Origin of the sequence: Sphingomonas sp., assembly GCF_036402235.1 — a bacterium.
In the GTDB taxonomy this organism is placed as follows: Bacteria; Pseudomonadota; Alphaproteobacteria; order Sphingomonadales; family Sphingomonadaceae; genus Sphingomonas.
Genome location: NZ_DASWTG010000044.1, coordinates 55856 through 113526, shown reverse-complemented (window position 1 = coordinate 113526; position 57671 = coordinate 55856). Strand labels below are relative to the sequence as shown.

The window sequence follows — 57671 nt, the reverse complement described above, 5'->3', positions numbered from 1 at the left end:
CCCTCCAGGTAGACCTGGAAGTTGCGGTTGATGTTGTACGAGATCTTGGCGTCGATGAAGGTCGTGCCGTCGAGATAGCGCGGCACGCCGGGGCTGTAGGGCAGCCGGATGCTGGTCCACTGCTCGCCTGGATAGTTGTTGCTGTTGGATCCGTTGCCGTTGGCGCTGCACGGCGAGATGCAGGTGAACCGCTCGCTGCGCTTCTGATAGGCGACACGGATGTTGAGCTTGCCGTCGTCATACCAGAGCGACGCGTTCCAATAATCCCTGGATTCGCCCGCGGGCGGCATGATGTCGCCGGTCAGCGGATCCTGCTGACCCGTGGTCGCCGCGGAGGCGAGCCGCGAATAGTTCACGTCCGCGCCCGTATAGCGGAGCAGCCAGGGCAGGAAGGTGAAGGCGGACTTGGCCTGGAATTCCCAGATGCTGCGCTGATAGCCCGGGCCGTTCTCCCAGGTCGGAACGTTGAAGGTGAGATCGCTCAGCGGCTGGCCGGTCACCGGATCGACCACATCGCTGCCCTCGAACGGCCGGTACTGCTTGGTCACCGCGATCGGGTTGCCGATCTGCACGTCGAGCTTGCCGTAGGTGACGGAAAGCAGCGTATCCTTGTTCGGATACCATTCGAGGCTGGCATTGTAGTTCCATGCCGTGAACGGCTTGAGGCCCGGATAGCCGACGCGGCCGGTGCAGCCGAAGATATCCTCGCCGTCCCCGTCAAGGATGATGCGTTCGTCGATATTGCACTCGCCCGCGGGCATCAGGCGGCCGATATTGGGCCGGGCGACGGTCTTGCCGCCATAGAGGCGCAGCACGACCGACTCGTTGAACCCCCAGAGGTTGAGGTTCACCGTGGGCAGCCAGTCCGTCGTCGATGCGTTCAGCGTGACGTTCTGGCGGAAGGTCTGCGTGTTCACCACGGCCGGGTTGCTCGGATCGGGAACGGTGATCGAACGGAGAACCTGGACGCCCTGACCCTTGATGTTGGTGAACACACCGCGGATGCCGACATTGCCGTTGAACAGCAGGCCGAAAGGCAGCCGCTGCTCGAACTCCGCCATGGCGTAGATCGCCTTCACCGTCTCTTCGGTGTGCGTCTTCGGCTGATCGTACATCTTGCCGTCGCTGCCCATGCAGGTCTTGAGGCAGTCGAAATTCATGAACTGCGACGCGCCGAGCTGGGCGAACAGCTCATCGGTGCGGATGCCGCTCCACGCCGGGGGCAGGCTGCCGCGATTGGGCAGATCCCCGAAATATGCCGAGGTCGGCGCCTCGAACGTGCCGGCGAAGAGCGCGCGCAGCTGCTCGGCGGTCAGCGTGTCGACGCCGGAGCGGATGTTGCTGAGATTGGTGCTCGGTACGAAGCCGTAGTTGCACGACACGGTCGAGGTCGCGGTCGGCTGGCAGGCGCGCAGCGTGCCGCGCACGTTGGCGGTCGGCACGACGATCGGCGGCTGATAGTCGGGGTTGAGAGCACCATTCGGGAGCAAATAGTTGCCGATCGCGTCCTTGACCGTGTAGCCGCCGCCGCGCCACGCATCGATCACGTTCTTGCGATACTGGCCGCCGGCCTTGACCCGGGTGATGAACGGGATCAGCCCTTCGGTCTTGTAGGTGACGTCGAGCTTGGCGAGGCGTTCGGACGTCTCGGCGAGCGAAGGCGAATAGGAGACGCTGAAACCCGGGGTGACGAGCGGGAGCTGGTTGGACGTATAGTCCGGGCTCGCCGGGTTGTTGACGGTGGCGGTGACGGCCCGCTGCGCGATACAGGTCGCCGGGTTGGTGCCGGAGATGCACGGCACCGGGTTGAGCTGGACGAAGCTGTTCGGATCGGTGTCGCTGTAATTGGACGGTAGCTGGATGTCCCACAGGCCGTTGTCCTGCAGGACGAGCGTCGCGTCGCCATAAAAGGAATTTCGCGCGGTGCGCATGTCGCCGCGGCTCGATTCGGCTTCGGTCATGCCGACGAACCCCTCGATGTCGAGGCGGTCGCCATTGTAGTCGAAGCCGGCCTGCGCGAACTTGGTGCGCGACCGGATCCGGTTCTCGATCTGGTCGATGCCGACCGAGTTGTTGGTCAGCGTCATTTCCGTGACGTTGTGATTGTCGTCGACCACGACGCTGCTCGGATCGACGTTCAGCGTCGCGCCGTTCGTCAGGAAATCCGAATTCCCGATGCGGACCAGGCTGGCCTGATCATAGAGGTAGTAGCCCGCCGGTGAGGTAGGAGAAAGCGAACGCGTACGCGGATAGCCGGTGGTCGTATCCTGATAGGTGCCGGCGACGTTCGCGGCGAGCAGCGAGACCGGCGTGCGGCTGCGGTTCTGGTCGTGCATGTTGCGGCCGCTGTACGTGCCCTTCACGAACACGGTGAAGTTGTCGGCCACCTCGAAATCGAGCCGCGCGTCGAATGCGTAGCGCTCGTCGGTCTGCTCGTTCATGAAGTGACGGATCAGCGAGGGCGTATAGTCGTTCCACTGATTGAGGCAGGACTGCAGCTCGTTGAGCTTCTGCAGCTTGGCGGCGTTGCTGCCCGCCTGGCCGGGCTGCGGGAAGGCAGCGTAACAATCCGCCTTGGTCTTTGCCGCGATCGACTTGGTGAGCACGCTGCGCGGGGTCTCGGTGCTGTTCGCGAACACGATGTCGGCCATATCGGTGCCGAGCGTGTTGATATTATATTCGAACGTCTTCTCCGGCGAGTTATCGAAGTCGAACCGGCGGTCGTAGTTCAGGCTGTTGCTGGTCGTCTGCTCGTAGCTGTGACCGTTGTTCTGGAGCTTGGTGTAGCTGCCGCTGACGATCGCACCGAGCCGGCCGCCGAAGAATTTGCGCGAGGCGACGCCGTTGAAGTCCGGCATCCAGTCCTTGCCGAGCGAATTCTGGTTGGCGCCGGCGCGCAGTGTGAAATAGGGCTTGGCGAAATCGAGGCCAGTGCGGGTCTTGATCTGGACCGTGCCGCCCAGCGAGCCTTCGGTCATGTCGGCGGTCGAGCCCTTGACCACGTCGATGCTCTTGACCAGATCGGCTGGCAGCTCGCGCAGATCGGCGCTCCGGGCGCTGTCGTTGCCATTGGGAAGCGCAAGGCCGGTGGTGCTCGTCATGCCGACGCCGTCGAGCTCCACGCGGGTGAGATCGGGGCCATTGCCGCGGATCGCGACGTCCGCGCCCTCGCCGAACTCGTTGCGGCCGAGCGCTACGCCCGGAATGCGCGAGATCGCTTCGGCGACGTTGCGGTCGGGGAAGGAGCCGATATCGTCGGCGACGATCGAGTCGGTCGCGGTCTTCGCGCCCTTCTTGCGCGCATTCGCCGACTGCTGGCTGGCGCGCGAGCCGACGACGAGCACGTCCTGCACGCCGGCCGGGTCCTCCACCGCATCGCCGCTTTGCCCCGGCTCGGCGCTCGTCTGCGCCAGCGCCTGTGTTCCGCACACAAGCAGCAGCCCGAGAACCGACCATGACGTTGTTGCGCCCATGCGACGACGCAGATTCACCCCTTCACGCATCCTCACCCCCTTTTTCCTCAGCATATGCAGTTCCGGACCATATTATATTTTTACTGGCCGGCCCGGGTGCCCTCGAATCGCGAAGACTCCCATAAAGTGAGACTGATTTCCGCAATATAGGGTTTTAGGTCAAGGCTGTTGTTAAAATTAATCCTACTAATCCCCGCAAGGGCATGAAAGATCGCGGGTTTTGCCTAGCCCTCTGGCGGCGGATCGCGCTCGATGACGGCATTTTCCGCGAGGATCTCGGGCCGGGCATCGGGCTTGTCCGTTTTGTGGCTGACCTGGTGAAGCCGAACGCCGGTGGTGCAGCGCACCCATAAGCCCCATGCCGGCGTGATGCCGAACATGCTCGGTTCCGGATATGCGTCCGCCAGCATCGGCGGACGGCGGGCGGCGTCGGCCAATGTCCCCCCACCATGATAGCCGAGCTGGACGTCGCGCAGCGTCACGTCCTCGATCGGCGCGCGGGGGAGGCCGGCGATGGTCGCCGCGAAGCGATGGTCGATCCCCTTGGCATCGACGCCTTCGATCACGATGCCGCGGATCGCGCCGATCCCGGTTCCGGCCGGTCCGCGCCGGCGATCGCCGAGGCGGAGGAACAATGGGGCGGTGGTCACTTCGCGCATGACGAGGCCGGAGACCCTGACATTCTCGATCACCCCGCCATCGACGGTCTCGATCGCCAGGCCGCGCGACCGCTCGAACCGGCAATCGCGGATCACGATGTTGCGGAAGCCGCCATTGGATTCGGTGCCGAGCTTGATCCGCCCGGTCACCCGGTCACGGTCCGGGGCGAGCTGTTGGGTGCGGCCGCGGGTGCCGTCGAGCAGCGTGCCGAGGTCGTAGCCGGAGACGGTGCAATCCTCGATCGTCACATCCTCGCACGCCACCGCCTTCCCCAGCGCATGGCTGCTCTTGAGCACGATCGCGTCGTCATTGGGAGTGTTGACCCTGCAATCGCGCACGCGGGCGCGGCGCACGCAATCCAGGTCGATGCCGTCGCGATCGGTGTCGATCGTCAGCCCGTCGATCAGCAGATCCTCGACCCCGGTGGCGAGCACCGCGAAATGGCCACCCTTGGCCACGGTGAAGCCGCTTAACGCGACGCGGCTGCATTGCTTGAGCGCGATCGCCTTGTTGCCGAGTCCGTTCATCGCCGCGGCATCGGGCTCGAGCGCGCGGATCTCCGCCTCGCTCATCCCGGCCATCGACAGCGGCCGCTCGCCCGTGTCGCGCCGCCAGCGCGCGCCGGGGCCGTCGCGGGTGAGGCCGGTGCCTTCGATCCGCCCCGGGCCGATGATCGCGATGTCGTGCAGGCCGATCCCCCAGATCAGGCTGTTGCGCCAATGGCTGTGGCCGAAGTCCTGGAACAGCTCGCCATGGCTTTCCTCGGGCAAGTCATAGGCGCCCGCGTGCCGGGCCGGGTCCGCCGCCTCGATCACCGCGCCCTCGGCCAACAACAGCGTCACGCCGCTCGCCAGGCGGATCGAGAAGCAGAGGAAACGTCCCGCGGGAATAAGGACCGTGCCGCCGACGCGCGCGGCCTGGTCGATCGCGGCGTTGACCGCATCGGTATCGAGCGTGCGGCCGTCCCCGCGCGCGCCGAAGCTGCGGATGTCGAACAGGGAAGGGGTTTCGCGCGGCATTGACCCGCATTCCCACATGAAAGATGCTTGGATCAAGATGTGGGATTGTAAAACGACCGTTCGCGACCGCCGTCGAATTCTTGCCGGGCTGGGCGCCGCCCTTCTGCTTCCGGGCTGCGTCCCGGCTGCCCGCGGCCAGCGGGTGATCCATCGCGACGATTTCCGTCACGGGCTGGGCCAGTGGATCGTCGAGGCCGAGCGGCCCGGCCGGTTCGCGGCGGCAAACGGCGTGCTCGACATCGACAGCCCGGCGGGGGTCACCCTGTGGTTCCGCCACCGGCTCGAAAGCCCGGTCGTCATCAAATATGCCGTCACCGCGGTGGCGGAGGGCGGCCCGAACGATCATGTCAGCGACATCAACTGCTTCTGGATGGCGAGCGATTCGCGCATCCCGTCCGGCGACATCCGCGAGCGGCCGCGCAGCGGCGCCTTTGCCGACTATGACGCGCTGCGCACCTATTATGCCGGGATCGGCGGCAACCGGAACACCAGCTCGCGCTTCCGCCGCTATATCGGCCGCGCGGGCGACCGGCCGCTGCTCCCGCAACACGACCTGTCGGCTCCCGCCGACCTGATCGAGCCCAACCGCGACTATCATATCCGGCTGGAAGCGATCGGCGGCCGGATCGCGCTGCTGCGCGACGGTAAGCTGATGTTCGAGCTCGACGATGCCGAACCCTATACCGCCGGGCATTTCGGGCTGCGTACCACCAAGAGCCATTTGCGCGTGCGCGATTTCCGGGTGCTGCGGCCCTGACCAGCCTCAAAAATCCTGGCAAACTTTGATACAAACTGGGATTTGTATTCAATATATGGGAATGATAGGGCGGCGCTCGACATGCCTGATCGTACGGGCTGGGTGCTGTGGAGGGAGAGCGGATGCTGTTTGCGAGCTGTCGGAATCCCGGGTGGCGCGTTGCACTGACGGTGCTCGCTCTTTCTGCGAGCGGCGCCGCGGTGGCGCAGACCGTGACCGCGGAGCGGCTCGACCGCGGGCTGGTCGCGGTGACGGCGCAGGACGGGGGCATGCTGGTGAGCTGGCGCAGCCTCGCCGGTGATCCGGCGGGAACCCGCTTCCTTCTCTACCGCGACGGCAAGCCCGTCACGCCTTCGCCGATCGACGCGACCAACTTCCTCGACAAGGGCGGATCGCCCAAGTCGCGCTACACGGTGAGCGCGGTGAACGGCGGCCGCATCCAGCCGCAGAGCGGGCCGGCGCTGATCGCGGCGGAAGGCTATTTCACGATCCCGCTCGACCTGCCGGCACCGCGCACGGCGCCTGACGGGACGCCCTATAGCTACGAAGCCAATGATGTGAGCGTCGGCGATCTTGACGGCGACGGCCGGTACGAGCTGGTCGTGAAATGGTATCCCAGCATCGCCAAGGACAATGCCTTTGCCGGCCATACCGGCAACACGCTGTTCGACGCCTACACGCTCGAAGGCAAGAAGCTGTGGCGGATCGACATGGGGCCGAATATCCGGTCAGGCGCGCACTATACCCAGTTCATGGCGTTCGACTTCGACGGCGACGGGCGTGCGGAGCTGGTCGCGAAGACCGCCGACGGCACGATCGACGGCGCCGGGCGCGTCATCGGCGATCCCAAGGCGAACTGGGTCGAGGATGGCGGCGACGCGCCGTCGGGCGACCGCACCGGATCGACCGAGCTGCCCGACGGCCGCCGCGTCGCGCAGCTCAAGGGCCGCATCCTCAAGGGTCCCGAATTCCTCACCGTGTTCGACGGGCGGACGGGCCGGGCGCTGGCCACCGCGCCCTATGATCCGCCGCGTCACCCCGACACGGGGAACCCGACCGGCGACCAGCTCAAGGCGGTCTGGGGCGACGGCTATGCCAACCGCTCGGACCGCTATCTCGCGGGCGTCGCCTATCTCGACGGCAAGCATCCCAGCATCGTCATGGCGCGGGGCTATTATGCCCGCACCGCGGTGGCGGCATGGGACTGGCGCGGCGGCAAGCTCGTCAAGCGCTGGCTGTTCGACAGCGCCGCGCCGGGCAACGAGAAGTTCGGCGGGCAGGGGAACCACCAGCTCAGCGTCGCCGATGTCGATGGCGATGGCCGCGACGAGATCGTCTATGGCGCGATGGCGATCGACGACAATGGCAAGGGGCTGTGGAGCTCGGGTCTCGGCCATGGCGATGCGATGCATGTCTCCGACCTCGATCCCGCGCGGCCGGGGCTCGAGAAATGGGGCGTGCACGAGAATGTGAAAGGCAATGGCGGAATCGGCGGTGCGATGCTCGATGCGCGCGCCGGCGAAATCCTGTGGACCACGCCCGCCGACAAGGACACCGGTCGCGGCGTCGCGGCGGATATCGATCCGCGCCACCCCGGCATGGAGGCATGGGGCAGCAATTCGGACCAGCTCTACGATGTGAAGGGCAAGCCGATCGGCCCGCGCCCGCGCCAGATGAACTTCGCGATCTGGTGGGATGGCGACCTGTCGCGCGAGCTGCTCGACGGGACCCGGATCTTCAAATGGGACTATGAAAAAGGCGTGAGCGTGCCGCTGCTCGATCCGCCGGGCGTGCTTTCAAATAACGGCACCAAGGCCAACCCTGCGCTCAGCGCCGACATATTGGGCGACTGGCGCGAGGAAGTGGTCTGGCGCACCGCCGACAATCGCGCGCTGCGCATCTATGTGACGCCGCATCCGACCGAACACCGGCTGCCGACGCTGATGCAGGATCGGGTCTATCGGCTCGGCGTGGCGTGGCAGAACACCGCGTACAACCAGCCGCCGCACACCTCCTATTTCCTGGGCACGGGGATGGCGCTGCCGGCGCGGTGACGCGCGAAACACGGAATTCGAGAGTGGGAGGATTTGATGGCGGTCAGCAGGCGCGATTTCCTGGCGCGGACGGCGCTCGCGGGCGGTGCGGCGTTGGCGATGCCGGCGCTTCCGGCGCAGGCCAAGGTGCGCAGGGCGGCCCCCGCGCTGGTCGATGCGCCGATCCGCTGGCTCGACGATGCGCCGCCCGCACGGCATGACGGGCTGACCTGGGGCGTGCCTTGGCCGCGCGGGACCAAGCGCGCCAATGCCGCCTTCGCGATGCGCGACGCCGAGGGGCGCCCGGTTCCGGTGCAGAGCTGGACCACCGCGACCTGGCCTGACGGGTCGATCAAATGGACCGCGCATGCGATTCCCGCGGGCGCAGCACCCGGCGCGACGGCGCGGATCGGCCCCGGCCGGGCGGCCGCACCTGCCAACGCCATCCGTATCGCCGAACAGGCGGATGGGATCGAGGTCTCGACCGGGCCGGTGCAATGGCGGATCGCCAAGGGTGGTGAGAACATCATCCTCTCCGCGCATCGCGGCACCACCGAGATGCTGCGCAACATCGGCCTCGTCGCCACGGCGCAGGACCAGCCGGACGGCGATGGCGAGGAGACGGTCACCACGCGCGCCTATCGCGGCCGCATCACGCGCGCGACGATCGAGCAGCGCGGGCCGGTGCGCGCGGTGGTGCGGGTCGAGGGCGTGCATGGCGGGGGCGGGCGCGACTGGCTGCCCTTCTCGCTGCGGCTCTATTTCCATGCCGGATCGGACGGCGTGCGCGTCGTCCACAGCTTCATCTTCGACGGCGACGAGCACAGGGACTTCATCCGCGGGCTGGGGCTGACCGGCGGGGTGCCGATGCGCGACCTGCCCTATGACCGCCATGTCCGCTTTGCGGGCAGCGGCGACGGCGTGTGGGGCGAGGCGGTGCAACCGCTCACCGGCCTGCGCCGCGATCCCGGCAAGCCGTTCCGCGACGCGCAGGTGGCGGGGCGCAAGGTGCCGGCGGCCGAGCAGATGGCGCCCGCGGTGCGCAACGCCCTGCAATATGTGCCGCAATGGGGGGACTTCACCCTGTCGCAGCCCAATTCTGACGGGTTCGCGATCACCAAGCGCACCAAGGCCGGGCATGGCTGGATCGAGGCGGATGCCGGCGGGCGGGCCAATGGCCTCGGTTTCGTCGGCGGACCTGCGGGCGGCGCGGCGTTCGGCATGCATGATTTCTGGCAGCGCTGCCCGGTGCGGCTTGATATCCGCGAGGCGCACACGGACACCGCCGGCTTCACGCTGTGGTATCATTCGCCCGACGCGCCGGCGATGGACCTGCGCTTCTACCATGACGGGCTCGGCATGACCGATCACGCCAAGGAGAATGAAGGGCTCGACGTCACTTACGAGGATTACGAGCACGGCTGGGGCACGCCGCACGGCATCGCCCGCACGACCGAGTTCATGCTCTGGGCATTGGCGGAAACCCCGTCGCGCGAGGCGTTCGCGGCGATGGCGGGAACGGTCGCCAAGCCGCCGCGGCTGGTGCCGGCGCCCGCGCACCTCCATGCCGCGGGGGTGTTCGGCGACTGGAGCCTGCCCGACCGCTCGACCCCGGCGAAGCGCGCGATCGAGGCGCAGAACGACTTCCTGCTGCGCTTCTATCGCGAGCAGGTCGAGCAGCGCCGCTGGTACGGCTTCTGGCACTATGGCGACGTCATGCACACCTACGACGCCGACCGGCATGTCTGGCGCTATGACATCGGCGGCTTCGCCTGGGACAATAGCGAGCTCTCGCCCGATCTGTGGCTGTGGTACAGCTTCCTGCGATCGGGCGATGCGCAGCTGTTCCGCATGGCCGAGGCGATGACGCGGCATACGGGCGAAGTCGATGTCTATCATCTCGGCCGCTTCAAGGGCCTGGGCACGCGGCATGGCGTGCAGCATTGGAGCGACAGCTCGAAGCAGCCGCGCGTGTCCAACGCGATCTACCGGCGCATCTATTACTATCTCACCGCCGACGAGCGGGTCGGGGATCTGATGCGCGACCTGCTCGAGGGCGACCGCGCGCTGGTGCATGTCGATATCGGGCGCAAGATCGGCGCGCGGCGCGAGGCGGAGCAAGGCAATGGCGCGACGGTTTCGGCAAGCGCGCTCAGGCCCGGCGAGGTCGGCCTATCGTTCGGCACCAGCTGGTGCTCGCTGGTCGGCGCGTGGCTCACCGAATGGGAGCGTACCGGCAATGTCCGCTGGCGCGACCGCATCCTTGCCGGCATGAACTCGATCGCCGCACTGCCCAAGGGCTGGTTCGCGGGCGGCGCCAATTTCGATCTGGCGACCGGGCGGTTCACTGGCGCCGGAGACACGGTCAGCATCAGCCACCTCAATTCGGTGTTCGGCGCGCTCGAGATCAATTCGGAGCTGTTCGACCTGTTCGACGTGCCTGCTTACGAGAAGGCGTGGCTGGACTATTGCGAAGCCTATAACGCGCCGGCCGCGGAGTTCGCGGCGAAGACCGGCGCGAACCCGCGCGGGCGCAACCTGCGCCAGGGCCATTCGCGCCTCACCGCCTTTGCCGCCAAGCACCGGTCGAGCCCGGCGCTGGCGAAGCGGGCATGGGAGGAGTTCTTCTCGGGCGATGCGGGGCTCGACATGGACGTCGCCGCCCGCGCCAGGCGCGTCACCGGGCCGGCGGTGCTGAAGCCGGTGGACGAGGCGCCCGTGTCCACCAATGGCGCGGCGCAATGGGGCCTCGCCGCGATCCAGAATCTTGCGCTGGTTGGCGAGGCGGTGGAGGGGTAGCTTCGGCGGCGGCATCGCGCGTGGCCAATACCCCTCCGTCAGCGCTTTGCGCTGCCATCTCCCCCTCCGGGGAGGAACAGGTGAATGACGACGGAATTCCATCATGCTCGCCTAGGAGCTGGGAATATAACCAAATAGGTTTCACGTGAAACCCGTCCCGAGCGGTGGAAAATGTCGGGTTTTGGGGGGGGCGGGGGAGGGTTTCCGAAGGATATCGCGAGAGTGGAACGCGGAACATGTGGCACAACATGTTTGCTTTTTCCGCTTTCGGCGATTTCGCCTTAGCGGTGAGGAAGCGAGAGAATGTCGAATGCCGGCAGCGAGCGGCTGGCGTTCACTCCAATCCTCCCCTGCCAGGGGGAGGTGGCAGCCGGAGGCTGACGGAGGGGGAGGACTCCCCAACACTCGTTCTGGAATCCTCCCCCTCCGTCGCGCTGCGCGCCCCACCTCCCCCTGGCGGGGGAGGATTGTTCTCTTCCGGCTGCGCCTATGCCACCGGATTGCGGCCCCAGAGCTGCTCGTAGCGCCAGCCGGACAGATCCTCCACGATCGCGCGGTTTTCGGGCGTGATGCCGGTCTCGCCGCGCTTCAGCCGGTCGATCTCCTCCATCAGCACGTCATGCGTCGCCGAATTGAGCTTGAAGCGCGTGGAGACCAGGATGCCGAACAGCAGCACGCCGATCGTGCCGATGCCGAGCACCAGCGCCAGCGTATGGATCGCCTGCTCGCTCTGCACCTTGGCGCCCGAGACGAAGCCGCCGAAGCTCATGATCGAGGTGACGCCGAACACGGCGGCGGACTGGGTCATCTTGCGCACGAAGGTCATCACGCCCGCGAACGCGCCCTCGCGGCGGCGGCCGGTGACGATCTCGTCGACATCGGCCATGTAATTGTAGGTCGCCCAGGGAATATAGTTGAGCGCGCCGCGGCCAAGGCCGGCGAGGAGGATCGGCACCCAGATCAGCGCATCGGTCGAGCGCACGCCCGCGTTCCACAGCGTGAGCAGCGCGACGACGCCGAGCGCGAAGCTCGCCGCGGCGAGCTGATAGGCGCGCGAGGGCGACTGGCGCACCGCGACATAGCTCGCGATCATCACCGCGACGAACTGGACGACATACATCCAGCCGAGCAGCGAGGCGACCGCGCTGAAGGAGCCGGCGAGCGCGAACACCACGAAGAAGGTGAAGGCGGCGTTGAACACGTCCTGGCTGATATAGCCGCCCAGATACATACCGAGGTGCAGGCGGAAGGCGCGGATGCGGAAGGTGGAGAAGAGGTTGCGGTAGAGCGCCCTGATCGCCGACCCCACGCTCGGCCGCTGGTCGCCCGCCGGACGCAGCGCCGCGATCTCCGACGCGGGGCGTTCCCAGCTGAACAGGAACAATAGCCCCGCCGCGACCATGAACAGGATCGCGAACAGGATGCCCATGTAGAGGAAGGTGTCGGCGCTGTCCTTGCCCAGCGCCTCGATCAGCCAGCCGGGCAGGAAGCCGGCGAGGATTGCGCTCGCCTGGGCGAACAGGATGCGGGTGGTGGCGAAGCGGGCCTTGGTCTTGAAATCCTTGCCCATCTCCGCGGCGAGCGTCTCGTACGGGATGATCTCCATCGCATAGACGAGCTCGAACAGGACATAGGTGGCGAGATAGTACCAGAAGCCCTGGCCATCGACCCACATGATCGCGAACGAGGGCAATAGCGGGATCGCGGCGAGGATGAAGAAGCGGCGCCGGCCGAAGCGGCGGCCGAGCGGCGTGTCGCCCATATTGTCCGAGATATGGCCGATGATCGGCGAGGCGATCGCGTCGAGCACGCGCGCGACGAGGAAGATCAGGCCCGCCTGCCACGCCTCTAGCCCGCAAAAGGTGGTGTAGAAGATCAGCACCCAGGCCGAGATGATCGCCATCGATCCCGCGCCGAGCACGTCGTTCGAGCCATAGGCGGCGTAATTGTACCAGCGGACCGGGCGGGTGCCGGTGGGGGCGAAGGCGCCGGTGACGGCCATGGCAAGCATCCTCTTGGGCAAAGCGGCCGCCTGCGCCTCTGCCGGGCGCGTGGCGGCGCTGAAGATCAGTTATAGGTCCGCAGGAACTCCGCGAGCGCCAGCACCGCGAGGCTCTGGCCATAGGGCATCGAGGTCAGCGGGATATCCTTGTAGAATTGCAGCGTGTCGCCCATCGCCGTGCCGAACGACACTTGGCGGAGCTCGCCCGTCGCGTCGATATTGGCGAGCACGCCGCGCACCGCACGGATGCCGACCGGCTCGAAGCGTTCGGGCAGATAGCCCTTCCGCACCGCCTTCAGGATGCCATAGGCGAAGCCCGCGGTGGCCGACGCCTCGAGATAGCTCGACGGGTCCATCACCAGCGTGTGCCACAGGCCGCTGTCATGCTGGGTCTCGGCGAGCGTCTCCACCTGCGCCGCCAGCGTGTCGATCAGGAAGGTGCGCAGCGCGTCGCCCTCGGGCAGGTCGAGGATCTCGATGATCTCGGGGATCGCGATCGTCACCCAGCAATTGCCGCGCGCCCACAAGGCTTCCGCGAAATTGTGGCGGCCGTTGAAGTCCCAGCCGTGGAACCACAGGCCGGTCTTCTTGTCGAACAGATATTTGATGTGGACCAGGAACTGGCGCTTCGCCTCCTCCACATAATGCGGGCGGTTCAGCAGCAGGCCGATCTTGGCGAGCGGGAGCACCGACATCATCAGCGTGTCGTCCCACAGCTCGCCGGGATTCTCGTCATTATAGACGATGTGCTGGAAGCCGCCGTCCTCGGTCTTGGGCAAGCCGTCGGGCGCCATCAGCCATTCGGCCCATTCGTCGAGATAGGGGATGTTGGCCGGATCGGGCTCACGCTCGTGCAGATAGGCGAGGGTGATGAACGGGGCGACGGTGTTGATGTTCTTGGTCGTCTGACCCTCGGCGAAGCGGTCGGCGAACCATTGCTTGATGATGCGCAGCGCGGTCGCGTCGCCGGTCTGCTCATGATAGCGCCACATGCCGAACAGGCCGACGCCGTGGGTCCATTCCCAGCCGGCCCAGCCCTTGGTGTCGATGATGCGCCCGTCCTCCAGATGGAGCAGGAACTCGCCGGTCTCGTCCTTGATGTTGACGAGGTTGTCGATCAGGCGATCGATCGCCTCGGTCACCTGCTGCCGGGGAACGTCGTGGGGAAGCGCGGCCAATTAAGGTCTCCTGTCGATGAGGGTCGGCGCGGGCGACTTGGCCTTGAGGCCATAGTCGCGCGCCATATTGCGGTAGAGGTCGAGAAAGGCGGGATCGGCGTCGTAGCGCCCGCCGGGGCTTGGGCGGCGGGGCTGCTCGCCAGTTGGCGGCGGGGTCGAGCCCGGCGCCTCGGCGGTGTTCAGCCCCTGCGCGATCAGGTCGGGGCGCGGGCCTTCGCCGGCATTCTTGCCGTCGCGCAGGAAGATCGCTTCCTGATGCCGCGTCGGCTCCCAGATGAAGCTGCCCCAGCCGTTGGGATGGGCGTGGACCAGGTCGTTCACGTAACGCTTGCGCGACGAATATTCGAGGACGAGGAAGCCGTGATCGGGATAGCGCCGCCCGAACTCGGCGAAGCAGCGATCCCAGTCGCCCTGCGCCAGCTGCTGGTAGCAGGAGAAGCCCGCCGCATCGAAGCGGACGCCGCGTTCGATCAGCGCGTCCATCCAGCCGCGCACGATCGGCCAGTGGCGGCCGAGATGGTTGTGCAGCACGAGCTTCGCCCGGGGCAGCGTCTCGCGCGCGGCGGCGAGGCCGGCCTTGAGCAGGTCGGCGAAGCGGTCGTACCCGCCCGCCCCGGGCACCTCGCGATGGCGGCGGTCGGTCACCGGATTGCCGGTGGGGACCGACAGCGGCACGCGGCCGTCGGGCCACAGCATGCCGAAGGTCGTCTCGTTGCCGATCACGACCATGTCGGGCGCGGCGCCCGCGGCCTTCATCGCCGCCAGCGAATCATGCGTATGGCGATGCACCGCCTCGACCAGCTTGGGAAAGGATAGCGCGGCCCAGGCAGCAGGCTTGTCCTGATGCTCGGGATCGGCCCAGGTGTCGGAATAATGCAGCGTCAGGGAGAGGTGGAAGCCCGCCGCCTTGATCCGGCGCGCGAAGTCGATCGTCTGATCGATCCCGCACCACGGGGCACCGGACGGGCCTGGGGGCCGCCCCTTGGAATAGCCGTTGGCGGGATCGACGAAGAGCCGCAGCTTGATCGCGTTAAAGCCCGCGTCGCGAAAGATCAGCAGCGGATCGCGCTGCACGCCATTCTCGAAATAGGTCGCGCCCGCCGCCTCGTCCTGCGGAAGCCACGAAATGTCGGCGCCGATCAGATAGGGCGAGGGGCGCCGGGCCGGAGCCGCATGTGCCGGACCGGCGAGGCTGGCGACGAGGCCCGCACCCGCAGCGGCGCCCAGCTCGCGCCGCGTCAGTCCTGGCTGGCTCCGGATCATGTCGGCGCGTTCCCGCGTCAGGCCAGATGGAACATGGGCACGAGCGGCCATTCGCGCGGGCGGTTGCCGGGCTCGACCTCCATGATGTCCGCCATATGGTCCCACCAGCGCCGCATCACCGGATGCGCTGGAAGCGCATCGCGCTGGTTCTCGGGGGCGAGCTTCAGCGTGGCGAACAGCGCGCCGGTCTCCGGATCGAGGAAGATGCGATAGTCGCTGATCCCCGCCTCGCGCAGCAGCGCGGCGAGCTCAGGCCAGATCGCGTCGTGGCGGCGGCGATATTCGTCCGCCATCCCCGGTTTGAGCTGCATGCGGAATGCATGCGTCTCCAGCTCCATCTGCCTCTCCTGAACGTCCAGACTCACAGCTTGGCTATGCCGGACTCGATTGGTCTTGAACAGTCATATTTTGAGAAATGGTTCCGTATTATGAGATTTTGTCGAGCTTCTGACGGAGCAGCCAGTCCTCGAACAGGTCGGGCCAGAACCGGCCCGGGCCGGAAGGGTCGCCGGGCTTGCCGAAGCCGTGCCCGCCGGCGTCGAACACGTGCAGCGCGCTCGGCACCTTGGCGGCCTGAAGCGCCGAGAACATCATCAGGCTGTTCTGGGCCGGCACGACGCGATCGTCGGCGGCGACCGTCACGAAGGTCGGCGGCATGTCCGCCGGCACATTCTGCTCCAGCGACCAGCGCGCGACGCGCTCCGGTGAGGGATCGCGACCGATCAGGTTGCGGCGCGACGGTGCGTGGGCATAGGGCGGGGTCATGGTGACGACCGGGAAGAACATGCCCGCAAAGGCGGGACGTGCGGGCGTGCGGTCGAGCGCGTCGATCGCCGTGTAGCTCGCCTCGCCGAACTTGCTGGCGAGGCTGCCGGCAAGGTGCCCGCCTGCCGAAAAGCCGATCACCCCGGTCTTCGTGCCCGGCCCGGCCTCGCGCGCGAGCAGGCGGAAGGCGCGCTGCGCGTCCTGGAGCGGCGCGGCGGGGCCGGCGGCCCAGCCGTCATAGGGCAGGCGATAGATCAGCGTGCCGACCAGGAATCCGCGCCGCGCGAGGAAGCGCGCCAGCTCGCCCCCGTTCGGGGCCGAGGCGATCCGCTCATAGCTGCCCCCCGGGATCAGCAGCAGCGCATGGCCGTTGGGCCGGGCGGGCCGCACGATGCCGAGCGTCGGGCGCGTGACGCCGTAATGCGCGACATCCTCCGGTCCGGAAGTCGCGCTGCGCGGCACCGTCCGCGGCTGCACGGTCACGCCTTCGCTGCCCGGGGCCTTGCCCGGCCAGACCGGCACGATCCGCGCGGCCTCTTCCGTCTGCGCTTGTGCAAGAACGGGCAGCAGCGCGCCGCCCATTCCGCCGGCCAGCATCGTTCGTCTGGTGACCATCAATTTCCCTCCGGCCGTTTGTCGCTTCGGATCCCGCTTGCGGGCAGCGCGAATGTCTCGGGCGGCAGCGGATGCGCTGGATCATAGGCCCGGCCCTCAGGCAGCACATGCCCGGCCAGTTCCGGCCCGGCGGCTGCGAGGCGCGATGCCACCATATGCGCGATCTGATAGGCGCCGTAGTTGTTGTGGTGCGTCTTGTCCTTGCCGCCGTCGTTGAAGGCGAGCGATGCGCTCGCAGGCCCCAGCGCCTCGTAGAAGGTGACGGTCATCGGGGTCAGGTCGATCAGCGCCACCCCGTCCTCGCGCGCCACCGCGCGCACCGCCGCGGGATAGTCGCCGTGACTGGGCACGATGCGGCCGGCCGCGTCGAAGTTGCGCCGTTCGGGCGAGGTAACCAGGATCGGCGTCGCGCCGCGGCGGCGCGCCTCGGCGATATAGGCGCGCAGCCAGGCGCGGAAGGTGATCGCGGGATCGGCATAGGTTTGCGGCCACTGGGCCTTCTGGTCGTTGTGGCCGAACTGGATCAGCAGGAAATCGCCCGGGCGCATCCGCGACAAGGCCTTGTCGAGCCGGTGGGAGGTGAGGAAGGACTTCAGCGTCTCGCCCGATTCGGCGTGATTGGCGACCGCGATCCCGGAATCGAGGAAACGCGGCAGCATCTGGCCCCAGCTCGCCGCGGGCTCGGCGCGCTGGTCGGTCACGGTCGAATCGCCCGTGAGATAGAGGGTCGGCACATCCGCCGGCTCGATCTCGATCCGGCTGACGTGCCGCGCCGCGCCGAGGAACTCGAGCGTCAGCTTGTCGTCCCAGGTCGCGCTGCCGATCTCGCTCGGCTTCAGCCGGACCGCGGCGCCTCCGGGCGCATTGGCCGGCGGCTCGGGCAGGGCGGCGGTGCGGATGTTGACGACGAAGCTGCGCGTGGTGCTTCGCCCGGCCCGAGTCCGCACCGCCTCCAGCATCAGCCGGCGCCCTTCGGCCTTGACCGTGGTCTCGGCGGCGGCGCGCCTGCCCAGCGTCAGCGTCACGCGGTAGTTCCCCTCGGGCAGCCTGACCGAGAAGCGCGCGGCATCCTCCCAGCCATAGCCGCGCACCGGATCGTAGCGCAGGTCCCCCGGAACCATGACATGCCCCTGGGTCTCGCGATCGAGCGTGAAGCGCATCGTGGTCTGCGCGCTGGCGGGCAGGGCGAGGGCAAGCGTCAGCGCCAGGATCGGGCGCCGCATGCGCGAGTTCGGGAGATAGGCGGGCTGCCGGCCATGGCTCCACAGGATTTCTCGCGAATCGATTTCACCCTTCATCCTGACCCCACCCGCTAAAAATCGCTCGACCGATCGCTTGCGCCGGTCTAGTTGTCCTACAACAACAATGTGGGACGCTGTTCCGTATAGCGGGTAAATTGGCGGGAGGATATATGCAGTTTCGTGTTGCGGGCGCGTTGTTGGCAATGATCGTAATCGCGCCGGCGGGCGCGGCGCTCGCGCATGATGCTTCGCAGGCCGTTCCCTCGGAGCGGCGCACCTTCAACCTCAATCCCGGCTGGCGGATGACGAGGGGCGACATCCCCGGCGCCGAGCAGCCCGGATTCGACGATGCCGCGTGGCAGACGGTCACGCTGCCGCATGCCTTCAACGAGAAGCAGGCGTTCGCGCGCGATATCCGCGAGCTTTCGACCGGCATCACCTGGTATCGCAAGCGCGTCACGCTTCCGGCGGGTGAGGGGGGGCGCCGGGCGTTTCTGGAGTTCGAGGGGGTGCGCCAGGCGGCCGAAATATGGGTCAACGGCAAGCCGGTGGTGCTGTCCGAGCATGGCGCGATGGCGTTCGGCGCGGACATCACCGGCGCGCTGCGGCCGGGCGCGAATGTCATCGCGGTGCGGGTCGACAATGACTGGCGCTACAAGGAGCGCGCGACCGGCAGCGGCTTCCAGTGGAACGACCGCAACTTCAACGTCAACTATGGCGGGATCACCAGGAATGTCCGGCTGCACCTGACCGGGGCAGTCTATCAGACGCTGCCGCTCTGGTCGGCGCTGGGCACCACCGGCCAATATGTCTGGGCCGACCAGTTCGACATCGCGCGCCGCGCGGCGACGGTGCATGCCGAGAGCCAGGTGCGCAGCGCGGCGACCGCCGATCGCCGCGTCACGCTGCGCGTCGAGGTGCGCGACCGCGACGGAAAGCGCATCGCGCGCTTCGACGGGACGCCGACGGTGGTGAAGGCGGGGGAGACGCGCACTTTGTCCGCAGCGCAGCGGCTGACCGGGCTCAATTTCTGGAGCTGGGGCTATGGCTATCTCTACACCGTCACCACCAGCCTGATCGCGGACGGCAAGGCGATCGACAGCGTCGACACCGTCACGGGCTTCCGCCAGACCGGATTCGCCGACGGCATGGTCGAGCTCAATGGCCGCGTGATCCAGGTGCACGGCTATGCCCAGCGCACCTCGAACGAGTGGCCCGCGGTGGGCGTCTCGATCCCGCCCTGGATCAGCGACTTCTCCAACGCGCTGATGGTCGAGAGCGGCGGCAACCTCGTCCGCTGGATGCACATTGCGCCGTCGAAGCAGGACGTCGAATCCGCCGATCGGGTGGGGCTGATCCAGGCGATGCCGGCGGGCGACGCCGAGCATGACGTGGAGGGCCGCCGCTGGGAGCAACGCAAGGAGGTGATGCGCGACGCGATCATCTACAACCGCAACAACCCCTCGATCCTGTTCTACGAGGGCGGCAACGAGAGCATCAGCGAGGCGCATATGGCCGAGCTGAAGGCGATCCGCGACCAGTACGACCCCAAGGGCGGCCGCGCGATCGGATCGCGCGAGATGCTCGACAGTAAGACCGCCGAATATGGCGGCGAGATGCTCTACATCAACAAGAGCGGCGACATTCCGATGTGGGCGATGGAATACAGCCGCGACGAGGGCGCGCGCGCCTATCAGGACGATTTCACGCCGCCCTTCCACAAGGATTCGCCCGACTACAACCGCAACCAGGACAGCCATGCGGCCGAGGACGTGCGCCGCTGGTGGGACTATTATCGCGTGCGGCCGGGCACCGGGAAGCGCGTGAGCTCGGGCGGGGTCAACATCATCTGGTCGGACAGCAACACTCATTTCCGCGGCGACAACAACTATCGCCGCTCGGGCGAGGTCGATGCGGTGCGCCTGCCCAAGCAGGGCTTCCATGCGCACCAGGTGATGTGGAACGGCTGGGTCGATCCCGAGAAACCCGCGACGCACATCATCGGCCACTGGAACTATGCGCCGGGGACGGTGAAGGACCAGATGGTCGTCTCGAACGGCGAGCGCGTCGAGCTGTTCCTCAATGGTAAGTCGCTGGGCAAGGGTACGCGAAGCAGCAGCTTTCTGTTCACCTGGCCCAAGGTGGCATGGCAGCCGGGCACGCTGCGCGCGGTGGCGACGCACGCCGATGGCCGCACGTCGGAGTTCACGCTGGAGACGACCGGCGAGCCGACGGCGCTCAAGCTGACCCCGCGCACCGGACCGCGCGGCTTCGTGATGGACGGCGCGGACATCGCGCTGGTCGATGTCGAGGTCATCGACGCCAAGGGGCGGCGCGTGCCGACCGCTTACAACAAGGTCTCGTTCGATCTCGCCGGTCCCGCCGAATGGCGTGGCGGCATCGCGCAGGGCGATTCGACCGGCAAGGTGCGGCCCGACAAGCCGGTCGCGCAGGAATCGATCCCCGGCACCACCAGCCATCCGGGCACGGCGCGCGCCGAGGACAACTATGTCCTGTCGCGCGAGCTGCCGGTCGAGGGCGGCGTCAACCGCGTGCTGCTTCGTGCGGGGACGGCAGCGGGCGACGTCCGCGTGATCGCCAGGGCCGAGGGGCTGAAGCCGGCGGCGCTCACCATTCCCGTCGTGATGCCCAAGGCGCCGTCGGGCGGCCTCTCGCTCGATTTCCCCGAGTCGTTCCAGCAGGGATCGCTCGTGCGCGGCCCGACGCCGGCGACGCCGTCCTATCGCGTGACGCGGACGACCCATGTGCCGGTCGAGGTTATCGCAGGCGGCAACCCCGCCGAGGCCGGGCAGTCGATCGACGACAACGAGCTGTCGCGCTGGTCGAGCGACGGCAAGCCCGACACGGCGTGGATCGAGTATCGCTTCGACAAGCCGGTGACGCTGAGCGAGGTCGAATTGAAGCTCGTCGGCTGGCGCACGCGCGCCTATCCGCTGCGCTTGGTGCTCGACGGCGGGACCGTATGGGAGGGCATGAGCGACAAGAGCCTCGGCTATATCGGCATTGCCTTCGCGCCGGCGGCCGGGCGCGTGCTGCGGATCGTCCAGACCGGGCCAAGCGCGGATCGCGACGCCTTCGGGAACATCGTGGAGCTCGCGACCGCACGCCAGGCGGGCGACACCGGCGCGAACGAAGTGGCGCCGGGCTGGCGTCTGGGCATCGTCGAAGCGGATTTCCACGGCCCGGCGGCTGTATCCGCATCGGAGTGACAGCCGCTCCCGGAACGGCTATTCGCCGGCCGTGCGGTGACGCATGGCCGGCGCTGCCGCATCTTCCGCCTCCCAAATGAAAGGGGTGGCAATTGCCCTCGAGTGGTCCCATATAGTGGAACTATAGTTCAATCGCCGTCGCTATCGACGGCGGGCGGGATTTCGGCGACTAGTCTCGCCGGCAACGGAGGACGGGGCAGATATGCTCGGAGACGACAAAGAGACGGCGGCGCAGCTCAAGGGCGTGCAGACGCTGATGCGCGGGCTCGACATTCTGGATCAGGTGATCGACGGCCCGGTGAAGGTCACGGATCTCGCCCGCAATCTCGACCTCACCAAATCGACCACCCACCGGCTCGTGCAGGCGCTGCGCGCGCGCGACTATCTGTCGATCACCGCGGACGGCTATTCGCTCGGCCCGAAGCTGCTGCAGCTCGGCACGATGGCACACGAGCAGGTCGATTATGTCCGTCTCGCCCGGCCGCATATGGAGGCGCTGTCCGAGCAGACCGGCTATTGCGTGTTCATCGGCAAGCGCGAGGGCGACTGGTCGCGCCATCTTGAGCGGGTCACCGGCCGCCAGCGCCTGCGGGTCGCGACCGCGCCGGGCGATCGCCGGCTGATCGGCGAGACCGGACTGGGCAAGGCGCTGCTGCTCGACGAGGACACCGCCTCGCTGACGCGGCTGTTCTACGCCGCCAAGCCCGGCGCCACGCGCGAGCAGCTGAGCGCCTGGCTCGAGGCGATGGAAGGGCACGCAAAGCGCGGCGTCGTGCTGCACGACAGCGAAGCGGGCGATGGCGTGCGCTCGGTCGCCGCCCCGATCCGCGACGCCAAGGGCAATATCGCGATCGCGCTGAGCATCGCCGGCGCCTCGGTCTATCTGACCGATCAGGTGATCGAGAATCTGGTCGTGCCCGTGCGCAACGCCGCAGCCGAGGTGAGCCTGGTGCTGGGGCACGTCGCCCGATAGCGTGGTGACGATCGCCAGCGCGATCGGCCGCTTATCCTGAAGGCGCACGGGCGCCAGTCCGTCCGTCTCCGCACGCGTCTCACAGGCCGTATCCTGTGTGCCTCGACCTGCCCCAGGCAGGTGCGGTTGAACAATGACTGTCACATTCGCCGCCTAACGGACGCTCGACTCGCGGCGGTTCCTTGAAGCGCGGCGCTGTCGCTCAGCGGGTTCACGCTCTTCAGGGACAGTCGATGCGCGCGATCGATCGGGAACGGACGCGGTGGTTTCTCCGCAATATCCTGCCGCATGAGCAGGCGCTGCGGAGCTGGCTCGCACGCCGCCAGCCGATCGGCCTCGAGATCGACGACATCATCCAGGAAGCCTATGCGATCTTCGCCGATCTCGAGACGGTGGAAGATATCCGCTTTCCGCGCGCCTATCTGTTCCAGGTCGCGCGATCGGTGATCACCCGGCATGTGCGGCGCGCGCGCGTGGTGTCGATCCGCACCATGGACGACCTGACCGACTTCGATCCCGCCGACGACTATCCCTCGCCCGAGCGCGTCGCGATCGACCGCGATCAGCTGCGGCGGCTGGCCGAGGCGATCGGCGCGATGCCCGAGCGCACGCAGGAGGCGTTCGTGCTGCGCCGGGTCGACGGCCTTTCCCAGCGCGAGATCTCCGCGCGCATGGCGATCTCCGAAAACACCGTGGAAAAACATATCTCGCGCGGGCTTCGTTTTCTCGTCGATTGGTTTGGTCATGGCGGAAATGCTCTGGCAGAAGCCTCTAGGACCCGAGATTCGGAGATTGTTCCCGCAGATGACCGAGCAAGAATCCAGTCGGTACATTGACGCGACCGCGGCCGACTGGATTGCGCGGCTCGATCGCGGGCCGCTCTCACAAGAGGAAGAGCAGACGCTGGAAGCATGGCTGAGCGGCGACCCACGCCGCCGCGGCGCAATGCTGCGCGCCAACGCCCTGTCGGCGCTGAGCGAGTCCGCCGAAGCGCCCGATCCGCAGCCTCGCGCCGTGCCGCCGGCGCCGCCTGAGCCGCACATGCCCCCGGCGATCTCCCGGCGCAGGATGCTTGCCTGGACCGGGGCAGGGGGAATGGCGGCCGCGTCGCTGGCGGTGCTTGCGATCACCACCCGGCCCGCCGCGGCGATCACCACCGGCCTGGGCGAGGTCCGGCGCGTCACGCTCGACGACGGCTCGACGATCGTGCTCAACACCCAGAGCAGCCTGCGCGTGCGATATGGGGACAAGGTCCGCCGCGTCGAATTGCTCTACGGCGAGGCCTATTTCACGGTCGTGCCCGACGCGCGCAGGCCCTTTGTGGTCGACCTGCCCGGCCGGCCGCTACGCGCGGCGCGCGGCGCTTTCCGCGTCCGCAGGATCGAGGGGAAGCCCGTCGACATTCTTGTCGATCAAGGCGGGCTGTCGCTGGGCGAGGCTGGGACCGCAGGCGGCGTCTTCATGCCCGCCCAGACGCGTCTCAGCCTGCCGGGTTCCGTGGAGAGTCCGCTGCCGGCGCCGCAGGCGATCTCGACCGATCACATCGCGCGGGCGCTGGCCTGGCGCGACGGCAAGATCGCATTCGAAGGCGAACGGCTCGACGAGGCGGCCGCCGAGTTCGCGCGCTACAGCCGGACGCGGATCGAGATCCGCGATCCGGTGCTGGCCGGCGAACCCGTCACCGGCCTGTTCTCGGCAAGCGATCCGGTGGGGTTCAGCCATGCCATTGCGCGGGTGTTCGACGCCCAGCTCGATCAGCAGGGCAACGCCGTGATTCTCACCCGCAGAGCGCGCCAGCCGTAAATTTTTTCAGAATGGGTGGCGGCAATCGCCGGCCCAGGACTCTCAGGCTCCGAAACGCGCGGCGTTCGCCGCGAGCAACAGGGGCAAGAGCATGTTCATCCGCAATTCAATCCTGTCCGGCACGGCGATCATCGCCCTTGCCGCGGCGGTGCCCGCACAGGCGCAGGACCGCGCCTTCGACCTTCCGGCACAGCCCGCGGTCAAGGCGATCCCGGAATTCGCGCGTCAGGCCCAGATACAGATCGTCGCTTCGGCGCGCGACCTGGAGGACGTGCGCACCCCCGCGCTCAAGGGACGGATGGACGTGCGCGCGGCGCTGCGCCGCCTGATCGCCGGCACGCCGCTTCAGATCGCGAGCGACGACGGCCAGGTCGTCACGCTGCGCTCGAACCGGGCGCCCGCTTCGCCGCAGTCGGAGCGGACGACCGGGCAGGGGACGCTGGCGGGACGCGTGCTCAACACCGCGACCGGCGAATATGTGCGCAACGCCGAGATCCGCGTCGAGGGCACGGCGATCGCCGCCTATTCGGACGAGGGCGGCAATTTCCGCCTGGCGGGCGTCCCTGCGGGGCCGGCGACGGTGGTGGTGCGCTACACCGGCCTGCAGGAGGCGCGCGCGACCGCTACCGTCACGGCGGGTCAGGTCGCGACGCTGAATGTCGAGCTCAGCGCGCAATCCTTTGCGGCCGGAGGCGGCGACGAGGTGGAATCGGTGACGATCACCGCGGCACGCGGCGGCCAGGCCAGCGCCCTGATGGAGCGCCGCGCGGCGATGAATGCCAAGACGGTCGTCGCGGCCGACGACTATGGCGCGCTGACCATGAGCGATGTCGGCGAGTTCATGAAGAACATGCCGGGCCTGTCGCTCGACTATACCGAAGTGGACGCGACCGCGGTGCGCATCGGCGGGCTCGAGCCCAAATATTCGACCTTCACCACCGATGGCGCACGGATGGCGACGGCGACGTCGAACAACAATAACGGCCGCCAGAACTCGTTCGAGCAGATGTCGATCACCGGCATCGAATCGATCGAGCTCAACAACACGCTGACCGCGAGCATGGACGCGGATTCGCCCGGCGGCACCATCAACCTGCGCAGCAAATACGCGTTCCAGCGCAAGGGCCGCCAGCTGCGCTTCCAGGTCGGCGGGGTCGGCACCTCCGACTCCGCCTTCACCGCGGCCTATTTCCCCGACGACCGCAAGCATCCGCGCCTCTACCCCTCGGCGCAGATCGGCTATAACGACGTGCTGCTCGGCGGGAAGCTCGGCATCGCGTTCAACGCCAGCTACAACGCCAACTACGTCCAGCAGGACCGCATCCAGACCGACTGGTCATACCTGCCCGACGGGCGCGTGATGCCCTATCAGGTGATGTGGCGCCCCGGCCCCAAATTCACCAGCCGCACCGCGGCGAACCTGGCGCTCGACTACAAGTTCACCGACAAGCTCGCCTTCTCGCTGCGCAGCACCTACTCGTTCTACGACGTCGAGTATTTCAATCAGTACACCTTCCTGATCTTCGGCACGACCAGCCGGTCCTATGCCACGCCCGATTCGACGCCGACTCACATCGTGGTGAACCCGAGCGGGACCAACACGCGCCTGCACACGCAATATTCGCATCGCTACGCCGGCACCCCCGCCTATCTGATCGCCCCCAAGCTGGAATATCGCGGCGACACGTTCGAGGCGCTGCTGCGCGCGAGCTATTCGAGCTCGGAGTTCAACTTCCGCGACAACAGCAAGGGCTTCTTCGTCCGCACCGACAGCTATCTGACGCGGATCGGGTTCACGCTCGACCGCGCCTCGGAGGACTCGAACGCCTGGACGCTCAGCCAGACCGCCGGCCGGCCGTGGGGCGATCCGCGCAGCTTCAACCGGGACGACGATATCGGCAACAACATCCGCACATCCGAATCCGATGCGGTGAACGAGATGTACGGCGTCAATCTCGACCTCAAGAAGAAGATCGATCTGGGCGGCGTGCCGGTCACGCTGATGGCGGGCGGCCTGGTGCGCACCAATGACTGGCGCACCAACGAGGGCTCATTCGACCAGTTCCAATATGTCGGCCCGACCGGCGATCTGACCCAGCGGGTGCCCGAGGCGGTGATCCCCTGGACGCAGTTCTACAAGTTCCAGATCCACGGGTTCGACGCCGGCAACATGAACGCGCAGAACTGGCGCGCCGACAGCAACTACGCGATGTACGACATCTATCGCGAGCACCCCGAATATTTCGTGCCGGACACGCTCGGCAACCTGAAGCGCGACCTGGACAACAACAAGCGCGTCAAGGAAGACATCTACGCCGGCTATGTCGAGGTGCAGGCGCGTGCCGGGCGCGCGGCATTCGACCTTGGCCTTCGCTACGAGAAGACGAAGACGGCGGCCAGGGTCGCGAATGTGCGCACGCTGGACGAGGTTGCCGCGGCGGGATACGCGCTCAACGCGGCCGGCACCGCCGCCGCGACGCCCGAGGGGCTGCTCTACCAGTACAACAACGGTGCCTATTCGACCCGGCGCGGCGAGTATGACGACTGGTTCCTGAGCGGCGGGATCAAGTATGATTTCACCGACAAGCTGGTCGGCCAGATCGCGTTCAGCGACTCGATCCTCCGCCCCGACTATGGCAATCTCGGCGGTGTCGTCTCGGTCAACGACGACACGATGATCGTGTCGGTGCCCAACCCGCTGCTCAAGCCCGAGCATTCGACCAAATATTATGCGCGGCTGCAATATTTCCTCGAGCCGTCGGGCATCATCGCGATTTCGGGCTTCAAGCTCGACATCAAGGACATGCAGATCACCGGCATCGAGGTGAACCCGGAGGATGTCGGCTTCGATCCGAACGACTATCTCGGCTACACCTTCCGCAGCGCGCAGAATGCGCCGGGCACAAGCACGAATAATGGCCTGACGCTGGAATATGACCAGCAGCTCACCTTCCTGCCGGGCGCGCTCAAGGGGTTCGGGCTGCGCGGGTCGTTCACGCTGGTCGATCCGGACGGCGAGCGCCAGAACCTGCCCGAGCGTGCCGCGAACTGGGGCCTGCGCTACAGCCGCAGCGGCTTCGACTTCCAGCTCACCGGCAACTGGCAGTCGAGCTACCGCACCAGCGGGCTCGGCAACACGCCGACCACCGCCAATAACGGCATTCTCTACCGCGCCGCGCGCGAGCTGTGGAACGTCAGCGCCAGCTACAAGATCACGAAGAATTTCGAGGTGATGGTGGCCGGCCGCAACATCTTCAACGCGCCCGACATCGTCTATTCCAACGTACGCAGCCGGGTGCAGCAGTACAGCATCTACGGCTCGATGTGGAACCTCGGGATCAAGGGCACCTTCTAAGTCCCCCTCCTGCGGCTGCGCCGCCCGGCGCAGCCGCCTTTCTTTCAAGCTGTGATTGCGGAGGAACCCATGGTCCTGAACATCGATCGTCGTCGGCTGGTCCTTGGCGGCGGGCTCGGGCTTGGCGCGTTGCTATTGCCTGCGGGCCGCGGCCTTGCGGCGGAGCTCGCCGGCGCGCGGGGCTTCACCCACAATGTCGCGAGCGGCGAGCCGGGCACGGACTCGATGCTGCTATGGACTCGCTTCGTCCCTGCGGACGATGCCAGCATCGTGCGGCTCGACGCCGAGGTCGCGCTCGACCGCGAGTTCACCCGGAAGGTCTCGGGCGGCAGCGTGCGCACCGGGGCCTATCGCGACTGGACCGCGAAGGTCACGGTCGATGGACTCATGCCCGGCACGGTCTATTGGTATCGCTTCGTCGGGCCCGACGGCAGCAAGTCGCCGGTCGGGCGGACCAAGACGCTGCCGCAGGGCAACGCGGCGCGCTTCGGGCTTGGTGTCTTCTCCTGCTCGAACCTGCCCAACGGCTATTTCAACGCCTATGGCCATGCCGCGGCGCGCGACGATCTCGATCTGTGGCTGCACGTCGGCGACTATGTCTACGAATATGGCAACGCCTCGTACGAGGGGAAGCGGGTCGAGGGCCGCATGTTGCAGCCCGATCACGAGATGGTCGCGCTCGCCGACTATCGCCTGCGCTTCGCCTGCTACCGCGCCGATCCGGATCTGCAGCTTCTGCACCAGATGGCGCCGATGGTCGCGCTGTGGGACGATCATGAATCGACCAATGACAGTTACGAATGGGGCGCGAACAATCACCAGCCTGCCAAGGAAGGCGACTGGAACGTGCGGCGTGCCGCCGCGATGCAGGCGTATCGCGAGTGGCTTCCGGTGTCGGACGAGCCGTGGAAGGCCTATCCGATCGGATCGCTGGCGACGCTCTATCGCACCGAATCCCGCCTGCTCGCGCGGACCAGACCGGCCAATCTCGACGCCGCGTTCAAGGCGGCCAATCCGGATGCGGCGCTGAGCGCGTTCAGGGACGGCGAGTGGCAGGATCCGTCGGCGACGATGCTCGGCACCACGCAGGAAAGCTGGCTGGCGCACGCGCTCAAAGCCAATGCGCGGACCAGTGCGTGGCAGCTGATCGGCATGGCGACGATCATCGGGCGTACTGTGATGCCGCAGGCTGCGGTCGACTGGCTCAAGCCCGATGCGACCGAGCGAACCGTGGCGAGCTTCCGCAACAACATCCGCGCGGCGAAGCATGGCGTACCGATGTGGATGGACCGCTGGGACGGCTATCCCGCGGCGCGCGCGCGGCTGCTGCGCGCGGCACAGCGCGCGGATGCGGACTTGGTGATGCTGTCGGGCGACAGCCACAATGCCTGGGCCTATGCGCTGCGCGAGGATGGCAAGCCCGCGGGGGTCGAATTCGCGGGGCAGGCCGTGACCTCGGGCGGGATGGAGGGCGGCATGGCGGCCGATCCGCGTACCGTGGCGCAGGGCTTCATCGCCGCCAATCCCGAGCTCAAATGGGCGGACACCAGCCATCGCGGCTATCTGATGGTCGAGGTGACGCCGCAGCGGGTGACGGGCGAATGGCTGTTCCTCGACACGATCCGGGAGCGCTCGCTGAAGCTCGCCGGGACGCACCGCATGCAGGTCGAGCGCGGGCGGCGGGTGTTCGCGTGAACGCGGTCTCGTTGCTGCCGCTCCTGCTGCTCGGCGCGGTCCCGGCGGCCGGGCAGGGCGCGCCTGCACCTCTCCCGCGGACGCAGAATGGCGGCACCTGGGATTCGGGGCATGTGCAAGGCATCGCGGTCGATCTGCAGGGCGGCTATATCTATTATTCCTTCACCAACCTGCTCGCGAAGTACGACTTCAGCGGCAGGCTGATCGGCACGCTGACCGGCTGGACCGGGCATCTCGGCGATCTCGACTTCAACCCGGCGGACGGCAAGATCTACGGCTCGCTCGAGTACAAGAAGGACCGCGCGTTCTACATCGCGGTGATCGACGTCGCGCGGATCGATCGTGTCGGGGTCGCGGCAGCCGATGTGCTGCGCACCGTCTACCTGCCCGAGGTGGCAAGGGACTATGCTGCGGACGTCGATGGCGACGGGCGGTTTGACGGCGACGACGGCAAGTTTCGCGACGATGCCGCGGCCTCGCCCGACCACCGCTACGGCTGCTCGGGGATCGACGGGGTCGCCTTCGGCCCGGCGTTCGGGCGCAGCGACGGGCCGCGGCTGCTGACCGTGGCCTATGGCATCTATGGCAACACGACGCGGCGCGACAACGACCATCAGGTGCTGCTGCAATATGATGTGCGCGACTGGGCGCGGCTGGCGAAGCCGCTGGTCGAGGGCGCGCCCCATCGCAGCGGGCCATCGGCGGCGAACGGGAAATACTTCATCCGCACCGGCAACACGACCTATGGCGTTCAGAACCTCGCCTATGACGCGGCGTCGCGGCGCTGGTTCATGGGCGTGTACAAGGGGAAGAAGGCATCATTCCCCAACTATCTGCTGTTCGCGGTCGAGGCCGGGGCACGGCCGGTTTGGGGTGACCTGCGCGGAGTGCCCGGGCCTGACGGCAAAGGCTGGGAGCAGGGGCTGCTGCTACCGCTGGCAGAGGATGGCTTTAGCGACCCGGCTACCGGCATCCGCGGCTGGAACGCGAAGGCGGATGTCGGTCTCCAGCCGGTCGGCGGCGGGCTGTTCTATCTCGCGCGCAACGGCGGCGGCAAAGGCGCGCAGACCGCCGATCTCGCGCTCATGCGCTGGACCGGCGACGCGCGAGAACCGTTCGCTCCCGTCGACGCGGAGAAGGGCGGAAGCGGCGCTCGTGCCAGACGCTAGAGCCTTCGCAGAGCCTGGGCCGGGCGCACCGACAGCACGGGCAGCGAGCCGAGCAGCCCGATTCCGAGCGTGAGCAGCGCGCCGGCACCCAGCGTCGCGAGGATGGCGACCCAATCGGGTGCCCAGCGGAACTCGAACACGCCGGTGATCACATACCAGGCCGCCAGCGTGCCGAGCGCGAGCGCCAGCGCCGCGAGCATGAGCGCGAGCAGCGCATATTCGAGCGCCTGCGCCGCCAGGATCTGCCGCCGGGTCGCGCCCAGCGTCTTGAGGATGACGCTGTCATAGGTGCGGGCCTGCCGCGCGGCGGCGATCGCGCCGATCAGCACCGCGATCCCGGCGAGGATCGCGACCGACGCCGACAGCAGGATCGCGGTCGCCATCTGGTCCAGGATCGTGCGGACCTGGCCCAGCACCTCGCTCACCGCGATGATCGACGCCGAGGGGAAGGCGGCGAGCAGCGCGCGCGAGACCGCACCCTCGTGCCCGGGATCGATATCGACGGTCGAGGTCAGGCTGTGCGGCGCGCCGGCCAGCGTGTTGGGCGAGAAGACCAGCACATAGTTGAACCCCATCGTGTCCCAGTTGACCTGGCGAAGCGATGCGATGCGGGCCTCGATCTCGCGCCCGAGGATGCTGACCGTCAGCGTATCGCCGACGCGCAGATCGAGGATCCGCGCGGCGTCGCGGTCGAGCGAGACGAGCGGCGGGCCGTCGTAGTTCTTCGGCCACCATTGGCCGGCCGTTAGCTCGCTGCCCTGCGGCAGCGTATCGGCATAGGTGACGCCGCGCTCGCCGCGCAGGAACCAGGCGCCTTCGGGAAGCGTCGCGAGATCGGCGACGCGCTGCTTGCCATAGGCGGTGATGGTGCCGCGCAGCGAGGGGACGATGTTGAGCTTGGCCTCCGGAGCTTCGCGCTTAACCACCGCGGCGAAGCGCTCGCGCGACTCCGCGGGGATGTCGAGCACGAACTGGCTGGGCGCGCGCTCGGGCACGGCGCGGCTGATCTCCGCGTCGAGGCTGGTCTGGATCGCGGCGAGCGTGACGAACAGGGTCAGCGCCAGCCCCAGCGCGATCACCAGCGCGACCGTCTGCGCGCCGGGGCGGTGGAGGTTGGCGATCGCGAGCCGCAGCAGCGGACGGCGCGGGCGCGGCACGCGTGCGGCCAGCCGCCGGACCAGCGCGCCGATGCCGAGCAGCACCAGCAGCACCGCGGCGACCGCGCCGAGCACCGCTGCGGCGAACAGCGGCTCTCGCGCGGTGGCGAGCGCGAGCGCGACGACCAGCGCGCCGGCGACCACGACCAGCCCGACGCTGCGCCGGTCGATCCGCGCGCCCTCGACTCCGCTGCGCAGCTGCGCCGCCGCGGGGTGGGTGCGCGCGCGGGCGAGCGGCGGGAGGGCGAAGGCGAGGGCGATCAGCACGCCATAGGCCGCGCTCGTCGCGAGGGGCAGCGGATAGACGCCCATGCCGGGCGCGACCGGGAGCAGATCGCGGGCGAGGTTGACGAAGGCGACAGGCAGCAGCGCGCCGACGAGCAGCCCTGCGGCCACCGCGAGCGCCGTCGCCGCGCCGATCTGGAGCAGATAGATGCGGCTGATGTCGCCCGAGGTCGCGCCGAGGATCTTGAGCGTGGCGATGCTGCCGCGCTTCTGCGCGAGATAGGAGGCGACGCCGTTGCTGACGCCGATCCCGGCGATCACCAGCGCGGCAAGCCCGATCAGCGACAGGAACTGCCCCATCCGCTCGAAGAAGCGCACCGCGCCCGGCGCTGCGCGGTCGCGATCCTTATACTCCCAGCCGGCAGCCGGGAATCGCGCCTTGAGGCGGTCGGTGGCTTCCTGTGGCGTGATGCCGGGCGACAGGCGGATGCGGTACTTGGTCTCGTACAGCGCGCCGGGCTGGAGCAACCCGGTGCGCGCCAGCCCGGCGAGCGAGACGATCGCCACCGGGCCGAGCGTGAAGCCTTCGCCGACGCGGTCAGGCTCGTCGGCGATGATGCCGGCGACGCGGAACTCGGCCTCGCCATAGCGGATACGGTCGCCGGGGTTGAGCAGCAGCCGTTCGGCGAGCGGACGGCCGATCAGCGCGGCATCCGCTGTGAGCGGCGCATAGCGTCCAGCGGCGAGCATCAGGCTGCCATAGAGCGGATAGCGCGTGTCGACACCCTTGAGCTCGGTCAGCACCGCATCGGGCGCGCCCGGGGCGGGCGCCGCGCGGCGCGCCATTGCGCGGGTGCGGATCGTGTCGCTCACCGCTCCCAGCTGGGCGAGTGCGGCATACTCGGCGGCCGAGGCCTGGCGCTGCGTCATCGCCACCTCGACATCGCCGCCGAGCAGCACGCGGCCGCGCGACGACAGCTCGGCCGTGATCGACGCGGTCAGGCTGCCGATCGTGGCGAGCGTCGCGACGCCGAGGAACAGGCACACCAGCAGCAGCCGAAGCCCGCGAAACCCGGCATGCAGATCGCGCCGCGCGATCCGCCAGCTCGCGCGCCAGCCCAGCGCGCCCCTTTGCCCGGCGCTCAAGCGGCGCTGTCCGCGACGATCAGGCCGTCGCGCATCGTCAGCACGCGATCGCAGCGCCCGGCCAGAGCCGGATCATGGGTGATGATCAGCAAGGTCGCCTCCGCGGCGCGCTGGCGTTCGAACAGCAGGTCGACGATCGCGCCGCTGGTGGCGCCGTCGAGGTTTCCGGTGGGCTCGTCGGCGAACAGGATCTCGGGTCGCCCCGCCACTGCGCGGGCGATGGCGACGCGCTGCTGCTCGCCGCCCGAAAGCTGCACCGGATAATGCGTCAGCCGATGGCCGAGCCCGACCGCCTCGAGCTCCGCGCCGGCGCGCGCGAAGGCGTCCGTCGCGCCCGCCAGCTCGAGCGGCACGGCGACATTCTCATGCGCGGTCATCGTCGGAAGCAGATGGAACGCCTGGAGCACGATGCCGACGCGGCCGCGGCGCGCGCGCGCCAGCCCGTCCTCGTCGAGGTCGCTATATGCGACGCCGGCGACGCTCACCTCGCCGCCGCTCGCCCGCTCGAGTCCCGAAAGGATCGCCATCAGCGACGACTTGCCCGAACCCGACGGGCCCAGGATCGCGACGCTGCAACCACGCACGATATCGACATCGATCCCCTTGAGAATTTCGGTCGGCGCCTCGCGCGTGCCGAGGGTCAGGGTGACATTGCGTGCGCGGATTGCGATATCCGCCGCCGGATCGATCGACATATGTGGAGATGACACCCTTGCCCAACAGACTTGCCCCATATGCGGGCGCACTGCTGCTGCTCCAAGGGCTGACGGCATGTTCGAGCGAGAATAATTCCGCCAACCAAACGATCGCCGAGGCACCCCTGGCGCAGGCGAACGCCTCGGCCTCCGCCGAGGCCGCCGATAGCCGGCTGGTCGTCGCGTTCGGCGACAGCCTCTATGCGGGCTATGGCGTGCTCCCGCAGGAGAGCTTTCCGGCGCGGCTGGAAAAGGCGCTCGTGGCGCGCGGGGTCGCAGCGAGGGTGCGCAATGCCGGCGTCTCGGGCGATACCAGCTCGGCCGGGCTGCGCCGCCTGGCGTTCACGCTCGACGGGCTGGATCGCAAGCCCGATCTCGTCATGGTCAATCTGGGCGGCAACGACATGCTGCGCGGGATCGATCCCGGAGAAACGCGCGCCAATCTCACCGCGATCTGCGAGGAGCTGAAGCGCCGCGGGATCCCGATCCTGCTCACGGGCATGATCGCGGCGCCCAATATGGGGCGCGACTATGCGGAGCGGTTCAACCCGATCTATCCCGAGCTGGCGAAGCGCTATGACGCGGCGCTCTACCCCTTCTTCCTCGACGGGGTGGTGACCGACCAGAAGCTGATGCTGCCCGATCGCATCCATCCCAACCCGGCCGGCATCGATGCGATCGTGGCGAAGGTCGCGCCGCTGGTGGCCGGATCGCTCGATTCCGACTGATTTGCCAACACTGCCTGTTCCCACGAAAGGTCGATCCATGACTTCTCTCGTTTCACTCGCCGTCCTCCTCGCCGCCGGCGCTGCCCCAGCCGCGGAGCCGCAGGGGGACAAGGCGGTCGCGGCGACGCTGGCGAGCGCATCCTATCGCGCCGCCGCCGCCCAGCTCGATCGCGAGCATGACCGGATCGTCGCGGAGATCGTCAAGCTGACCGAGATCCCGGCGCCGCCGTTCAAGGAGGGCAAGCGCGCCGCCGCCTATCGCGACATGCTCGCCGAGGCAGGCCTGACCGATGTCGAGATCGATGCCGAGGGCAATGCGATGGGCCTCTATCGCGGCACCGGCCCGGCCGGCGGCCCCGTCATCGTGCTTGCCGCGCATCTCGACACGGTGTTCCCGGAGGAAACCAATGTAAAGGTGCGGCGGGAGGGCACGCGGCTCTATGCCCCCGGCATCGGCGACGATACCCGCAGCCTCGCCGTCCTCCTCGCCTATGCCCGCGCGATGAAAGGCAATGCGATCAAGACCAAATACGACGTGCTGTTCGTCGGCAATGTCGGCGAGGAGGGGCCGGGGGACCTGCGCGGGGTCCGCTATCTCTTCACCAAGGGGAAGTACAAGGATCGCGTGCGGGCGTTCATGTCGATGGACGGCACCAATCCCGAGCGCATCGTCACCGGCGGGGTCGGCTCGAAGCGGTATCGCGTTACCTACAAGGGGCCGGGCGGCCACAGCTATGGCGCGTTCGGGCTGGTCAACCCGATGGTCGCGGCGGGCCGCACCGTGACCGAATTCTACACCATCCCGGTCCCCAGGAAGCCCAAGACGACCTATGCCGCCAGCGTCACCGGCGGCGGCACCTCGGTCAACTCGATCCCGAACGAGATCTTCGTCGAGTTCGACATGCGCTCGGAGGACCCGGCCGAGCTTGCCAAGGTCGAGGCGCGGTTCAAGACGATCGTGCAGGCCAGCGTCGAGGCCGAGAATGCCGCGCGCAGCACCCGGGAAGGCAAGATCGCCGCCGATCTCAAGCTGATCGGCGACCGGCCGGCGGGCAGCACGCCCGACAGCGCGGAGATCGTGCGGATCGCGACCGCGGTGATCACCGCCAAGGGCATGAAGCCCAGCCCGTCCTTCTCCTCGACCGATTCCAATCTGCCGATGAGCCTCGGCATCCCGGCGATCACGATCGGCTCGGGCGGGAAGGGCGATCGCGCCCATTCGCTCGACGAGTGGATCGACGTCGAGAAGGGCGCGAGCGTGCAGGGCATGTCCGTCGGCCTCGGCATCCTTCTGGCGGCGGCCGGCGCCAGGTGAGCGTGCGCATGTCCCGCGCCGCACGGCCGCTCCGCTGATAGAAGCTAGGCCCCGGCCGCCGCGTCGCCGGCATGGATCAGCGCGGCGGGAAAGCTGAGCGTGAAGACAGCGCCTCCATCCGGCGCATTGCCGGCGCGCACTCCGATTCCCATCGCGTCGGCAAACCCCTTGACGATCGCCAGGCCGAGGCCGCTGCCGCCCTGGCGATCGCTGCCGCGGCCCTGCGCAAAGGTCTCGAAGACGCGCGCTTCCATCCCCGGCTCCAGCCCTGGACCCTGATCGCGGATCGCGAGCAGCACCGCATCGGGCGTGCGCGATCCTTCGATCGTGATGCGTCCGCTCTCGCCGCCATGCTGCGCGGCATTGGCGAGCAGGTTGATGAGGATGTGGTGCAAAAGCGTCGGATCGGCGGTGACGAAGGGAAGGTTGGCGGGGACCTTCAAGTCGATGTGACGGCCGCGGAACAGATCCTTGAGATCGTGCACGGCGCTGCCGACCGCGTCGGTGAGGTCGATCGGCTCGGGGGCGAGCTGGAGCGCGCCCGAGTCAATGCGGACCATGTCGAGAAGATTGTCGAGGAAGCGGCGCAGCCGCGCGACCTCCATCCGCGCGACGGGCAGGGCGGGGGAATCGGACTGCTCGACGCCGAGCCCCTCGATCGCGGTGGCGACCGACGTGAGCGGGGTACGCAGATCGTGCCCGATCGAGGAGAGCAATGCGGCGCGCAGCCGGTCGCGCTCCTTGAGCACCGAGACCTCGCGCACCTCGCTCTCGAGCTTCAGGCGCTCGTGCGCGAGCGCGGCCTGGCCGAGCAGGGTGGAGAGCAGGACCGCGCGATCGGCGGTGACCGGCTCGCGCCCGTCGTCGCGCGACAGCCCGACCACCGCGAGCACGCCGAGCGCGGTCCGGAGCGGGTGGAACTGCCAGTCGGCGGCGTTGAGCGTACCGGTGCCCGCGCCCGCGGGCTCGCCGCGCTTCATCGTCCACTCGGCCGCGGCCTGGTTGACCGGGTTGAGGGCGGCGGTGTCCGGCGAGGCGCCTGCAGGCACCAGCTCGCTGCCCTCTTCGCGGAGCAGGATGACGTTGACCTCGAGCAGACGCGCCATCTCCTCGCAGACGAGCTGGCTGGTCGTCTGCCAGTCCGACACCCGCGCCAGCGTCTGGCCGAAGGCAGCGACGGCGGCATTCTCCTGCGCGCTGCGGGCGCCCAGCGTCGCGCGCGCCTTCAATCGCCCGGCGAGGTTCGCGGTGAAGGCCGCGATGGCGATCAGCACGAACATCGTCAGCAGGCTCTGCGGATCGGTGATCGTGAAGCTGTGCACCGGCGGCAGGAAGAAGAAGTTGTAGGCCAGTGCCGAGGCGACGCCGGTGAGCAGGCCGGGGCGCAAACCATAGCGGCCCGAAGCGAGGATCACCGGGAGCAGATAAATGAGATCGACGCCGCCGAGCCCGATCAGCGGCTCGGCGAGCTTGCCGAGCAATGTGGCCCCGGCGATCAGCGCGGCGATGGCGGCATATTCGGAAGGGCTGCCCCAGCGGCCGGGCAGGCGCGGCGCGCGCGATGCGCTTTCCCCCGACACAGCCGCCGGGATGACGTGGACCGCAAGCCCGTCGCCCACGCGCAGCATCGTGTTGACGACCGATCCGTGGCGCAGCTCGAACCACCAGCTGCGCACCGACTTGCCGATCACCAGCTGGGTGACGCGCGACATGCGGATATGCTCGCTCAACCCTTCGATCACCGTTTCGGCAGGGACGGTCGCGATCGTCGCGCCGAGGCTGGCGGCGAGGCGCAGCGTATCGGCGATGCGGCGCTTCTGGCCCTCGTCGAACCCTTCCGCGCGCGCGGTGCGGACATAGACGGCCTGCCATGGCGCGCGCAGCGCATCGGCAAGGCGCTTGGCCGCGCGGACCAGCGCGTCGGAGCCGGGCAGCTCGCTCACCGCGACCAGCACGCGCTCGCCGCCCGCGAAGGTGCCGGGCACGGCGCCGGCATCGAGCTCGTCGAGCAGCGCGCGATCGACGCTGAGCGCGGCGCGGCGCAGCGCCATCTCGCGCAGGGCCGACAAATTGGGCTTGGAGAAGAAATGGCCGAGCGCGCGCGTCGCCTCGTCCGGGATATAGACCTTGCCCTGCTTCAGCCGCTCGATCAGCTCGTCGGGGGGCAGGTCGACCACCTCGATCTCGGCACCCTCGAACACGCTGTCGGGCACCGTCTCGCGCACGCGCACGCGGGTGAAGCTCGCGACGACGTCGTTGAGGCTTTCGACATGCTGGATGTTGAGCGTGGTGTAGACGTCGATCCCGGCGTCGAGCAGCTCCTGCACGTCCTGCCAGCGCTTGGGATGGCGGCTGCCTTCGACATTGGTATGCGCGAATTCGTCGACCAGCGCGAGCGCGGGGCGGCGGGCTAGGATCGCATCCAGATCCATCTCCGGCAGCTTGTGGCCCTGATACTCGATCGTCCGGCGCGGGATGACCTCGAACGGATCGATCAGCGCCGCCGTCTCGGCGCGGCCATGCGTCTCGACCACGCCGATCACGACGTCGGTGTCCGCCTTCAGCCGCTCGGCGCCCTCTCGCAGCATCTCGAACGTCTTGCCGACGCCGGGCGCGGCACCGAGGAAGATCTTAAGCTTGCCGCGTTCCTCGCGCTGCGCAGCGCGGAGAAGCGCGTCGGGGGAGGGGCGGGCAGGTTCGCTCATCGTCGGTATCAGGATCTCCGTTCGTCCTGAGCTTGTCGAAGGGCTGTCTTTCTTTTTCTCGCACAGGTGGAAGAAGAACGGGGCTTCGACAAGCTCAGCCCGAACGGCGTTGGTGAAGCTGGTGCGAAAGTCCAGCCCCCATCGCGATCCTTATGCTTTCTTAATGCCCCACAGCGGCTTTCGCCGTCGAACCTTAACGGCATGCGCGCCTAATTGAGCCTCCGAAACCATTCGGAGTCTGCCCCATGCAGGACGTGATCTGGCTCGCCGCGCTCGGCGGGCTGTTCCTCGTGACGCTCGCCTATCTCCGCCTCTGCGACGAGGCGTGAGATGAGCATTCACCTGACGCTCGCCGGGCTCACCGCGCTCGGCCTCCTCCTCTATCTTCTCGCCGTGCTCGTGCGGCCCGAGAAGTTCTGAAAGCAACGACATGACCATCCAGGGCTGGGGGCTGATCCTCGTCTTCACCGCCATCCTCGTCGCGCTCGCAAAGCCGGTGGGGATGTGGCTGTTCGCACTCTATGAAGGCCGCCGCACGCCGCTGCACGCGGTGCTGGGGCCGGTCGAGCGCGGCTTCTACAAGCTCGCCGGAGTGGACCCGGCCGCAGAGCAGGGCTGGCGGCGCTACGCTGTCCATATGCTGCTGTTCCAGATCGCGACCGCGCTGTTCACCTATGCGATCCTGCGGCTGCAGGGCGTGCTGCCGATGAACCCGCGCGGGTTCGCCGGGATCGGCGCCGACGGCGCGTTCAACACGACGATCAGCTTCGTCGCGAACACCAACTGGCAATGGTATTCGGGCGAGGTCGCGATGAGCAACCTCAGCCAGATGCTGGGCCTTGCGATCCACAACTTCCTCTCGGCCGCCACCGGCATCGCCATCGCCTTCGCGATCTTCCGCGGCTTTGCGCGGCGCGAGACCGGGACGGTCGGCAATTTCTGGGCCGATCTCACCCGCGTGACGCTCTATCTGCTGCTGCCGCTGTGCATCGTCTATGCGGTGTTCCTGATCGCCAGCGGCGTGCCGCAGACCTTCGCCAGCATGATCGACGCGACCACGATCGAGGGCGGGAAACAGTCGATTGCGCTCGGGCCGGTCGCTTCGCAGGAAGCGATCAAGATGCTCGGCACCAACGGCGGCGGCTTCTTCAACGCCAATAGCGCGCATCCGTTCGAGAATCCGACCGCGCTCACCAACCTCGTCCAGATGCTGTCGATCTTCGTGATCGGCGCGGGCCTCACCTGGACCTTCGGCAAGGCGGTGGGCAACTCGCGCCAGGGCTGGGCGATCCTCGCCGCGATGCTGGTGCTGTTCCTCGCCGGTGTCGGCGTCACCTATTGGGCCGAGGCCGCCGGCAACCCCAACCTGCACGCGCTGGGCGCGATGGGGGGCAATATGGAGGGCAAGGAAATCCGCTTCGGCATCGCCGCGAGCGCGCTCTTCTCGGTCGTCACCACCGCGGCGTCGTGCGGCGCGGTCAACGCGATGCACGACAGCTTCACCGCGCTCGGCGGGATGATCCCGCTGTTCAACATGCAACTGGGCGAGATCGTCATCGGCGGCGTCGGCGCTGGCATCTACGGCTTCCTGCTCTTCGCCATCCTGGCAGTGTTCGTCGCCGGCCTGATGGTGGGCCGCACGCCCGAATATGTCGGCAAGAAGATCGAAAGCCGTGAGGTCAAGCTCGCCGTGCTGGCGATCGCCATCGTGCCGCTATGCGTGCTCGGCTTCACCGCGCTCTCGGCGGTCCTCCCTGCCGGCCTGGCGGGGCCGCTCAACAAGGGCCCGCACGGGTTCAGCGAGATCCTCTACGCCTATAGCTCGGCGACGGGGAATAACGGTTCCGCCTTTGCCGGGCTGACAGCGGGCACGCCCTTCTACAACGGCCTGCTCGGCGTCGCGATGTGGCTGGGACGGTTCTTCATGATCGTGCCGGTGCTGGCCATCGCCGGCAGTCTTGCCGCCAAGAAATATACGCCGGCGACCGCGGGGTCGTTCCCGACCACCGGGCCGCTCTGGGTGGGCCTCCTCGTCGGGATCATCCTGATCGTCGGCGGCCTGACCTTCCTTCCCAGCCTCGCGCTCGGCCCGATCGCGGATCATCTCGCGATGATCGACGGCCAGCTCTTCTGAGGACGCATCCCATGACGACCAAGACGATGTTCTCGGGCGAGCTGATCCTTCCGGCGATCGGCGACGCCTTCAAGAAACTGAACCCACGGGAGCTGATCAGGAACCCCGTGCTGTTCACTACCGCGGTGGTGGCGCTGCTGCTGACCGTGCTGCTCGCGCTGGGCGGCGAGAAGCTCTCGATCCCGTTCCAGGCGCAGCTCATCGTGTGGCTGTGGCTGACCGTGCTGTTCGGCACCTTTGCCGAGGCGCTGGCCGAGGGCCGCGGCCGCGCGCAGGCCGCCTCGCTCCGCGCCACCAAGTCCGAGCTTCAGGCCAAGCGCCTGATCGGCACCGGCGACGCCTGGGAACTGGTCGGCGCCGCGCGGCTCGAGCGCGGCGAGGTGGTGCTGGTCGAGACCGGCGACCTGATCCCCGCCGATGGCGAGGTGATCGAGGGCGTTGCCAGCGTCAACGAAGCCGCGATCACCGGCGAAAGCGCGCCGGTGATCCGCGAGGCGGGCGGCGACCGCTCCGCCGTCACCGCGGGCACGCGCGTCATCTCCGACCGGATCAAGGTGCGCGTGACGCAGGAGCCGGGGCAGGGCTTCCTCGACCGCATGATCGCGCTGGTTGAGGGCGCCGAGCGGCAGAAAACGCCGAACGAGATCGCGCTGACGATCCTGTTGGTGGGCTTGACGATCATCTTCCTGATCGCGGTTGCGACGATCCCCGGCTTCGCCAGCTATGCCGGCGGCAGCATCCCGGTCGCGATCCTGGCCGCTTTGCTCATCACCCTCATCCCGACGACCATCGCCGCGCTGCTGTCGGCGATCGGCATTGCGGGCATGGACCGGCTGGTGCGCTTCAACGTGCTCGCCAAGTCGGGCCGCGCGGTCGAGGCGGCGGGCGATGTCGACGTGCTGCTGCTCGACAAGACCGGCACGATCACGATCGGCGACCGGCAGGCGAGCGAGTTCCGTCACCTCGTCGGCATTCAGGTCGACGACCTTGCCCGCGCCGCGCTGCTCGCCAGCCTCGCCGACGAGACGCCCGAGGGCCGCTCGATCGTGACGCTGGCGCGCGAGAAATATGGGGTGTCGGTGCCGAGCCTGCCGGCAGGTGCCGAGGTGATCCCCTTCACCGCGCAGACCCGGATATCGGGCGTGCGCGTCGAGGGCACGCTGATCCAGAAGGGGGCGGTGGATTCGGTGCTGCGCGCCAATCCGGGGCTGGGCGACACGCCCGCCGCCGCGGAGCTGCGCAAGCTGACCGACGAGATCGCGCGCGCCGGCATGACCCCGCTCGCGGTGGCCAAGGACGGGCGGCTGCTCGGCGCGGTCGCGCTCAAGGACGTGGTCAAGGCCGGGGTGCGCGAGCGTTTCGCCGAACTGCGCCGCATGGGCATCCGCACGGTGATGATCACCGGCGATAATCCGCTCACCGCCGCCGCGATCGCGGCCGAGGCTGGCGTCGACGACTTCCTCGCCGAGGCGACGCCCGAGGACAAGCTGGCGCTGATCCGCAAGGAGCAGGCGGGCGGTAAGCTCGTCGCGATGTGCGGCGACGGCACCAACGACGCGCCTGCGCTCGCGCAGAGCGACGTCGGCGTGGCGATGAACACCGGCACGCAGGCGGCGCGCGAGGCGGGCAATATGGTCGATCTCGACAGCGATCCGACCAAGCTGATCGAGATCGTCGGCCTCGGCAAGCAGCTGCTGATGACGCGCGGGGCGCTGACGACCTTCTCGGTCGCCAACGATGTCGCGAAGTATTTCGCGATCATCCCGGCGATGTTCGTCGCGCTCTATCCCGGCCTCGGCGTGCTCAACGTGATGGGGCTGTCGAGCCCGGAGAGCGCGATCCTGTCCGCGATCATCTTCAACGCGCTGATCATCCCGTGCCTGGTGCCGCTGGCGCTCAAGGGCGTGACCTACAAGCCGATGAGCGCGGGGCCGCTGCTGGCGCGCAACCTCTCGATCTACGGCCTGGGCGGCCTGGTCGCGCCGTTCATCGGGATCAAGCTGATCGACCTCGCCGTGAACGGCCTCAACCTCGCCTGAGGAATTCAAGATGCTTACCGACCTCAAATCCGCTCTTCGCCCCGCGATCGTGCTGACTCTGCTGTTCGCGGCGCTGCTCGGGCTCGCTTACCCGGCGCTGCTCACTGGCATCGGCCAGGCGATCTTTCCGCACCAGGCCAATGGCAGCCTGATCCGCGAGGGGGATCGCGTGATCGGCTCGGAGCTGCTCGGCCAGAAATTCACCGGCGAGCGCTATTTCCACGGCCGCCCGTCCGCTGCCGGCAGCAACGGCTACGACGCCGCCGCCTCGGCCGGCTCCAATTTCGGCCCGACATCGCAAGCGCTGATCGATCGCGTGAAAGGCGATGTCGAGGAGATCCGCGACGCGCCAGGTGCAACGGTCCCAACCGATCTGGTGACGGCCTCCGCCTCGGGGCTCGACCCCCATATCAGTCCCGAGGCGGCTCTTTTCCAGGTGGATCGCGTCGCCAGGGCGCGCGCGATCGCTCCGGAGAAATTGCGGGCGCTGGTGGCGGAGCACACTGAAACACCGTTGCTCGACTTCCTCGGTGAGCCGCGGGTGAATGTCCTCGCGCTCAACCTCGCCCTCGACCGGATGCCTTCGCGGCGGTAAGTCCGGAGGCATGGCGTTGCCGACCAAGGTCCTGATCGTCGAGGACGATGTCCATATCCGCCGCCTGCTCCGTGCCGCCCTCCAGCGCGCGGGCCATGTGGTGGTCGAGGCGGGCACCGCGCGCGAGGGGCTGTCGCTGCTTGATATCGACAAGCCCGACGCGGTGCTGCTCGACCTCGGCCTGCCCGATCGCGACGGGCTGGAGCTGATCCAGCCGATCAAGGCGCGCTCGACCGCGACCCTGCTCGTCGTTTCGGCGCGCGAGGATGTGGCGGAGAAGGTCGCGGCGCTCGACCTCGGCGCCGACGATTACCTCACCAAACCATTCGACACCGACGAACTGCTCGCCCGCATCCGCACTGCGCTGCGCCACCGGCTGGCGAGCGACGCAGAACAGGCGACGGTGCAGCTGGGTGAGGTGGAGATCGACCTCACCCATCGCCGCGTGAAGCGGGCTGGGGAGGAAGTGCATCTCTCGCCCAAGGAATATGAGGTGCTCGCCGAGCTGGCGAAGCGGCCCGACCGGGTGATCAGCCACGCGCAATTGCTGCGCACCGTCTGGGGTCCGGCGCATGAGGGGCGGGTGGATTATCTGCGCATCGTCGTCCGCAACCTGCGCCAGAAGCTCGAGGTGGATGCCAGCCGCCCCGCGCTGATCCGCAACGAGCCGGGCGTGGGCTACAGGCTGGTGGCGGCTGCCGCCTGACCGTAATTCTGCGCGCTTGCAAAGCACTTCCGACCTGGCATCCTGTGAACGTTCACATTGGCCGATAGGAGAGTAGGCGATGTTCGTTCCGATCGCGTTCGCGCTGCAATCGACGTTGAGCGCGACCAACGTGTCCGCCGACGTGCCGATGACGGTGCCCACGGCGGCGCCCAGCTTCGCCGACGAGTTCGACGGCCCGCGCATTGATACCGGCAAATGGCGCTTCGACACGCACCGCAACCGTCAGGGCTGGTACAATAACGAGCTTCAATATTATGCCGACGGGCGGCCCGAGAATATCCGGATCCAGGACGGCGCGCTGGTGATCGAGGCGCGGCGCGAGTCGCTGGAGGGCAAGGCCCGCGACTGGGGCGGGCAGGCTTATACCTCGGGCAAGCTCGTGACGCGGCAGCGCTACGGCTACGGCTTCTACGAGATCCGCGCGAAGCTGCCCTGCGGGCGCGGCATGTGGCCGGCGATCTGGATGCTTCCGACCGATGGGAAATGGCCCGAAGGCGGCGAGATCGACATCATGGAGATGGTCGGCTGGGACGCGAACGTGATCCACGCGACCGTGCACAGTTCGGCCTTCTATCACGTCAAGGGGACGCAGCGCGGGGCGCAGGCGAAGCTGCCGACGGCGTGCACGCAGTTCCACAACTATCAGCTCGACTGGCGGCCCGGCTCGATCACGATCGGGATCGATGGGCGCGGGCATATGCAGGTGAAGGACGATCAGCCGGGCGGGGCGGCGGCATGGCCGTTCACCAGGCCCTATGAGCTGATCCTCAACCTTGCAGTCGGCGGCGACTGGGGCGGGCAAAAGGGCGTGGACGACACGGCACTGCCGCAGCGCATGCAGGTCGATTATGTCCGCTATTGGGCAGCCCCTAGCGCCGGTGCCGGATCGCCGGCACCAACAGCCCGCCCAGCAGAGTGAGCCCGGCCAGCACCAGCATCACCGCGCGGAAATCGTGCGGCGTGGCGAGCGCCCAGGTGAGCAGGGGGCCGAGCAGCGCGGGCAGCGTATTGGTGAGGTTGATCAGGCCCAGATCGCGGCCGCGATGATCCGGATCGGGCAGCAATTGCATCGCGAACCCCGAATGGAGCGACAGGAAAGCCGCCGAGCCGAGCGCGTAGAGCGTGAAGGCTGAAGCCGCCATGTTCCAGTCGCGCGCGAAGGCGAGGCCGGTGAGGCCCAGCGCGGCCAGCAGGGCGAAGGCGATCAGGAACGGCTTCCGCCGTCCGATCCGGTCCGACCAGCGGCCCGCCAGCACTGCGACGGGCACGGAAACGAGATAGGCAATGGTCATCAGCTGACCGAGCGGCCCGACGCTTTTGGACGCAGGCGTGTGCGGATCGATGCTGGCGAAATAATAGACGAGGTAGAGCCACAGCGCATTGCCCGCGACCTGAACCAGCAGGCGCGATGCCCAGGCGATGGCGAGATCGCGCCCCAGCAATGGAGCCTCCTCTGGGGCTATGGCAGCAGGCGCGATCCGTGCGGGCGTGACGATCAGCGGCAGGATGCAGATCAACACCGCGGCGAAGACGAAGGCAAGGCGCGTCGCTTCACCGTTGACGCCGACCGCAAGCATCAGCGCGGCGACAGCGGAGGCGAGCGGCGCGCCGAGCGCGATCAGGCCGCCGGACAGGCCCTTCTGCGCGTCGGGGACCTCATCGGCCATGACCGCGAACATCGGAGCGAGAATGGCGTTCACCGCAGTCTGGAACAGCACGATCGCCAGAACGATCTGCAAGGGCGTGGCTGCGGCGGCGAGCGCGGCGAAGGATGCGGCAAGACCGGCGAGACCGATGGCGATCCACCTGCGCCGTCCGCCGCCGCGCGCCACCGAACGGTCGCTGAGCCAGCCGAACAGGATGTTCGACGCGCTTGCCGCGGTCGCGCCCGCGATGACTGTGGCAGTGAACACCGCGATGCGATCGTCGCCCGCGACTTCGGCGACTTTGAGCGGGAGCAGCAGGGTGAGCAGCGGCAGAAAGCCGATCACCCCGCCGGCATTGGCGAGCGCGACGAGCAGGATGAAGCGCAGCGACCGCCGCGCCGGCCGATCCGGCTCAATATTGCTCCCCACAAGGCACCCCGTCGCCCCCTGCCGTCGCGCCCGCGTTGATCGCGTGCGCCGTAGGGGAGCGAGGACGCTAGGGCTTCATCGTCGCCGGGTCGAGCGTCGTCGTGAGCAGCATCGAACGATCGGTCGCATCGCGCGCAATGGCGATCCGATAGTTGCCGCCGCGGATGCGCCAGCCGGGCAGGCTGGTGTCATAGTCGGCAAGGATGCGCGGCTCGGCGGTGAGGGTGATGCGCCGGGTTTTGCCGGGCTTGAGCTCGACGCGCTTGAAGGCGGCGAGGCGCATCGGAATGCCCGATCCTTCGCGCGTCACATAGATTTGCGGCACATCGGCACCCGCGCGCTGGCCGGTATTGGTGACATCGAACGAGACGGTCAGCCGCTTGCCGCCGCTGACGGCTGCCTTGGCATAGGCGAAGCGAGTGTAACTGAGGCCATGGCCAAAGGCGAAGAGTGGCTTGTGGCCCTTCTTCTCGTACCAGCGATAGCCCACGTTGCTGCCCTCCACATAGTCGACGGGGAAGCTGTTGAGCTCGTAGCCGCCGGGATTGGCGGGGTTCGCCGCCGCGGCCGCCTGGAGCGCGGTGAAGGTGTCGAGGCCGACCGGGTGGGCGCGCGGTGCCTGCCCCTCATGCGCGGGGAAGGTGATTGGCAGGCGGCCCGACGGGTTGACCTTCCCGGTCAGGATATTGGCGATCGCCTCGCCGCCGCGCTGCCCGGGATACCAGGCCTGGACGACCGCGGGGACGCGATCGAGCCAGGGCATCGTCACCGGGCCGCCGGTGGTGAGCACCGCCACCGTCTTCGGCTGCGCCGCGGCGACCGCGGCGATCAGCGCATCCTGATGGTCCTGGAGCCTGAGGTCGGGCACGTCCTCCGCCTCGGTCGTCCACTGCGTCGCGAACACGATCGCGAGGTCGGCGGCCTTCGCCGCTTCGAGCGTGGCGTTGAGGTTGCGCCCGTCGACGAAGCTAACCTGCGCTCTCGGCAGCGCCTTGCGCAGCGCTGTGAGCGGAGAGGAGGCGTGATAGGTCACGCGCACGAACGATGCAGCGGGTCCATGCGCCAGCGGAATCTCGATCGGCGCGCCGCCGACCGATCGCACCTGGCTCGATCCCCCGCCCGAAAGCACGCCTAGATCGGCGCCGCCGCCGATCACCACGATCTTCCTCGCGGTGGCGGCAAGGGGGAGGATTCCGTCCTGGTTCTTGAGCAGTACGATCCCTGCCTCCGCCGCGCGCTGCGCGACGAGCGCGTTGGCGGCATAGTCAGGGGTCTGCGCCGTGGCGGGCATCGGCGTGTCATAGGCGCCGGTTTCGATCAGGCCGGTCAGGTACCGCACCACCATGTCGTCGAGGCGCGCCACCGGCACGCGGCCCGCTTCGACCGCTTCCTTGAGCGGCGCATCGAAATACATCGCGCGGTCGAGCTCCTGGCCCGATTGCTGGTCGAGCCCCGCTTTCGCGGCCTTCTCGATCGAATGCACGCCGCCCCAGTCGCTCATCACCCAGCCGGAAAAGCCCCAGTCGCGCTTGAGCACCCGGTTGAGCAGGAAGTCGTTCTCGCAGGCCCAGTCGCCATTGACCTTGTTGTAGGCGCACATGACCGAGGCGGGCCTGCCCTTCTCGATCGCGATCTGGAAGGCGAGCAGGTCGCTCTCGCGCAGCGCCGCCTCGCCGATCCGCGCGTCGAGCACCATGCGGCCGGTTTCCTGCGCATTGAGCGCGAAATGCTTGATGGTCGAGGCGATCCGGTTGGACTGGACGCCTGCGATATGCGCTCCGGCCAGCTCGCCCGCGAGCAGCGGATCCTCGCCCAGATACTCGAAATTGCGGCCGCCCCACGGATCGCGGTTGAGGTTGACGCCGCCCGCGAGCAGCACGTTGAAGCGCTTGGCCCTCGCCTCGGCCCCGATCATCGCGCCCCCGGCGCGCGCGATCTCCGGATCGAAGGTCGCGGCGGTGGCGAGGCTGGAGGGGAGGGCGGTGGCGACGTCGCCCTTGCGCTGCTCCACCTGGTTGGCAACGCCGAGCGAGGCATCGCTCTCGCGCACCAGCGGCACGCCGAGTCGTGCATTGCCCTCGATATGCCCCGCCGACGGGACCAGCTCATTGGCCGGCTTCGCCTTGGTGAGCGGCGGGAACAGGCCGTGGACCAGCGCGATCTTCTCGTCGAGCGTCATCCTGGCGACGATCGATTCGGCACGGGCGCGGGCATCGGCCGTTGCGGCGGGCGCCTGCTGTGCGATGCCCGACGTCGCTGCGAACACGGTGACCGCGCTGGCCGCGAGCAGCGCGGCGATGGTCCTGCTCATGCGTATTCCTCTCCTGATTTCCGGCGTGCCCGGCTTGCCTGTGTGCGGACAGGACAGCATAGATTGGGAACGTTCACAACAACGGTTTTGCGCCGTTCCTGGCACGACTACAGCGAATGGGCGATGCTTGACAACGTTGTACAATGGGTTCAAGTGAACGTTCTCAACGAGTGCGGATCCACCGCGCCGCTGAAGGGGAGGATGAGGATGCGGGGCACGACTCGCTCAGTTTCACGACTGGCAATTTCGCGGCTGGTGATCGGGGCATCGACGCTGGCGATGGCCGCGACTCCGGCACTGGCCCAGGACACGCAGGACGCGCCGCCGCCGACCGAGGAGGCGGAGGATGTCGTCGTCACCGGCATCCGCGCCAGCCTTGCCCAGGCGATGACCATAAAGCGCGACGCGCAGGGCGTGGTCGACGCGATCTCCGCCGAGGATATCGGCAAGTTCCCCGACACCAACCTCGCCGAATCGCTCCAGCGCATCACCGGCGTTTCGATCGATCGCTCGAACGGCGAGGGATCGTTCGTCACGGTCCGCGGCTTCGGCCCCGAATTCAACCTGGTGACGCTGAACGGCCGCCAGATGCCGACATCGGGCCTGGGCGACGGCGCCAGCGCGCCGGCGACCCGCTCGTTCGACTTCGCCAACCTGGCCTCCGAGGGCATTGCGGGCGTCGAGGTCTACAAGACCGGCCGCGCGGCGATCCCGTCCGGCGGCATCGGATCGTCGATCAACATCAAGACGCCGCGTCCGCTCGACCGCCCGGGCCTGCGGGGGAGCATCGCGGTCAAGGGGGTGCTCGACACCTCGTACAATCAGGGCGACGAGATGACGCCGGAAGTATCGGGCATCTTCAGCTCGACCTTCGCTGACGACAAGATCGGCATCCTGCTCGCCGGCTCGTACCAGAAGCGCAAGGCGAGCAACAACGATTACAAGACCGACTGGCGCGACGGCTATCTGGGCAGCGAGAACAACTGGGGCTCGCTCGCCCAGCCCGGCGATCCGCGCTATGCCAACATCACCAACCGGCCTGGCCCCAACGATGTGTATGAGGTCCCGCAGAACGGATCGTACAACCTCAACGATATCGAGCGTGAGCGGATCAACGGGCAGCTGGTGCTGCAATTCCGCCCGATCGAATCGCTGACGGCGACGCTCGACTACACCTATTCGCGCAACACGGTCGAGGTGCGCACCAGCAGCGTCGGCATCTGGTTCAACCACAACAACACGTCGAGCGCATGGACCGACGGGCCGGTCGCCGGGCCGATCTTCTACTCCGAGGCGTTCGGCGCGAACGAGCGCAAGGATCTGTCGTACAGCGGCGCGCTGACCGCGAACCGCAGCGAGAATCACTCGTTCGGCGGCAACCTGACCTGGGAGGCGCCGGGCGGCGTCACCGCACAGCTCGATTTCCACCATTCGACCGCCACGTCGAAGCCGACCAACAAATACGGCACCAGCGTCTCGGTGGGCAACGCCGTGTTCGGCCTGTCGAGCCAGGGGATCAACTTCGACACCTATCTGCCGGTGATCTCGACCAGCTTCTATCCCGGCAACGACCCGCTCGCCGCGTCGCAGATCACGCCGACCGGCAATGCGTTCCGCAACGCCTATTTCCGTGACGAGATCAACCAGGCGCAGCTCAAGGCGCGCTACGACCATGAAGGCGGGCTGCTCGACAGCATCGATTTCGGCGTCTCGTACATCGAGAACAAGGTGCGCTCGGCCTATGGCTTCCTGCAGAACGAGACGTGGAGCGGCGCTGGCCCGGCGTCCGACATCCCGGACGACATCTTCAAGCTGGTCTCCCTGCCCGACAAGTTCCGCGGCATGGACGGCGCGGGCAAGATCATCCCGAGCCTGTACAGCTTCGACTTCGAGCGGATGGTGGACATCATCGAGCAGCGCTACGGCACCTGCAGCCGCCCGCAGACCGGCACCGCGCCGGCGGGAAGCTGCCTTGCCAACTATACGGTCGACCGGCGCATCACGGAGAAGACGCTGTCGCCCTATGTGCAGGTGGCGGGCAAGTTCAACGCCTTCGGCAATCCGGCCCATATCGTTGCCGGCGTCCGCTACGAGCATACCGGCATCGACTCCGCGGCGCTGGTGCCGATCCCCAACGGCACGTCGTGGGACGCTGCGAACGAATTCTACATCGCCTACTCGGGCCAGTCGGACTTCTCGCGCTTCAAGGGCGGGTACGATGTGTGGCTGCCGGCGGTCGATTTCGACATCTCGCCGTTCGAGAACGTCAAGTTGCGTGCATCCTACAGCCACACCATCACCCGCGCCGACTATGCGAGCCTTCAGGGCGGGCTGACGCTCGATACCCAGTTCCGCATCGCATTCGGCGGCGGCAGCCGCGGCAACCCCGGCCTGCTTCCCTACAAGTCGAAGAACATCGATCTGTCGGCGGAGTGGTATTACGGCCCCAGCAGCTACATCTCGGTCGGCTTCTTCAACAAGGACGTCGAGAACTTCATCGCGCAGGATCGCGTGACCGAAACCGCGTTCGGGCTGCGCACCGTGGCGGGCGGGCCGCGTTACCAGGCGGCACTTGCCGCGCTGGGCGCCAATGCCAGCGCGCAGGACATCCGCCAGTATATCTTCGTGAACTTCCCGGGCTCGACCCAGCGCACGGGCGTCGATCCGGCGGGCTACATCACCGGCAAGATCTTCGCGCTGCCTGAGGATCCGCTGGTGCCGTTCCAGATCAACACGCCGGTCAACAACGACCAGACGGCCAATCTCTACGGCTTCGAGTTCGCCGTGCAGCACAGCTTCTGGGACACCGGCTTCGGCGCCATCCTGAACTACACAATCGTCCGCGGCGACGCGACCTACGACAACAGCAAGCCGTCCTCGGTGACTCCGCCCCAGTTCGCGCTCACCGGCCTGAGCGACAGCGCGAATGCGGTACTGTTCTATGACAAGCACGGCATCCAGGCGCGCGTCGCGTACAACTGGCGTCAGAAATTCCTCGCAGGAACGGGGGCTAACCCCTTCTATGTCGAGGATTATGGCCAGATCGACGCAAGCGCGAGCTATGAGTTCATGCCGGGGCTGACGGTGTTCGGCGAGGTCATCAACCTCACCGGCGAGAGTCGGCGCGGGCATCGCCGATCCGACCGCAACGTCTATTTCGCCTCGCCCGGCTATGCCCGTTACGCGGCGGGCGTGCGCTTCAATTTCTAGGTCTCCTCCCCAGCCACCCTCTTCGGAGGGTGGCCTTTTTTTGTTACGGGGTAGGGCGGGGCTGGAGAGAGAATGGGCGAAACGGTGACGGCGACGAGTCACGCAATGCTGACGGCGGAGGCGCATCGGGAGTTGCGCGTCCGCCGGGACCGCGATCCGGCGCTGGGCGACGGCGTGATGAGTTGCGTGACGATGCCTGCCGAGTTTCGGCGGGTGCAGGCGCACTATCCGATCCTGTTCCGGCGCAATGCCGAGCGCGACGGGTTCACCGCGCTCGCGCTGTTCGGCTTTCAGGAGGGCGAGAATCTGTTCCTGGAGGCCGGCGCGTGGGATGCGGACTATGTCCCGCTGGCGATCGACATCCAGCCTTTCCTGATCGGCGGGGGGGAGGGCGCGCGGCAGGTGCATGTCGATCTCGCCAGCCCGCGGATCGGCCCTGATGGCGAGCGCGTGTTCGATGATGCCGGGCGCGCGACGCCGTATCTGGAAGCGATTGCCGGGCAGCTCGGCGAGCTGGACGAGGGCTGGCGCGCATCGGGTGACTTCTTCGCGGCGCTGCGGCGCTACGAACTGCTCGAGCCGTTGACGCTCGAGATCACGCTGGACGACGGGTCGGTCAACCGGCTCGTCGGCTTCCACGTCATCGACGAGGCTCGGCTGAGTGCGCTCGACGGCGCAGCGCTGGGTGCGCTTCATGCCGAAGGGCATTTGATGCCGATCTTCATGGCGGTCGCATCGATCGGCAATTTCAACGCGCTGGTCGCGCGCAAGAACCGGCGGCTGGGCGATGGCTGAGGCCGACCCCGGCGCGTTCAGCGGGCTTGCCGCCGTGCCGGAACTGGCGGTGGCGGATGCCGCCGATCTCGACGCGCGGCTGCGTTCGGCAGAGGCGCCGTTCGTGGTGCGCGGGCTGGTGGCGGATTGGCCGCTGGTCGCCGCGGGCAAGCGTTCGGGGGGCGATGCGCGGGCCTATCTGCTCGGCAAGCATCGCGACCTGCCCTTCACCGTCGCGGTCGGCAATGCGGCGGGTGACGCGCGGATCTTCTACGGCCCGGACATGGCGGTGAACTTCCGCACGCTGCGCGGGCGCCTGGGCGACATCTTCGCCGACATCGATGGGGCGGAGAACGATCTTGGCGCGCCGCCCATCTATATCGCCTCGACCGATGTGCACGACTTTTTCGACCGGCTTCACGCCGACAATCATGTCGATCTGGGCGAGCGTCGGTGCCGCGCGGGGATCTGGATCGGCACGCGCACGCGGATCGCGGCGCACAACGACTTTCCCGACAATCTCGCCTGCGTCGCGGCGGGGCGCCGGCGCTTCACGCTCTTTCCGCCCGATCAGTTCCGCAACCTCTATCTGGGGCCGCTCGACAACACGCCCGCTGGCCGCGCGGTGAGCATGGTGGATTTCTCGGCCCCCGATTTCGCGGTGCATCCGCGGTTCCGCGATGCGTTGACGCACGCGCAGGTCGCCGAGCTCGAGCCGGGCGACGCGATCTTCATCCCTTCCATGTGGTATCACCATGTCGAAGGGCTGGCGCCGTTCAACGTGCTGATCAACTACTGGTGGCGCGAGACGCCCGGCTGGCTCGGCCAGCCTGAGGATGCGCTGCACCACGCCCTGCTCGCGATCCGCGATCTGCCGGCGAACCAGAAGGCGCGGTGGCGCGCGCTGTTCGATCATTATGTCTTTGAGAATGGGGATGACGTGACGGAACATCTGCCCGAAGGAAGCCGCGGTATCCTGGACCCGTTGACGCCCGAGACCGCGTCGCGCATCCGCGCCTATCTGCTGCGGCAGCTGAGCCAATGAGTGACAAACGCCCCACGCGCGTCGTCATCGCCGGCGGCGGCACCTCGGGCTGGATGGCCGCGGCCGCGATCAGCCGGACGATGGGCCGCACCATCGATCTGACCCTGGTCGAATCCGAGCAGATCGGCACCATCGGCGTCGGGGAATCGACGATCCCGCCTTTGGTCAATTTCAACCGCATCCTCGGCATCGGCGAGGCCGAGTTCATGGCCGCGGCGCAGGCGACCTTCAAGCTCGGCATCCTGTTCGACAACTGGAAGCATGACGGCCACAGCTACTTCCACAGCTTCGGCCTGTCGGGGAAGGATCACTGGTCGGCGGGGTTCCAGCATTTCTGGCTCTATGCGCGCTCGCGCGGCTTTCCTGAGCCCTATGACGATTACTGCCTTGAGCTGGCCGCTGCGATGCAGGGCAAGTTCGCGCATCTGCCGCAGGATCGGATGAATTACGCCTATCACGTCGACGCGACGCTGTACGGCCGTTATCTGCGCAAGCTGGCCGAGGAAGCGGGGACCAAACGGGTCGAGGGCAAGATCCAGCGCGTCGAGCTCAACGGCGAGACCGGCGACATCGCCGCGCTGCATCTGGACGGCGGGCGACGGATCGAGGGCGACATGTTCGTCGACTGCACCGGCTTCCGCGGCCTGCTGATCGACGGCGCGCTCCACGCAGGGTTCGAGGATTGGGGGCATTGGCTGCCCAATGACAGCGCGATCGCGGTGCAGGCGAAGCATCTGGGGCCGCCACAGCCCTACACCCAGGCGATCGCGCACGATGCGGGCTGGCAGTGGCGCATCCCGCTGCAGCATCGCATGGGTGCGGGGATCGTCTATGCGAGCGGCTATCTGTCGCGCGACGAGGCGCATCACCGGCTCATCTCGACCGTGGGCGAGCCGTTGATCGAGCCGTTCGACATCAAGTTCCGCGGCGGCGTGCGGCGCAGGCAATGGTATCGCAACTGCGTCGCCATCGGCCTGTCGGGCGGCTTCGTCGAGCCGCTGGAGGCGACCACGGTGCACCTGATCCAGCGCGCGGTGCTGCGCTTCGTGCGACTGATGCCCAACGGGCGGGTGAGCGAGCGCGACGCCGCCGAGTTCAACGAGCAGCAGCGCCAGGATATCGAGCAGATTCGCGATTTCGTGATCCTGCACTACAAGGCGACCGATAGGCGCGACAGCGCGTTCTGGCGGCATGTCGCGACGATGCCGGTGCCGGATTCGCTGGCGCAGAAGATCGAGCTGTTCCGCGAAACCGGGCGCACCTTCCGCAAGAATGAGGAGCTGTTCGCGGAGAACAGCTGGGTGCAGGTGATGATGGGGCAGGGGGTCGACCCGCAGAACTGGCATCCGATCGCGGAGAAGCTGTCGGACGAGGAGCTGATGCGACTGATGGCGACGCTGCGCGAGGATGTGACGCGGACCGTTGCGACGCTGCCCGATCATCATGCCTATGTCGCGCAATATTGCGGCGCGGCCGATCCGCTCGCGGCCTGACGACCGATGGCACGTCGCAAGCAGGCCGTCACGATCCGGCACGTCGCTGCCGACGCCGGAGTCTCGCTCCAGACGGTGAGCCGCGTCATCAACAAGGAGCCGAACGTACGGCCCGAAATGGCCGAGCGCGTCCGCGCGTCGATCGCGCGGCTCGGCTACGTCCCGTCGATCGCGGCGCAGCGGATGAGCGGATCGCGTTCCTACCTCATCATGGCGCTCAACGACCGCGAACGCACGATCGACGGCTGGCGCGCGCGCGACGGCACCGACTGGGTAGACCAGATGCTACTCGGTGGCATGCTCACCTGCGCCGAGCACGGCTACCGCCTCATCGTCGAACTGGTCGATACGCATAGCGACCATATCGAGCGGGAGCTCTCAGCGGCGCTCGCGGCGCTGCAGCCCGACGGGGTAATCCTGACCCCGCCGCACTCGGCCAACCCGGCGATCCTTGCGCTGCTCGACGACGCGCATATCGGGCTGGCGCGGATCGGCTCGCTCGCCGAGGGACCGGGATTCCGGTTGACCATGGGCGACGACATCGCGGCGGGGCTTGCCACGCGGCACCTGATCGAGCTGGGGCACGAGCGGATCGGGTTGATCGCCGGGCCGGACGAATATGAGCTGAGCGGCTGGCGCGTCGATGGCTGGCGGGCGGCGATGGCGGAGGCCGGGCTTTCGACTGATGGGCTGCTGGCCCAGGGTGATTTCTCGCACCAGTCGGGCCGCGACGCGACGCCGCTGCTGTTGGAAGCCGGCGCGACCGCGATTGTCGCGAGCAACGATCAGATGACATTGGGTGCGCTGGAGGTTGCGCGGGAACGCGGGCTGGACGTCCCCGGCGATCTCTCGCTGATCAGCTTCGACGACACGCCGATCGCGCGGTTCAACCATCCGCCGCTGACCGCGGTCACCCAGCCGATCGCCGATGTGACCGCGCGAGCAGTCGAGCTGATCATCGCTGAGCGGAGCGGGCAGGAAGCGCCCGATGGGCCAGTTGTGGTGGTTCCCACGCTGACGGTGCGGCAATCGACGGGGCCGCGCTGCTAGTCTCTGTTGCTGGTACGGGCGGGGGGACTTGAACCCCCACGGGCCGAAGCCCAACGGATTTTAAGTCCGGTGCGTCTACCATTCCGCCACGCCCGCAAGTGGGAACGGCTCTATCGGGTCAGGGGATGGGTGCCAAGCGCGTTGGGATCGGCGCTAAACGTTCAGGCGGACGCGCATTTCCTTGCCCGGCTTGAAATAGGGCACACGCTTCGCATCGACATCGACGGTCTCGCCGGTGCGGGGGTTGCGGCCGGTCCGCGCATCGCGGGCACGGGTGGAGAAGGCTCCGAAACCGCGCAGTTCGACCCGGCCATTAGCGACCAGGCGCGTCGTGATCTCTTCAAAGAAGGTGTCGACGATGCGCTCGATCTCGCGCGCGGACAGGCCGGGATTGTCAGCCGCCAGCATCTGCACGAGTTCAGAACGGATCATTCCGTGTCCCCAAATGCCCGGCGGTGTCATGCCGGGTAAACATATCTCAGCCCTTGCCGGGGGGCAGCGTGGGACTGATTTTAGGCCCGATTCCTCACCTGCATCAATCGAATCTTACGGCGGGAATCCCGTTTTTGAATGATCGGCAGCGAAGCCGTTGAAATGATTGGCGGGGCGGACAGGAAAAATCCGCCCGCCCCGCACATAATCACTTCTTCTCTTCGCGCGCCTTGAGCGCTTCGCCGAGAATGTCGCCCAGCGACGCGCCCGAGTCGGACGAGCCATACTGCGCAACCGCCTGCTTCTCTTCGGCGATCTGCATCGCCTTGACCGAGAAGGTCGGCTTCTTTGAACGATCGAGGCCGGTGACCATCGCGTCGAACTTCTGGCCGACCTGGAAGCGCTCCGGACGCTGCTCGTCGCGGTCACGGCCAAGGTCGGTGCGCTTGATGAAGCCGGTCGCGCCATCGTCGCCGACCTGAACTTCGAGGCCCGCATCGCGGACCTCAAGCACGGTCACCGTCACCACCTCGTTCTTGTTGACGCGCGCGCCGGCACCGGCGGCAGCCGCACCGGTGGGCACGCCACCGCGCTCAAGCTGCTTCATGCCGAGCGAGATGCGCTCCTTGTCCGGCTCGACGGCCAGGACGACGGCCTTGACGACCTCGCCCTTGCGGTGGAGCGCCAGCGCGTCCTCGCCCGAAATGCCCCAGGCGATGTCCGACATGTGGACCATGCCGTCGACGTCGTTGTCCAGGCCGATGAACAGGCCGAACTCGGTGGCGTTCTTGACCTCGCCCTCGACCTCGGTGCCGACCGGATGGGCAGCCGCGAAGGCCTCCCACGGGTTCTGATGGGCCTGCTTGAGGCCCAGCGAGATGCGGCGCTTGTCCTGATCGACCTCGAGCACCACGACATCGACTTCCTGCGAGGTCGAGACGATCTTGCCCGGATGGACGTTCTTCTTGGTCCAGCTCATCTCCGAGACGTGGACGAGGCCCTCGATGCCCGGCTCGAGCTCGACGAACGCACCGTACTCGGTGATGTTGGTCACGCGGCCCGACAGCTTGGCGCCGACCGGATACTTGGAACCCGCGCCATCCCACGGATCGCTCTCGAGCTGCTTCATGCCGAGCGAGATGCGCTGCGTGTCGCGGTTGATGCGGATGATCTGCACCTTCACCGTGTCGCCGATGTTGAGCATCTCCGACGGGTGGTTGACGCGCTTGTAGCTGAGGTCGGTGACGTGCAGCAGGCCGTCGATGCCGCCCAGGTCAACGAACGCGCCGTAATCGGTGATGTTCTTGACGACGCCGTCGATGACCTGGCCCTCGGCGAGGCTCTGGATCAGGCCCGAACGCTGCTCGGCGCGGTTCTCTTCGAGGACGGCGCGGCGCGACACGACGATGTTGCCGCGCTTGCGGTCCATCTTGAGGATCTGGAAGGGCTGCGGCAGGTCCATCAGCGGCTGCACGTCGCGCACCGGACGGATATCGACCTGCGAGCCAGGAAGGAACGCCACGGCGCCCGACAGGTCGACGGTGAAGCCGCCCTTGACGCGGCCGAAGATCACGCCCTCGACGCGGTTACCCTGGCTGAATTCGAGCTCGAGCTTGTCCCATGCGGCTTCGCGGCGGGCGCGGTCGCGGCTGAGCATCGCTTCGCCGTTCGCGTTCTCGACGCGGTCAACATAGACCTCGACCTCGTCGCCGACCTTGAGGTCAGCCTTCTGGCCGGGGGCTGCGAACTCGCGCAGCGGCACGCGGCCTTCGCTCTTGAGGCCGA

Annotated in this window: 38 protein-coding genes and 1 tRNA gene (2 of these 39 running past the window's edge); 23 read left to right on the top strand and 16 right to left on the bottom strand. The window is 67.5% G+C overall.

The features are described from left to right. Window positions 1-3503, bottom strand: the 5' portion of a protein-coding gene (locus VGD28_RS09200) for a TonB-dependent receptor (protein WP_331028038.1). The gene continues 145 nt to the left of window position 1, outside the view; only the first 3503 of its 3648 coding nucleotides appear in the window; it begins with the start codon at window positions 3501-3503; the stop codon falls past the left edge of the window. Between the two features lie 194 nt (window positions 3504-3697). Beyond that, window positions 3698-5152 carry a rhamnogalacturonidase gene (locus tag VGD28_RS09195; protein ID WP_331028037.1) on the bottom strand — a complete coding sequence of 485 codons (1455 nt, stop codon included), beginning with the start codon at window positions 5150-5152 and terminating at the stop codon, window positions 3698-3700. A gap of 16 nt (window positions 5153-5168) precedes the next feature. Here VGD28_RS09195 and VGD28_RS09190 point away from each other — a divergent pair, with 16 nt between their 5' ends. From VGD28_RS09190 to VGD28_RS09180, 3 genes are all read left to right on the top strand, one after another. Further along, a complete protein-coding gene (locus VGD28_RS09190) occupies window positions 5169-5909 on the top strand; it encodes a DUF6250 domain-containing protein (protein WP_331028036.1) in 741 nt (246 codons plus the stop codon). 122 nt (window positions 5910-6031) lie between these two features. After that, window positions 6032-7963, top strand: a complete 1932-nt coding sequence (locus tag VGD28_RS09185) for a rhamnogalacturonan lyase (RefSeq protein WP_331028035.1) — start codon at window positions 6032-6034, stop codon at window positions 7961-7963. Between the two features lie 36 nt (window positions 7964-7999). Further along, window positions 8000-10741 (top strand): twin-arginine translocation signal domain-containing protein, encoded by a 2742-nt coding sequence (locus tag VGD28_RS09180; RefSeq protein ID WP_331028034.1) that lies wholly within the window; start codon window positions 8000-8002, stop codon window positions 10739-10741. Window positions 10742-11228: 487 nt separating this feature from the next. Here VGD28_RS09180 and VGD28_RS09175 read toward each other — a convergent pair whose 3' ends face one another. The 6 genes from VGD28_RS09175 to VGD28_RS09150 all read right to left on the bottom strand — a co-directional run bounded on the left by VGD28_RS09175 (window position 11229) and on the right by VGD28_RS09150 (window position 17787). Further along, window positions 11229-12743, bottom strand: a complete 1515-nt coding sequence (locus tag VGD28_RS09175) for an MFS transporter (RefSeq protein WP_331028033.1) — start codon at window positions 12741-12743, stop codon at window positions 11229-11231. Window positions 12744-12808: 65 nt separating this feature from the next. Further along, a complete protein-coding gene (locus VGD28_RS09170) occupies window positions 12809-13921 on the bottom strand; it encodes a glycoside hydrolase family 88/105 protein (protein ID WP_331028032.1) in 1113 nt (370 codons plus the stop codon). Beyond that, on the bottom strand, window positions 13922-15184 hold the full coding sequence (locus VGD28_RS09165; RefSeq protein ID WP_331028031.1) for a glycosyl hydrolase 53 family protein: 1263 nt from the start codon (window positions 15182-15184) through the stop codon (window positions 13922-13924). Between the two features lie 17 nt (window positions 15185-15201). Continuing rightward, on the bottom strand, window positions 15202-15516 hold the full coding sequence (locus VGD28_RS09160; protein ID WP_331028048.1) for an L-rhamnose mutarotase: 315 nt from the start codon (window positions 15514-15516) through the stop codon (window positions 15202-15204). A gap of 94 nt (window positions 15517-15610) precedes the next feature. Continuing rightward, window positions 15611-16564: an alpha/beta hydrolase gene (locus tag VGD28_RS09155; RefSeq protein WP_331028030.1), complete on the bottom strand. Its 954-nt coding sequence runs from the start codon at window positions 16562-16564 to the stop codon at window positions 15611-15613. Further along, on the bottom strand, window positions 16564-17787 hold the full coding sequence (locus VGD28_RS09150; RefSeq protein WP_414714484.1) for a rhamnogalacturonan acetylesterase: 1224 nt from the start codon (window positions 17785-17787) through the stop codon (window positions 16564-16566). The genes VGD28_RS09155 and VGD28_RS09150 overlap by 1 nt, the downstream gene beginning before the upstream one ends. A gap of 221 nt (window positions 17788-18008) precedes the next feature. Between VGD28_RS09150 and VGD28_RS09145 the strand changes: the two genes are divergently transcribed. The 7 genes from VGD28_RS09145 to VGD28_RS09115 all read left to right on the top strand — a co-directional run bounded on the left by VGD28_RS09145 (window position 18009) and on the right by VGD28_RS09115 (window position 30030). After that, the gene (locus tag VGD28_RS09145) at window positions 18009-21035 is read left to right on the top strand and encodes a glycoside hydrolase family 2 protein (protein WP_331028047.1); all 3027 of its coding nucleotides are present in this window, start codon (window positions 18009-18011) and stop codon (window positions 21033-21035) included. 202 nt (window positions 21036-21237) lie between these two features. Beyond that, window positions 21238-22008, top strand: coding sequence for an IclR family transcriptional regulator (locus VGD28_RS09140; protein WP_331028028.1), 771 nt, complete (start codon window positions 21238-21240; stop codon window positions 22006-22008). Between the two features lie 233 nt (window positions 22009-22241). Beyond that, a complete protein-coding gene (locus tag VGD28_RS09135) occupies window positions 22242-22844 on the top strand; it encodes an RNA polymerase sigma factor (protein ID WP_331028027.1) in 603 nt (200 codons plus the stop codon). Next, a complete protein-coding gene (locus tag VGD28_RS09130; RefSeq protein ID WP_331028026.1) occupies window positions 22813-23811 on the top strand; it encodes a FecR family protein in 999 nt (332 codons plus the stop codon). Before VGD28_RS09135 ends, VGD28_RS09130 begins: the two co-directional genes overlap by 32 nt. Window positions 23812-23902: 91 nt before the next feature. Beyond that, window positions 23903-27166, top strand: coding sequence for a TonB-dependent receptor (locus VGD28_RS09125; protein ID WP_331028025.1), 3264 nt, complete (start codon window positions 23903-23905; stop codon window positions 27164-27166). Window positions 27167-27235: 69 nt separating this feature from the next. After that, on the top strand, window positions 27236-28861 hold the full coding sequence (locus tag VGD28_RS09120; RefSeq protein ID WP_331028024.1) for an alkaline phosphatase D family protein: 1626 nt from the start codon (window positions 27236-27238) through the stop codon (window positions 28859-28861). After that, window positions 28858-30030, top strand: a complete 1173-nt coding sequence (locus VGD28_RS09115; protein ID WP_331028023.1) for a hypothetical protein — start codon at window positions 28858-28860, stop codon at window positions 30028-30030. Before VGD28_RS09120 ends, VGD28_RS09115 begins: the two co-directional genes overlap by 4 nt. Here the strand turns inward: VGD28_RS09115 and VGD28_RS09110 are convergent. Together VGD28_RS09110 and VGD28_RS09105 are read right to left on the bottom strand one after the other, a co-directional pair. Beyond that, window positions 30027-32558, bottom strand: a complete 2532-nt coding sequence (locus tag VGD28_RS09110; protein ID WP_331028022.1) for an ABC transporter permease — start codon at window positions 32556-32558, stop codon at window positions 30027-30029. The genes VGD28_RS09115 and VGD28_RS09110 overlap by 4 nt on opposite strands. Further along, window positions 32555-33253: an ABC transporter ATP-binding protein gene (locus VGD28_RS09105; RefSeq protein WP_331028021.1), complete on the bottom strand. Its 699-nt coding sequence runs from the start codon at window positions 33251-33253 to the stop codon at window positions 32555-32557. Before VGD28_RS09105 ends, VGD28_RS09110 begins: the two co-directional genes overlap by 4 nt. Before the next feature lie 8 nt (window positions 33254-33261). Here VGD28_RS09105 and VGD28_RS09100 point away from each other — a divergent pair, with 8 nt between their 5' ends. Together VGD28_RS09100 and VGD28_RS09095 are read left to right on the top strand one after the other, a co-directional pair. Next, window positions 33262-33981 carry an arylesterase gene (locus VGD28_RS09100; protein ID WP_331028046.1) on the top strand — a complete coding sequence of 240 codons (720 nt, stop codon included), beginning with the start codon at window positions 33262-33264 and terminating at the stop codon, window positions 33979-33981. A 37-nt stretch (window positions 33982-34018) separates the two neighbouring features. Further along, window positions 34019-35296 (top strand): M20/M25/M40 family metallo-hydrolase, encoded by a 1278-nt coding sequence (locus VGD28_RS09095; RefSeq protein WP_331028020.1) that lies wholly within the window; start codon window positions 34019-34021, stop codon window positions 35294-35296. A 44-nt stretch (window positions 35297-35340) separates the two neighbouring features. On the opposite strand, the gene VGD28_RS09090 is transcribed toward VGD28_RS09095, so the two are convergent. Beyond that, window positions 35341-38001, bottom strand: coding sequence for a sensor histidine kinase KdpD (locus VGD28_RS09090; RefSeq protein ID WP_331028019.1), 2661 nt, complete (start codon window positions 37999-38001; stop codon window positions 35341-35343). A 330-nt stretch (window positions 38002-38331) separates the two neighbouring features. Between VGD28_RS09090 and VGD28_RS09085 the strand changes: the two genes are divergently transcribed. The 6 genes from VGD28_RS09085 to VGD28_RS09060 all read left to right on the top strand — a co-directional run bounded on the left by VGD28_RS09085 (window position 38332) and on the right by VGD28_RS09060 (window position 44415). Beyond that, window positions 38332-38421: a potassium-transporting ATPase subunit F gene (locus tag VGD28_RS09085; RefSeq protein WP_331028018.1), complete on the top strand. Its 90-nt coding sequence runs from the start codon at window positions 38332-38334 to the stop codon at window positions 38419-38421. Window positions 38422-38431: 10 nt separating this feature from the next. Beyond that, window positions 38432-40135 (top strand): potassium-transporting ATPase subunit KdpA, encoded by a 1704-nt coding sequence (kdpA, locus tag VGD28_RS09080; protein ID WP_331028017.1) that lies wholly within the window; start codon window positions 38432-38434, stop codon window positions 40133-40135. An 11-nt stretch (window positions 40136-40146) separates the two neighbouring features. Further along, a complete protein-coding gene (kdpB, locus tag VGD28_RS09075) occupies window positions 40147-42174 on the top strand; it encodes a potassium-transporting ATPase subunit KdpB (protein ID WP_331028016.1) in 2028 nt (675 codons plus the stop codon). Between the two features lie 10 nt (window positions 42175-42184). Next, window positions 42185-42769, top strand: a complete 585-nt coding sequence (gene kdpC, locus VGD28_RS09070) for a potassium-transporting ATPase subunit KdpC (RefSeq protein ID WP_331028015.1) — start codon at window positions 42185-42187, stop codon at window positions 42767-42769. A gap of 10 nt (window positions 42770-42779) precedes the next feature. Next, window positions 42780-43475, top strand: a complete 696-nt coding sequence (locus VGD28_RS09065; RefSeq protein WP_331028014.1) for a response regulator transcription factor — start codon at window positions 42780-42782, stop codon at window positions 43473-43475. A 79-nt stretch (window positions 43476-43554) separates the two neighbouring features. Then, window positions 43555-44415 (top strand): glycoside hydrolase family 16 protein, encoded by an 861-nt coding sequence (locus tag VGD28_RS09060; RefSeq protein ID WP_331028013.1) that lies wholly within the window; start codon window positions 43555-43557, stop codon window positions 44413-44415. On the opposite strand, the gene VGD28_RS09055 is transcribed toward VGD28_RS09060, so the two are convergent. Together VGD28_RS09055 and VGD28_RS09050 are read right to left on the bottom strand one after the other, a co-directional pair. After that, window positions 44366-45571, bottom strand: coding sequence for an MFS transporter (locus VGD28_RS09055; RefSeq protein WP_331028012.1), 1206 nt, complete (start codon window positions 45569-45571; stop codon window positions 44366-44368). The genes VGD28_RS09060 and VGD28_RS09055 overlap by 50 nt on opposite strands. A gap of 67 nt (window positions 45572-45638) precedes the next feature. After that, window positions 45639-47882 carry a beta-glucosidase gene (locus VGD28_RS09050; RefSeq protein ID WP_331028011.1) on the bottom strand — a complete coding sequence of 748 codons (2244 nt, stop codon included), beginning with the start codon at window positions 47880-47882 and terminating at the stop codon, window positions 45639-45641. Between the two features lie 201 nt (window positions 47883-48083). On the opposite strand from VGD28_RS09050, the gene VGD28_RS09045 reads away from it, so the two are divergent. The 5 genes from VGD28_RS09045 to VGD28_RS09025 all read left to right on the top strand — a co-directional run bounded on the left by VGD28_RS09045 (window position 48084) and on the right by VGD28_RS09025 (window position 55454). Then, window positions 48084-51092: a TonB-dependent receptor gene (locus VGD28_RS09045; protein ID WP_414714482.1), complete on the top strand. Its 3009-nt coding sequence runs from the start codon at window positions 48084-48086 to the stop codon at window positions 51090-51092. A 72-nt stretch (window positions 51093-51164) separates the two neighbouring features. After that, on the top strand, window positions 51165-51887 hold the full coding sequence (locus VGD28_RS09040; RefSeq protein ID WP_331028010.1) for a SapC family protein: 723 nt from the start codon (window positions 51165-51167) through the stop codon (window positions 51885-51887). Further along, the gene (locus VGD28_RS09035; RefSeq protein WP_331028009.1) at window positions 51880-52911 is read left to right on the top strand and encodes a cupin-like domain-containing protein; all 1032 of its coding nucleotides are present in this window, start codon (window positions 51880-51882) and stop codon (window positions 52909-52911) included. The genes VGD28_RS09040 and VGD28_RS09035 overlap by 8 nt, the downstream gene beginning before the upstream one ends. Further along, on the top strand, window positions 52908-54404 hold the full coding sequence (locus VGD28_RS09030) for a tryptophan halogenase family protein (RefSeq protein ID WP_331028008.1): 1497 nt from the start codon (window positions 52908-52910) through the stop codon (window positions 54402-54404). Before VGD28_RS09035 ends, VGD28_RS09030 begins: the two co-directional genes overlap by 4 nt. A gap of 6 nt (window positions 54405-54410) precedes the next feature. Next, entirely contained in the window at window positions 54411-55454 is a 1044-nt protein-coding gene (locus VGD28_RS09025) for a LacI family DNA-binding transcriptional regulator (RefSeq protein WP_331028007.1), read from the top strand. A gap of 10 nt (window positions 55455-55464) precedes the next feature. On the opposite strand, the gene VGD28_RS09020 is transcribed toward VGD28_RS09025, so the two are convergent. The 3 genes from VGD28_RS09020 to rpsA all read right to left on the bottom strand — a co-directional run. Next, window positions 55465-55550, bottom strand: a tRNA-Leu gene (locus VGD28_RS09020). A gap of 57 nt (window positions 55551-55607) precedes the next feature. Continuing rightward, window positions 55608-55886, bottom strand: a complete 279-nt coding sequence (locus VGD28_RS09015; protein WP_331028006.1) for an integration host factor subunit beta — start codon at window positions 55884-55886, stop codon at window positions 55608-55610. Window positions 55887-56094: 208 nt separating this feature from the next. Continuing rightward, a protein-coding gene (rpsA, locus tag VGD28_RS09010; protein ID WP_331028005.1) for a 30S ribosomal protein S1 crosses the window boundary here: on the bottom strand, window positions 56095-57671 show its 3' portion. The gene runs 139 nt beyond the window's last position; only the last 1577 of its 1716 coding nucleotides appear in the window; its start codon lies off the right edge, out of view; the stop codon is at window positions 56095-56097.

Coding starts and splice junctions, on each gene's coding strand:
- VGD28_RS09130 (WP_331028026.1), top strand. CDS start 22,813: ATGACCGAGCAAGAATCCAGTCGGTACATTGACGCGACCGCGGCCGAC.
- VGD28_RS09195 (WP_331028037.1), bottom strand. CDS start 5,152: ATGCCGCGCGAAACCCCTTCCCTGTTCGACATCCGCAGCTTCGGCGCG.
- VGD28_RS09025 (WP_331028007.1), top strand. CDS start 54,411: ATGGCACGTCGCAAGCAGGCCGTCACGATCCGGCACGTCGCTGCCGAC.
- VGD28_RS09190 (WP_331028036.1), top strand. CDS start 5,169: ATGAAAGATGCTTGGATCAAGATGTGGGATTGTAAAACGACCGTTCGC.
- VGD28_RS09040 (WP_331028010.1), top strand. CDS start 51,165: ATGGGCGAAACGGTGACGGCGACGAGTCACGCAATGCTGACGGCGGAG.
- VGD28_RS09100 (WP_331028046.1), top strand. CDS start 33,262: ATGACACCCTTGCCCAACAGACTTGCCCCATATGCGGGCGCACTGCTG.
- VGD28_RS09065 (WP_331028014.1), top strand. CDS start 42,780: ATGGCGTTGCCGACCAAGGTCCTGATCGTCGAGGACGATGTCCATATC.
- VGD28_RS09185 (WP_331028035.1), top strand. CDS start 6,032: ATGCTGTTTGCGAGCTGTCGGAATCCCGGGTGGCGCGTTGCACTGACG.
- VGD28_RS09035 (WP_331028009.1), top strand. CDS start 51,880: ATGGCTGAGGCCGACCCCGGCGCGTTCAGCGGGCTTGCCGCCGTGCCG.
- VGD28_RS09175 (WP_331028033.1), bottom strand. CDS start 12,743: ATGGCCGTCACCGGCGCCTTCGCCCCCACCGGCACCCGCCCGGTCCGC.
- VGD28_RS09125 (WP_331028025.1), top strand. CDS start 23,903: ATGTTCATCCGCAATTCAATCCTGTCCGGCACGGCGATCATCGCCCTT.
- kdpA (WP_331028017.1), top strand. CDS start 38,432: ATGACCATCCAGGGCTGGGGGCTGATCCTCGTCTTCACCGCCATCCTC.
- VGD28_RS09135 (WP_331028027.1), top strand. CDS start 22,242: ATGCGCGCGATCGATCGGGAACGGACGCGGTGGTTTCTCCGCAATATC.
- VGD28_RS09050 (WP_331028011.1), bottom strand. CDS start 47,882: ATGAGCAGGACCATCGCCGCGCTGCTCGCGGCCAGCGCGGTCACCGTG.
- VGD28_RS09090 (WP_331028019.1), bottom strand. CDS start 38,001: ATGAGCGAACCTGCCCGCCCCTCCCCCGACGCGCTTCTCCGCGCTGCG.
- VGD28_RS09095 (WP_331028020.1), top strand. CDS start 34,019: ATGACTTCTCTCGTTTCACTCGCCGTCCTCCTCGCCGCCGGCGCTGCC.
- kdpC (WP_331028015.1), top strand. CDS start 42,185: ATGCTTACCGACCTCAAATCCGCTCTTCGCCCCGCGATCGTGCTGACT.
- VGD28_RS09180 (WP_331028034.1), top strand. CDS start 8,000: ATGGCGGTCAGCAGGCGCGATTTCCTGGCGCGGACGGCGCTCGCGGGC.
- VGD28_RS09140 (WP_331028028.1), top strand. CDS start 21,238: ATGCTCGGAGACGACAAAGAGACGGCGGCGCAGCTCAAGGGCGTGCAG.
- VGD28_RS09120 (WP_331028024.1), top strand. CDS start 27,236: ATGGTCCTGAACATCGATCGTCGTCGGCTGGTCCTTGGCGGCGGGCTC.
- VGD28_RS09145 (WP_331028047.1), top strand. CDS start 18,009: ATGATCGTAATCGCGCCGGCGGGCGCGGCGCTCGCGCATGATGCTTCG.
- VGD28_RS09165 (WP_331028031.1), bottom strand. CDS start 15,184: ATGATCCGGAGCCAGCCAGGACTGACGCGGCGCGAGCTGGGCGCCGCT.
- VGD28_RS09105 (WP_331028021.1), bottom strand. CDS start 33,253: ATGTCGATCGATCCGGCGGCGGATATCGCAATCCGCGCACGCAATGTC.
- VGD28_RS09085 (WP_331028018.1), top strand. CDS start 38,332: ATGAGCATTCACCTGACGCTCGCCGGGCTCACCGCGCTCGGCCTCCTC.
- VGD28_RS09060 (WP_331028013.1), top strand. CDS start 43,555: ATGTTCGTTCCGATCGCGTTCGCGCTGCAATCGACGTTGAGCGCGACC.
- kdpB (WP_331028016.1), top strand. CDS start 40,147: ATGACGACCAAGACGATGTTCTCGGGCGAGCTGATCCTTCCGGCGATC.
- VGD28_RS09155 (WP_331028030.1), bottom strand. CDS start 16,564: ATGGTCACCAGACGAACGATGCTGGCCGGCGGAATGGGCGGCGCGCTG.
- VGD28_RS09015 (WP_331028006.1), bottom strand. CDS start 55,886: ATGATCCGTTCTGAACTCGTGCAGATGCTGGCGGCTGACAATCCCGGC.
- VGD28_RS09150 (WP_414714484.1), bottom strand. CDS start 17,787: ATGCGGCGCCCGATCCTGGCGCTGACGCTTGCCCTCGCCCTGCCCGCC.
- VGD28_RS09030 (WP_331028008.1), top strand. CDS start 52,908: ATGAGTGACAAACGCCCCACGCGCGTCGTCATCGCCGGCGGCGGCACC.
- VGD28_RS09045 (WP_414714482.1), top strand. CDS start 48,084: ATGAGGATGCGGGGCACGACTCGCTCAGTTTCACGACTGGCAATTTCG.